Source organism: Aquisalimonas sp. 2447, from assembly GCF_012044895.1.
Lineage (GTDB): Bacteria > Pseudomonadota > Gammaproteobacteria > Nitrococcales > Aquisalimonadaceae > Aquisalimonas.
In genome coordinates, this window is sequence record NZ_CP050695.1 from 2,442,375 (window position 1) to 2,499,847 (window position 57,473).

The following is a 57,473-nucleotide window of genomic DNA, read 5'->3' on the forward strand; positions in this document are numbered from 1 at the left end:
CAGCGCGATCAGCTGCTCCAGCTCCTTGGGCGTAAAAGCCGCCTGCACCGGCCCACGCCGGGCGACGAGGCATACCTCGGTGATGTTGCTATCAGCGAGTGCGGCCAGCGCGTCGTCGGCGATATCCGTCTTTGCCAACTGCCCTGACTCCAACACCAGCATGCGCGCAATATCCAGCGCCACGTTACCCATGCCGATGACCACGGCGGAGCGCGGCGAGGTGTCCACCGACAGCGCCTGGTGATCGGGATGGCCGTTGTACCAGCCCACGAACTCGGACGAACCGAACACGTTGTTCCGCTCAATACCGGGGATCTCCAGGGCACGACTCTGCGAACCACCGGTGGCGTAGATCACGGTGTGGTAGTGCTCAAGCAATTCGCTGCCCTGCAGATCGCGGCCGATTTCGACGTTGCCGAAGAAGCGAAAGCGCGGCGACTCGGCGATACGCTCGTAACTGCCGGTGACGGACTTGATACCCGGATGATCCGGCGCGACCCCGTAGCGCACCAGGCCGAATGGCGTCGGCAAGCGCTCGAACATATCCACCCGCGCGTTGGGCAACTGCTTCAGCAACGCCTCCGCAGCGTAGAAGCCCGAGGGGCCGGAGCCGACCACCGCACAACGGGCCTCCACCTTGGTGCCGCTGCCGGCAGCCGCTTCCCGGCTCAGGCTTTCCCGAATCACCGGGCGGACCTGGGCCTCGCGGGCGTTGAGCGCAATGAACCGCTCCTGGCCGGCAGGCACGGCGCTCTTCGGATAGATCGCGCGCTCGGGGCACTCGGTCACGCAGGCATTGCAGTCGATGCACACCTCGGGATCGATGAAGAGCATATCCGGCCCTTCGCGAAACGCCTCCACCGGACACACATCCACGCAGTTCGTATGCTTGTTGCCGATACAGGCTTCGGTCACCACGTACGTCATCGATCTCCTCCCGACACACCAAGGGTCCATCGAGATGATGGTAGGACCGCGGGTGCAAAGGGGTATCGACACTTACTGCCGGCGTTGACATTTTGTGCCAGCCTGCAAATAGTGTCGGCATGCTGACGAATAACGGCCATCTGCACAGCGGCTTCGCCGAGCCACTGCTGACCTACCTCAAGGAGCGACAACTGCACGCGCCGACCCTGGAGCAGCAACTGCGTGAATCGCTCACCATGCCGCGGCTGTGCGCGGCGACCTTCTGCGGGTGGCTGGAGGAGCTGTACCGACTCGATCCGGTACCAGCCTTCGGCCTGCGCCTCGGCGCCACGGTGGAGCCCCGGCATTTTGGCGTCCTGGGTTACCTGATGCTCTCCTGCGGCAACCTGGGCCAGGGACTGACGCGCTATCGCCGCTTCCACAGCCTGATGCAGACCGGCCTGCGCTCGTGGGTGATCACCGACGGGGATCGTCTGCACCTGAACTGGACCCAGCCCGTAGCCAACAGCCTGCGCGCCCACGAATACAGCGTCGCCTGCTTTGTCACCCTCTACCAGCAGCTGATCGGCAGAACCGCGCCCCCCATCAGCGCCAGCTTCCCGGACCCGCAACCCGACGAACGCACCGACCTCTACGAGGCCGCCCTTGGCTGCCCGGTGTATTTCAACGCCCCCAGCCTGGCCGTGGAGATCCCCGCGCGGCTCATGGCCATGCGCATTTCCAGTAGCGATCCACACCTCCAGCGCCTGCTGGAGCGTCAGGCCCTGGCAATGCTGCAGGAGCCGGAGACAACCCAGGCCGAGGGCACCGCTTTTCTGGACCGGCTACAGGCGGAAGTCATTAAAGCCATGAAGGACGGCGACTGCAGCGCCGAAACAGTGGCAGAGAATCTCGGGTACTCCCTGCGCTCGTTCTACCGCCGGCTCAGCGCCAGCGGATACAGTTACCGCTCCCTGCTTGCGGACATCCGCCTGCGCCTGGCCAAGTACTACCTGGCCGACCCGGGGCTCTCACCCTCGGAGGTCGCCCTGCTCCTGGGTTACGCCGAGCAGAGCTCGTTCATTCGCGCATTCCGGATCTGGATGGGGATCACACCGGGGGAATATCGCGAACGCCTGGCGGCACGGGGTGGTCAGAACCGGCTGTAGACAGCCGGGCATGATCGCCATACCGCTGACGGGGAAGATGCCAATCCTCATGCAAAAGGCTCGTCGTGACCGTACGGGCCGCGAGCCGCATCAATGCACAGCCTCGCTGGTGCACCAAGCGCGCAACGGCCAGTCAGCCACGCATGTCCGTAATCACTTCGGTGTTGACGGAATTGGCGATGAGACACGACTCCTGGGCTCGCTTATGCCCTGCAAGCGAGAACGCAGGTGGCTCAAGGAGGGCCAGGGAGGGTGTCACTTCAGGGCGGCGGGCCGCGGCGAACATTACGCCCAGACCTCCGTTGGCGACGCTGCATCGGGATCCGACCATCACCGACTGGGGCCGAACAGCGGTCCAGGCCACCATTGCCAGGGTGCTGCCCCGCACGTAGGTTCAGCTTGCGTGTACCGCCGATGGGGTGAGGCGTGTGGTGAAGCGTCGCGGCAAGGATAGGTTACGCTTTATTCGTAGTGGCTCCAGAGCCGGAGAACCTTTACTACCCGCTCGTTTTCGAGCACTTGGTACACCAGGCGATGCTGTATGTTGATGCGGCGTGAATAAGCCCCTGCAAGATCACCAACGAGTTTCTCGAACGGAGGCGGCTTACGGTATGGGTCTTCCGCGATCAGTGCCAGCAGTTCCTGGGCTTTCGGTTTGAGGCCACTGGCGGCCAGCTTCTTGGCGTCCTTCTGGGCTTGCCTGGTGTAGACCAACTTCCATGTCACCAGTCCAGTTCCTCATCGCATTCTTCCACAGGGGTGTCCATCCCCTCACGAATGGACTCGCGCATACCCGGGACAGAGAGCAGGTAGAGCGTTTCCTGAATGGCCGCCCAATCTTCCTCGGACACCAGAACGGCCTTGTTCCGTTTACCCGTGATCACGATTGGTTGGTGAGACTCGGCAGTTTCGTCAATCAGCCGGTAAAGGTTGCTACGCGCCTCGGTCGCTGTGATCCCGGTCATGACGCACCTCTCGCGTGTTCAGCGTTTCGACAATTGTACGTCTTGCGGTACGTACGTCAAGACGTTCGTTGTGGGTGAAAATATATGCGTAACTGGCTGGCTTTGGAGCACTGTCCATCCGGGGCCCGAAGATAGCGTTCCCAGCGAGCGAATCAAGCTGATTGCCGAAGCGATACCTGTACGGTATATTGTACCTGTACGACATAATGCACAGGAGCCAATCATGGATGCCATAAGCTACACAGCCGCCAGAACGAACCTGGCGAAAACCATGGAACAGGTCTGTGAAGACCACTCGCCAGTCATCATTACGCGCAGCAAAGCGCGGTCGGTGGTCATGATTTCCCTTGAGGACTACGAAGCGCTGCAGGAGACTGCTTACCTGTTGCGTGCACCGAAAAATGCCCGTCGCCTGTTGGAATCCGTTGCCGAACTGGAGCAAGACGGTGGTCAGGAAAAGGAACTTCTTGAATGAAGCTCATCTTCTCCGAGAATGCTTGGGAAGACTATCTGTACTGGCAGAAGACCGACAAAAAGATCCTTCACCGGATCAACAAATTGATTTCAGAAACAAAAAGACAACCATTCGGCGGCATTGGCAAACCCGAGCCTCTCAAACACAGCCTGGCCGGTTACTGGTCCCGTCGAATAACCGAAGAAGACCGCATGGTCTACAAGGTTGCCGACGGCGCTTTGCTGATCGCGCAGCTTCGGTACCACTACTGAGTACAGGCCTGAGGCGGCGCTCAGCCGCGCCGCTTCGCAGCATCAGCCGAAGCGCCCTGTTCAACCTCTGACGGTGGAACGTATGCTTCTTCGAACTGTGGCAAGGAATCATTGATAGGCCACCAGTTGGCCTTGGAGCCAACATAGAAATGCCCAACCGGAGCGGCCAGTGTAGTTCATGACTTGAGAGAGTTCCGCAGGACGGTATCTACGAAAGCGACGAGAGGCTTCACCGCTCCCGATAGTACATGCGCATGGCCACGGGGGCGAACACCGCCGTCACCAGAGCCGAGGCCGCTAACACCCAGATGACGTCGCCGGCGGTCACGCCGCCGTGCATCAGACCCCGGGAAGCCGTGGTCAGGTGCGTCACCGGATTCAGCGCCACCACGGTCTGCAGCCAGCCCGGCATGGTCGACGGGTCAACAAAGATGTTGCTGACGAAGGTGAGTGGAAACAGCAGCAGGAAACTGGTGGTCATCACCGATTCCGGCGTGCGCACGAGGAAACCCACGATGATCCAGATCCACGACACGGCGGAAGCGAACAGCAGCATCAAGGCCACGGCCAGGACCACGCCCAGGGCGCCACCCTCCGGCCGGAACCCCATCACCAGGCCCACGACCACCACCACCAGCGCCGCCAGCGAGTACCGGGCCAGGTCCCCCAGCAATGCCCCGACAATGGGTGCCGGCTGCCAGATGGGCAACGAGCGGAAGCGGTCGAACAGGCCACGCTGGATATCCGTATTCAGGCCCACACCGGTGTAGACGGTGAGAAACACAACGGTCTGCACCACGATGCCGGGCAGCAGGAACTGCAGGTAATCGGCGGACGAACCCGCCAGCGCGCCGCCGAACAGATAGGTGAACAGCACCGTCATCATGATGGGAAAGACCAGCACGTCGAACAGCTGAAACGGCACATGCTTGATCTTGAGCATGGCGCGCCAGCCCAGGGTGACCACGGCCGACAGAGCGCCCGGCGGCTGGGGCCGCGGCGAACCGGTGATGACGTGGTGCAGGCGGGCATCACTCATGCGGCTTCCTCCCCTGATTCCGTCTCCGGCGCATGGCCGGTGAGCGCGAAGAAGACGTCATCCAGGCTGGGCTGCGCCAGGGCGAACTCGCGCACGGTGATGTCCGCCGCCGAGAGCGCAGACAGTGCCTCGTTCACCCGCTCTTCCTGGGTCACCCGTGCCGACAGCATATCCGGTTCGCCCCCTGCATGAACTGCCTCCCCGAGGCTGCGCTCCAGCACCGCCCGGGCGGCCTCCAGCTGCTCCGGATCGGCCAGTCGAACGTGCAGCGCGCGACCACCCACGGAAGCCTTGAGCTCACGGCTCGTCCCCTCGGCAATCACGCGCCCCTGGTCGATCACGGCCAGTCGGTCGGCCAATCGATCCGCCTCCTCCAGATACTGGGTGGTCAGCAGCACGGTGGTGCCTTCGGCGGCGATGGCGCGCACGAAATCCCAGACCTGATTGCGACTTCGCGGATCAAGGCCGGTGGTGGGCTCGTCCAGGAACAGAAGTTCCGGCACCACCACCAGGCTGGCGGCGATATCCAGGCGCCGACGCATGCCGCCGGAGAAGGTGCGCACCTGCCGTCCCGCAGCGTCGGCCAGATCGAAGGCATCAAGCAGATCCGCGGCGCGAGCACGAGCCGCTCGCCAACCGAAACCCAGCAGACGTGCGACCATGATCAGGTTCTCGCGGCCGGTGAGGTCCTCATCCACGGAGGCGAACTGCCCGGTGAGGCTCACCCGGGCACGCACCTGCGCGGGCTCCCGCGCCACGTCATGGCCCAGCACCCACGCAGCCCCTCCGCTGGGGCGCAGCAGCGTCGCGAGCATGCGGATGGTGGTGGTCTTGCCAGCGCCGTTGGGCCCCAGCAGGCCGAAGACACTGCCGCGCCTGACCTGCAGATCCACTCCGTCCACCGCCGTGGTGTCACCGAAGCGCTTGCACAGCCCCCGGGTCTCGATCGCAATCGTCATGGTCCCTCCTGATCGCGCGATATGAACACGCTTCCACGTCGCCGTCCAGACGCCGACAGCATCGACAGACCGGGGGAGCAGTCTGCGGACTAATTCAGGAGTTCGTAGTAGGGGTAGGCCTGAACGATGGCGCCTTGACGGACGGGCGTGTCCGGCGGGATTTCCAACAGAGCGTTGGCCCAGGTGGTGGAGCTCATGATGCCGGAGCCCTGGTCGGGATACAGGCTGGCACGCTGGTGGTCGCCTTCGGTGGCGATGCGGGCACGCAGGTAGCGGGTCCGGGGGTCGGCCTTGTCCAGGGTGAAGTCTGCCCGCACCGGCGCGGTGCGGGGATGGACGTCGGCGACGCCCTGTCGTTTCAGGATCAGGGGCCGGCCGAAAAGGCAGAAGGTCACGAACATGGAGACCGGGTTGCCCGGCAGGCCAAGGAACGGTGTGGAGTTCACCTGGCCGAACGCAATCGGCTTGCCCGGCTTGATGCTGATGCGCCAGAGATCCAGATGGCCGAGGCTATCCACGGCGTCTTTGACGAAATCCGCATCGCCGACGGACACACCACCACTGGTGACGATGAAATCCGCATCATCGGCAGCCTCCTCCAGCATGGTCCGCGTCGTGTCCGGATCATCGGGGACAATCGCGGGACCGCGGACGTCACAACCCAGACCCTGCAGCAGCCCGAGCAGTGCATAGCCATTGGAGTTGAAAATCTGCCCCGGGGCGATGTCGGTGCCAGGGTCCACCAGCTCGTCGCCGGTGACGAGGACGGCAACACGCAGCCGCGGCCGCACGGGAAGCGCTCCGTAACCGGCGGTGGCCGCCAGGGCCAGGTGCTGGGGCTGCAGGCGCGTGCCTCCGGCCAGAATGGGGGCGCCGCCGGTCAGATCCTCACCGGCCATACGGATATGATCCCCTGCCGTCGGGCCCTCCGGAACGGTCACCTGCCCGGCCCCCTCCGCGCAGCGCTCCTGCATGACCACGGTATCCGCACCATGGGGAATCGGCGCACCAGTGAAGATGCGCATGGCGGTGCCGGGGGGCAGTTCCACCGGTGGTTGTCCCGCCGCGGCCACGCCGGACAGGGGCAGCTCGCCTCCCAGGGCCCGGGCGTCGGCGGCGCGGAGGGCATAGCCGTCCATGGCCGAGTTGTCATGAGGTGGTGCGGTGACCCGCGAGACCAGATCACGCGCAAGCACCCGCCCGAGGGCATCGTTCAGCGGAACGGTCTCCGACGTCCCGGACGGCGCCACGGCTCCGAGCATCCGCTCCAGCGCCTCGGCCGGCGCCTGCATGGGCTGATTGGTACTGCAGCAATCGGTCACGCGTGTTCTCGCCCCGGTATCAGTTGGTCATGCGTGTCTGCAACTGCACCGGGCTGCCGGCACGGTCGAACACGGCGTAGCGGGACAGATCGGCGCCCATCTCCACTGCCTCGGCCATCTGCTTGAGGTAGGGCTCGGCCTCCTCTTCGGTGGGCAAGCGCCCACCGGAGGCGGAGAGACTGGACACCATGATCAGATCCCAGCTGAGGCCGGACTGGTCCGCTTCTTCCACCAGCGCGTCCAGGCGTAGTTCCTCGTTGAGTTCCCGGTCGGTGGCCATGACCGGGCGCAGCAGCCCACCCCCTTCAATGGCCTCGCCGTTGTTGTGGTGCGTGGCCTCGTCTTCGGGCTCGGCCTTGAGCAACACCAGCAACAGGCGTTGGGGCTCGGCCTGCTGTAGTCCTACTTCCAGTAGGTCACTGAAGCTCTGAATGCGGATATTACTGTTCATTGATCTGCCTTACTGGATCAGAAGGGATTCGGCCTGGTCCAGGTCGATGCCGCGGATCTCGGCCTCGCCCGCCAGGAGCTTGATGTATTGACTGATGGCCCGCTGCCGCGAGACGACCTCCAGATACTCCTTGATACGCGCTTCCACCGCCTCGAACGGGAGCTGCTCACCGGAGACGTGCTGCAGCACGTCCACCACGTGAAAGCCGTAGCGCGTCTTGATGGGCTGCTCGGCCAGGCCCACCGGCAGGCGCAGCACCGCGTCCTCGAACTCGGGCACGGTCTCGCCGTTGCTGACCTGACCCAGCCACCCGCCCTGCTCCGCCGACGGGCAGCGCGAGTACTGCTTCGCCCGCTCGGCGAAGACGCCGGGGTTGTGCTGCAACTCCTCGATGAGCTGCTCGGCGGTGGTACGCGCCTGCTCGCGCTCCTTGAGATCCTCCGGATGGCCGGCGATGAGGATGTGACGCACCTCGGCCAGATCCGGCGAGCGGAAGCGCGACGGGTTCTGCTCATACCAGCGACGGCAGGTTTCGGTGTCCGCTTCAGGGATGTGGACTTCCTCGGCGATGAGTTCGTCGATCACCGGATCCAGCGCATCGTCCTCGTCGGGAACCTCCATGCGCAGCTGCTCGGCGCGTTGCTTGAGGAGCTCGCGGACCGTCAGTGCCACCGCTGCACGGCGCTGTGCGTAGCGCGGATCGGCACCGGACTCCTGGTGATACGCGGACTCGATGTTGATGGCCCGGCTCGAGATTTCGATGCCGTTGACGTGGATGGACATGGGGTCCTCCGGTTGTGTCTGGTGGGTGCATCAAGGGATGCACCCGACGATTCGGTGGTCGCGGCGTGCGCCGCTCCTGCGGGCCCTGCCTGTGGCCGTGGGCGTTGTAGGCGCCGTAGGGTGGACCTTCAGGTCCACCTTTCGAGGCCTGATGGTGGACCTGAAGGTCCACCCTACGGTTCTTTCGGTCCGAAGCCCCTTGTGGGAGCGACGTTCGTCGCGACTGACGTCGCTCCCACAATTGGAGACCAGGCTTACACCGCCCGCATGCGGACCACCTGCCAGGCGCGCCAGATGTAGCCGTAGGGGACGCTCCAGATGTGGACCAGCCGCGTGAACGGGAAGACCAGGAACATGAGCATGCCCAGGAACATGTGCATCTTGTAGATCCAGTGCACGTCGTAGATGGTCGCCGCGGCGCCGGTCTGGAACGTCACCAGGGCCTGTGCCCACGCCTGGATCTGGCTCAGGATGGCCCCGTCGAGATGGCCGGTGGATACCGTGATGGTCAGCAACCCGGTAACCAGCTGCGCGGCGAGCAGGACCAGGATGAAGGTGTCCATCGGGTAGCTGGTCTTGCGCACGTAGGGGTCGGTCAGGCGGCGGTGCAACAGGATCACCACGCCCACCAGGGTGATCATGCCGAAGATCCCGCCGGAGACGATGGCCAGGAGCTGCTTGCCGCCGGTGGTCAGGCCCACGGCGTTATAGACCGGCTCCGGTGTCAGCAGCCCGATGAGGTGGCCGAAGAAGAGGAAGATGATCCCGATATGGAAGAGATTGATGCCCCAGCGGAAACTCCGCCCCCCGGAGGTGAACTGGGTGGTGTTGCTCTTCCAGGTGTACTGGCTCTTCTCGAAGCGGATGAGGCTGCCCACCAGGAACACCGCGCCGGCGATGTAGGGGAACACCGCGAATGCCAGATCATGAAAGTATGTGTACATGCTGATTCTCCTTGACGCCCGCGGTAGCCGCTAGGCGCTGTTGCGCTTGAGTGCCGACCAGTCCACCGGGACGGCCTGGCCCTGGTTCGTCGTGGCGCCGCCGCAGCCCCCGGAGGTGGGCCCGAAGGTCACGGGCTCTTCGGCCCAGACCTCGTCGAGCTTCTCCGGCGTGTCGTCCCGCTCCTCGTCACGAAGCTGGCGCTGGAGCTGCTCGTCCGCCGTCTCCAGGCCACCCAGCTCGATGAGCCCCTTGAACAGCCACTGGTACTCGCTGTCGCGCTCCGCCAGGCGCCCGTGCAGCAGCTGCAGCAGGTGCCACACCTCCTCCAGCCAGGCCTTGGCGTTCTCCTCCGGCAACCGGGAGCAGAACTCCAGGAACAGCGGCACGTAGTCCGGTAGCTCGTTGGCGCTGACTTCCAGCCCTTCCTCGCGATAGACGTTCTGCAGATCCACCATGGCCTGCCCGCGGTCGCGGGACTCCCCGTGCACGTGCTCGAAAAGGTGCAGGGAGAGCGAGCGACTACGGTCGAACAGGCCGACGTACTCGGCCTGGACGTCCATGAGGTCGGCCTCCTGGCGACGCCGCACCAGCTCAACGAGCTGGCGCCGCGTGCCGGATTCCAGGCGGTGCTCCCCGCCGATCACGTCGATGAGCTCGCCGCCGTACGTCTGCACCATCTCGTCCGGGTAGTCGAGCAACAGAGCAATGACTTTGAGCACCTTCATGACGATCCCTCCTCGGTCACCTTCGGCTTCCTGGATGCGCCGGACTGGTAGACCTGGATGTCGGGGAAGCCGTACTCCCGCCGCGAGGCACGCCGCCCGCCAAAGATGTCCACCTGGGTGCGACCCGTGCTGGCAGTGTTGCAGCCGTCACCAAAGCTGAAGCCGCAGCCGGAGCGTTCGCCGTAGGGATCCTGGTGGGAGAGCTCCTTGCTGTTGGTGGGAATGTCGAAGCGATCCTCGTAGTTGGCGATGGCCATGATCTGGTACATGTCCTCCACCATGTCTTCCGACAGCCCAACCTGCTCCAGCACGCTGTAATCCGGATCACCGTCCACGGTCTGACTGCGCTTGAACTTGCGCATTGCAAGCATCCGCTCCAAGGCCTTGATCACCGGCCGCTCGTCACCGGCAGTGAGCATGTTGGCCAGGTACTTCACCGGGATGCGCAGTGAGCCCACGTCCGGAATCAGCCCTTCGTTGTCGATGTTGCCGGCGTCCGCCGCCGACTGGATCGGCGACAGGGGCGGCACGTACCACACCATGGGCAGCGTCCGGTACTCGGGGTGCAGCGGGAAGGCGACCTTCCAGTCCATGGCCATCTTGTAGACCGGTGACCGCTGGGCGGCCTCAAGCCACTGCTCCGGGATGCCTTCCTTCTTCGCCGCTTCGATGACCTCCGGGTCATGCGGGTCCAGGAACACGCGCATCTGCTGTTCGTAGAGATCCTGCTCGGACGGCGCCGAGGCGGCCTCCTGGATGCGATCGGCGTCGTAGAGGATCACCCCCAGGTAGCGGATGCGCCCCACGCAGGTCTCCGAGCAGACCGTGGGCTCGCCCACTTCGATGCGCGGGAAGCAGAAGGTGCACTTCTCGGACTTGCCGCTCTGCCAGTTGTAGTAGATCTTCTTGTACGGGCACCCGGAGATGCACATGCGCCAGCCGCGGCACTTGTCCTGGTCGATCAGGACGATGCCGTCCTCCTCACGCTTGTAGATCGCGCCGGAGGGGCACGAGGCAACGCACGTGGGGTTCAGGCAGTGCTCGCACAGCCGGGGCAGATACATCATGAAGGTGTTTTCGAACTGCCCGTAGATCTCCTTCTGGATGTTCTGGAAGTTGTAGTCCTGGGAGCGCTTCTCGAACTCCCCACCCAGGATTTCCTCCCAGTTCGGGCCCCACTCGATCTTGTCCATGGGCTGCCCGGTGAGCGCCGAGAACGGCTTGGCCACCGGCTGGTGCTTGGAGTCAGGGGCATTGTGGAGCCGCTGGTAGTCGAAGTTGAAGGGCTCGTAGAAATCCTGGATGGATGGCAGATCCGGGTTGTAGAAGATGTTGGCGAGGATGCGCCACTTCGACCCGGCCCTGGGCTGCAGATCACCGTTCCTGACCGTCCAGCCGCCGTTCCAGCGGTCCTGGTTCTCCCAGTCCTTCGGGTAACCGACGCCGGGTTTGGTCTCCACGTTGTTGAACCAGGCGTACTCCATGCCCTCCCGCGAGGTCCAGACGTTCTTGCAGGTCACCGAGCAGGTGTGACACCCGATGCACTTGTCCAGGTTCAGGACCTTTCCGATCTGTGCGCGAACCTTCATGCCTGTTCCTCCGCCTCGTAAATGCTTTCGTCGTCACCCTCGAGCCAGTCCACCTGATCCATCTTGCGCACCACCACGAACTCGTCGCGGTTGGAGCCGACGGTGCCGTAGTAGTTGAAGCCGTAGCTCTGCTGGGCATAGCCGCCGATCATGTGGGTGGGTTTGAGCACGGTCCGGGTGACGGAGTTGTGGATGCCGCCCCGCTCGCCGGAGATCTCCGATCCGGGGGTGTTCACCAGCTTCTCCTGGGCGTGGTACATCATCACCATGCCTTCGGGGACACGCTGGCTGACCACGGAGCGGGCCACGAGAGCGCCATTGGAGTTGAAGCACTCGATCCAGTCGTTGTCGACAATGCCCACCTTCTGCGCGTCGATCTCGCTCATCCAGACACACGGCCCGCCGCGGGAGAGCGTGAGCATGATCAGGTTCTCGCTGTAGGTGCTGTGGATGCCCCACTTCTGGTGCGGGGTGATCCAGTTCAGCGCGATCTCCTCATTGCCGTTGCCGCGCACCCCTTGAATGGTCTGGGTGGTGCGCATGTTCACCGGCGGCCGGTAGGCCACGAAGCCTTCACCGAACGCCCGCATCCAGGGATGATCCTGGTAGAGCTGCTGCCGCCCCGTGAGCGTGCGCCATGGAATGAGCTCGTGGACGTTGGTATAGCCGGCGTTGTAGGAGACGTGCTCCGACTCCAGGCCCGACCAGGTGGGTGAGGAAATGATCTTGCGCGGCTGCGCCACCAGGTCGCGGAAGCGGATCTTCTCCTCTTCCTTGTTCAGGGCCAGATGCGTGTGATCACGGCCCGTCTGCTTGGACAGGGCGCTCCACGCCTTCACCGCCACCTCGCCGTTGGTCTCGGGTGCAAGGCTGAGAATGACCTCAGCGGCGTCGATGGCCGACTCGATCTTCGGCATGCCCTTGTTCACGGCGTCGTCGCGGTGGACACCGTTGAGCTTGCCGAGGAAGTCAACCTCGTGCTCGGTGTTCCAGGCAATGCCCTTGCCGCCATTGCCCACGTCCTTCATCAGCGGCCCCAGGGCCGTGAAGCGGGCGTAGACGTTGGGATAGTCGCGCTCCACCGGCACGAGCTGCGGCATGGTCTTGCCGGGCACCGGCTCGCACTCGCCCTTCTTCCAGTCCTTGACCTCGAAGGCCTGCCCGAGCTCCGCCGGGCTGTCATGGAGCAGCGGCAGCGTGACGATATCCGTCTCCTTGCCCAGGTGGCCCTGGCACACACGGGAGAACGTCTTCGCCAGTCCCTTGTAGATGTCCCAGTCGGAACGGGACTCCCAGCAGGGGTTCACCGCCTCTGACAACGGATGGATGAACGGGTGCATGTCCGAGGTGTTGAGATCGTTCTTCTCGTACCAGGTGGCCGTGGGCAGCACGATGTCGGAGTACAGACACGTGGTGGACATACGGAAGTCCAGCGTGGTGAGCAGGTCCAGCTTGCCTTGGGGCTCCTCGTCCCGCCACACCACTTCTTCCGGCTTCACGGCGCCTTCTTCGCCCAGGTCCTTGCCCTGCACGCCGTGGTTGGTGCCCAGCAGGTGCTTGAGGAAGTACTCGTGGCCCTTGCCGCTGGCGCCCAGCAGGTTGGAGCGCCACACGAACAGGTTGCGCGGGTGGTTCACCGGGTTGTCCGGGTCCTCGCAGGCCATGGCAAGCTTGCCGCTCTTGAGCTGCTCGACCACGTAGTCCTTCGGATCCTTGCCGGCGGCGGCGGCGTCCTTCGCCACCTGCAACGGGTTGGCGGCGAGCTGCGGTGCCGACGGCAGCCAGCCCATGCGCTCGGAGCGGACGTTGAAGTCGATCAGGCTGCCGTGGAAGTCCTCCTTGTTGGCCAGCGGCGAGAGCATGTCCGCCACCTGCAGCTTCTCGTAGCGCCACTGATCGGTGTGGGCGTAGAAGAACGAGGTGGAGTTCATGTGCCGCGGCGGCCGCGCCCAGTCCAGGGCGAAGGCCAGCGGCTGCCAGCCGGTCTGCGGGCGCAGCTTCTCCTGCCCCACATAGTGCGCCCAGCCGCCGCCGCTCTGGCCGACACAGCCGCAGAACACCAGCATGTTGATGATGGCGCGGTAGTTCATGTCCATGTGGTACCAGTGGTTGAGACCGGCACCGAGGATGACCATGGACCGCCCCTGGGTCTTGTCGGCGTTCTGGGCGAAGCGCCGCGCGACCTTGATGACCTTGTCCGGCGACACGCCCGTGATCTGCTCCTGCCACTTGGGCGTGTAGGGCATGTTGTCATCGTAGCTCTTGGGCGTGTTCGGGCAGTCCAGGCCGCGATCCACGCCGTAGTGCGCGGTAATCAGATCGAACACCGAGGCCACCAGGGCCTCTTCGCCGTCGGCGAGCGTGATTCTGCGCACCGGCACCTTGCGGTAGATGACGTCTTCCTGGGGGTTCGGGGTAAACCGGCCCAGTTCGTGCTCCAGGCCGCCGAAGTAAGGAAAACCCACTTCGGCCACGTCGTCACTGACACCCGCGTGGGTCAGGCGCAGCTTGGTGTCCTTGCCATCGGCCCGCTTCTCTTCCAGGTTCCACTGGCCGTCCTCGCCCCAGCGGAAGCCGATGGAGCCCTGAGGCACCACGGCGGTGTCGCTGTTCTCGTCCCAGGCGACGGTCTTCCACTCGGGGTTGTTCTTCTGGTCCAGCGCCTTGTCAAAGTCCGAGGCGCGCAGCAGGCGACCGGCCTGGTAGCCCTTGTCAGTCTTGTCCAGGCGCACCAGGCAGGGGAAGTCGGTGTACTTGCGCGCGTACTCCTGGAAGTACGGACTGGGGTTGTCAACGTGAAACTCCTTGAGCATCACGTGGCCGAGGGCCATGCCCAGCGCCGAGTCGGTACCCTGCTTCGGGTTCAGCCACATATCGGCGAACTTGGAGGCCTCGGAGTAGTCCGGGCACACGGTGACGATCTCCGTGCCCTTGTAGCGCACTTCGGTCATGAAGTGGGCGTCCGGGGTGCGCGTCTGCGGCACGTTGGAGCCCCACATCATGATGAAGCCGGAGTTGTACCAGTCGGCGGATTCCGGCACGTCGGTCTGCTCGCCCCAGGTCTGCGGGGAACTGGGAGGCAGGTCGCAGTACCAGTCGTAGAAGCTCATGCACACGCCACCCAGCAGGGACATGTACCGCGAGCCGGCGGCGTAGCTGACCATCGACATTGCCGGGATGGGCGAGAAGCCGATCACCCGGTCCGGGCCGTACTGCTTGATGGTGTAGGCGTTGGCCGAGGCGACCAGCTCATTCACCTCGTCCCAGGTGCTGCGCACCAGCCCGCCCTTGCCGCGGCGGGACTTGTACTGCTTCGCCTTCTCCGGGTCCTCGACGATGGAGGCCCAGGCATCCACCGGATCCTTGTGCACCTTGCGCGCCTCGCGCCAAAGCCGCAGCAGGTGACCACGCGCCATCGGGTGCTTGAGGCGGTTGGCGCTGTAGATGTACCAGGAGTAGCTGGCGCCCCGCGCGCAGCCGCGAGGCTCATGGTTGGGCATGTCGGGCCGCGTACGAGGGTAGTCAGTCTGCTGGGTCTCCCAGGTAACCAGGCCGTTCTTGACGTAGATCTTCCAACTGCAAGCGCCGGTGCAGTTCACCCCGTGGGTGGAGCGCACGATCTTGTCGTGCTGCCAGCGGCTGCGATAGGCATCTTCCCAGCGTCGGGGGTCATCGGTGACAACACCGTGGCCGTCGGCGAACTCCTCTTTGGTGCGCTGGAAGAACGTCAGTCTGTCCAGAAAGAAACTCATAGCAATCTCCTGTCTATTAACAACCCGACCCGAGAGCCGATTTTCAGACTAAAAGCTACGCGTGCGCCCGGCTGCAAACGTTGACTCAAATCAACTCCGCTCCAGTCACAAAGGCAAAATGCCGGCCCGCATGAGAAAGCCTTGAATCGGGCGAGAAAGACCATCTCTCTTTAGTGGTATTTCGCATCGTCTTTGCGAAGTATGGCCCCAAAAACTGAACCTTCAGGAATCTCACGGGATCACCACGACGGGACAATGAGCGAAATGCAACAGGCGATGACTGATGGAGCCGATAAGCGCCCCCTTGACCGCACCGCTGCCCCGGGTGCCGACCACGACGATGTCGCCCTCTTCGTCGGCGGCATCCAGCATCACCGCCGACGGGCCGTGGCGATCCGTGACATGCATCACCCGGGTCTCCAGGGCGACGTCGCTGACGTCGCCCAATTCACCCACTACCCGGTCCAGCACGCTCTGCGCCTCCTCGTCCACCTCTTTCTGCGAGGGGGAAATGAAGATCGCTTCGTTCAGGGCCCGCCAGTCCACCGCGTAGACAACATGCACCGGACAGGCGCGCAGGCGCGCCTCTGCCACTGCCCAGCGCAGCGCACGCTGGGAGCATTCCGAACCGTCCGTTCCTACAATGACCTTGCTCATGGCGTTCGACCTCCGTCGTCCTGTCAGGTGTTCTCCGGCTGAGTCGCCGACTCGCCGGGGCCGGTATCCGGGACCGTGCCGCCCTTCTTCGCGGCGCGCTCGTCCGCCGCCGCGACGGCTGCCGCCACCCCACCGCGCGTTGCTCGCAGCAGAATCATGATGCCGATACTCATCAGCGACAGCGCCGCGAACACGATGAAACCGTTGGCGAAGCCCTGTTCACCCTGCCAGTCGACAAAGAAGCCCATGATGGGAGGGAAGGCCGTGCCGCCGAAGCCGCCGAGCCCCCCGATCCAGCCAGCCGCCCCGCCGATGGCGCGGGGCAGGTAGATCGGCACAAGGCTGAACTGCGCGGCATTGGAGATCCCGAAGCCTGTAGCAATGAGCATGGTGCCGACCAGGGCTGGCCCGGCACCATCGGCGAAGATCAGCGTGACGGAGCCGATAAAGGCGAGCCCGAAGGCGATGAAGTTCGTGGGCTCCCCGCCCAGCACGTCCGCCATGGCGCCGCCGGGCACACGCACCAGCCCGGTCCAGATACCGAAGGCCGCCGCCAGCGAGCCGGCCATGGTCGCGGTCATGCCGTGGTAGTCATACCAGTAGGTGGGCAGCCAGGCCGTCAGGGCCAGGAAGCCGCCGAAGGAGACAAAGTACGTCAGTACCAGGGCCCAGTTACGCCAGGCCCGCGCTGCCTCGAACAGTGCCGGCCACAGGCTCTCGCGCGGAAACGCCTCCTGGCCGAACTTTTTGGCGATGGCCTCGGCTTCGTCCCGCGGCAAGCCGTCACGCTGGTGCAGCTGGAAATACGGCGCGTTCTGGGCGAACACCGCCACCAGCAGGAACGCGATCCCCACCAGGATGATCCAGAACAGGTAGGCACCCGGCAGGGTCAGCGCCGCCACCAGGAAGGGCACGAACAGGGTGAACGCCCCGGCACCGGCGTTACCGAACCCGGCGAACACGCCCAGCGCCCGCCCCTGCTTGCGCATGGGGCTCCAGTAGGCGTTCATGGGAATGCCCACGGAGAAGGTATCCACGCCGAAGCCGATCACCGCACCCAGCAGGAGCAGCACCGGGTAGAAGTGCGGCCCCAGGTCATCCGGGTAGTAGGCGAACAGGATGAACACCAGGATGGCCATGGCGCCCAGCATGATCCCCAGTAGCGACAGGAACGGGATCTTGCCGCCGGTGGCATCGGCCCAGGCGCCGAAGACGACGCGGATCAACGCGCCGCTGAGGGCCGGCATGGCAACCAGCCAGCCGACCTGCGTGGCGGACAACTCCATGGGCTCCCGCAAGAGGGCCGCCGTGGGCCCGAACAGGGCGATCCCGGAGATGCCCATGAAGAAGCCGAATGCGGTGACGATCAGCGTCCTGATCCGGCTTCCCTTGACGTTGACTGCTGCTGACTCGGACATTTGCTCTCTTTCCCGTTTCCGGATTGGATCCAGCCGTGGCCCCGTATCGCGGGGCCCCACTTGGGGCCACCGCGAGCGGTCCATGGTTCAGGGCATCAGGGGTTTTTCGCGTAGGCGTTGCGGCGCAGGTAGAACCAGTGGTTGATCACCAGGCCCACCGCGTAGAACACCGCGAAGCCGTACATGGCCAGCTCCGGCGTCCCCGCCTGGATCTGCTCGCCCATCACCCGCGGCGCGATGAAGGCGCCGTAGGCGGCAATGGCCGAGGTCCAGCCCAGCACCGGCCCTTTCTGCTGCTGATCGAACAGCACGCCGATGGTGCGGAATGTGGAGCCGTTGCCGATCCCCGAAGCGGCGAAGATGACGATGAACAGCACCAGGAAGATCCAGAAGTACTCGTGCGGCGCCTCGGTCCCGTAGGCGAGGGACATCACGTAGCCCACCGCCACGGAGGCGACCACCATCACTGCCGAGATCACCTGGGTGACCAGTGCGCCGCCCACCTTGTCGGAGACCCAGCCGCCGACCGGGCGAATCAGGGCGCCGACTAACGGGCCGATCCAGGCGTAGGTCAGTGCGCTCGGGCCGTCGGGGTTGGAGACCCGCTCGAGGCCGCCGTCATCAGTGGGCACCCACATGTTGCCGAAGATGACTTCGATGGACAGCGGCAGCGCCGCCGAAAAGCCGATGAACGAGCCGAAGGTGACGATGTACAGCCAGGTCATGGACCAGGTGTGCTTGTCCTTGAAGATGGCGAACTGCGTCGTCATCCCGGCGCCGATCCCGGCCGGCATGGCCCGCATGACCAGCAGCGTCCCGATGATCACCAGCAGCAGCGCCACCCAGACGTTGAGCAGGTCCAGACCAACGGGTTGCGGCAGGAACAGCCACAGGCCGATCCCGGAGGTCAGCAACGCCGCCAGGTAGAGGCCCCCGATCTTGCCGAAGGCCGCCAACGGGTGCCCCGGATTCGGCGTGACCGTGCGGAGGTTGTTCATGCCGAACCAGGCGGCAATCACCAGCGGAATCAGCACCAGGCCCCAAACCAGGCCAGCGTTCTGGATCCAGGTATCGGTACCTGCCTCGATGCGCCCGAGGATGGTGCCGCTGCTGCTCTCCAGCGGCAGGGGGGTACCCGACAGGGCACCGAACACTGCAGCCGTCATCACCATCGGAATGACGATCTGCATGGTGGTGACGCCGAAGTTGCCGAGCCCCGCGTTCAGCCCCAGCGCCAGACCCTGCTGGTGCCGCGGGAAGAACGTGGCGATGTTGCTCATGGAGCAGGCAAAGTTACCGCCGCCGATGCCGGAGAGAAACGCCAGCAACTGGAACACCCACAGGGGCGTGTCCGGGTTCTGCAGGGCGAAGTACGCCCCGAACGCCGGAATCATCAACAGTGCCGTACTGAAGAAGATGGTGTTGCGCCCGCCGGCGATGCGGATGAAGAACGACGCCGGGATACGCAGCGTCGCTCCGGTAAAGCCGGCAATGGCGGTCACCGTGAACATCTGCAGCTCGGTGAACCCGAACCCCAGGTTCATCATCTGCACGGTGATCATCCCCCACATCAGCCAGACGGCGAAGCCCATCAGCAGATTGGGGATGGAGATCCACAGGTTGCGGTACGCAATCCGTTTGCCCTGACTTTCCCAGAACTGGGTATCTTCCGGATTCCAGTTCTCTATGTCTTGGTTCAAGGCCACAGTCGCCCCTCCCGAAAGGTGATTACAAATTGAAACCCGGCAAACTCGCAGACCGGGGGTTACCTCTTGGGACGGACGCTAACCACTCTGAAGGGATAGGCGTTTGATTTAGATCAAGGAACAGGCTTAGCCGGGCAAATTATCGATAAACTACCTCTTACGAGGTAGTTCGTTTTATTCCTATATCAGTACCCCTACTGCCGTGATTAATCATTCATGCAAATTACAACAAAACGCCCCGCCGAATGGGCGGGGCCAAAACGAAAGGTGAAGCTCCCTCAGGGGTTTTTCGCGTAGGCGTTACGGCGCAGGTAGAACCAGTGGTTGATCACCAGGCCCACCGCGTAGAACACTGCGAAGCCGTACATGGCCAGCTCCGGCGTCCCCGCCTCGATCTGCTCGCCCATCACCCGTGGGGCGACAAAGGCGCCGTAGGCGGCAATGGCCGACGTCCAGCCCAGCACCGGCCCCTTCTGCTGCGGGCTGAACAGCACACCGATGGTGCGGAACGTGGAACCGTTGCCGATACCCGAGGCGGCGAAGATCAGCACGAACAGGCTCAGGAATATCCAGAAGTACTCGTGAGGCGCCTCGCTGCCGTAGGCCAGGGACATCACGTAGCCCACCGCCACGGAGGCGACCACCATCACCGCCGAGATCACCTGGGTGACCAGGGCGCCGCCCGCCTTGTCCGAGATCCAGCCCCCCACTGGCCGGATCAACGCACCAACGAAAGCCCCAATCCAGGCGTAGGTCAACGCACTGGGCGCATGCGGGTTGGACTGGCGCACCAGCTCACCGCCCTCCTCCACCCAGCGGTAACCGAAGATCACCTCGATGGACAGCGGCAGCGCCGCCGAGAAGCCGATGAATGAGCCGAAGGTGACGATATACAGCCAGGTCATGGACCAGGTGTGCTTGTCCTTGAAGATGGCGAACTGGTTGGCCATCCCGGCACCGATGCCACCGGGCAGCATGCGCATCAGGAAAAGCGTGGCGACGATGACCAGCACCAGTGCCACCCAGACGTTCAGAACACCGGCCCCATAGGGCTGCGGAAGGAACAGATACAGGCCGATGCCCGAGGTGACGAAGGCGACGCCGTACAGCCCCAGGATCTTGCCGAAGGCGCTCAGCGGGTTACCGGGATCCGGCGTCACCGTGCGCAGGTTGTTCATGCCGAACCACGCCGCCGCCACCAGCGGAATCAACACCAGGAACCAGACCAGGCCGGCGTTCTGGATCCAGGTGGCCGTGCCCGCCTCGATGCGGCCGAGGATGGTGCCGCTGCTGCTGTCCAGCGGCATGGGGTCACCCGAGAGGGCGCCGAACACCGCGGCAGTCATCACCAGCGGGATAACGATCTGCATGGTGGTGACGCCGAAGTTACCAATGCCCGCGTTCAACCCCAGGGCCAGTCCCTGCTGGTGCTTCGGGAAAAACGACGAGATGTTGCTCATGGAGCAGGCAAAATTGCCGCCGCCGATCCCCGAGAGGAAGGCCAGGAACTGGAACACCCACAACGGCGTGTCGGTGCTCTGCAGGGCGAAGTAGGCGCCGATGGCCGGGATCATCAACAGCGCGGTGCTAAAGAAGACCTGATTAGCAAGGAGCCTCAGCGCGGATGATGCGTTGAGGGTGTGGCGCGCAGCGTACGGCGGCGACGAGCAGCCGTTGCGGGAGCGCGGCAAGGTCGAAGCGGCGGTTGAAGCGATAGGCGAACGCGGCGAGGTAGCGAGCGGCGTACTTGCGGAATCGGAAGGCATGGTAGCAACCGGAGAGACTGGTTTTGAGGTTCCCGAGCACGGTGTTGATCCACTGGAACTCGGGCAACTGGCTTGGCTTGCGCCCCGCGACGACGGTGGGCTGATGGGTGCATCCGGCGGCCGCGACCGCCCGGAAGCACGCGAGCCCGTCAGAGAACACGGTGGTGCCGGGTGCGAGCGCCCCGCGGGCCCAGTCGGTAATGGCTCGGGCGCTGAACGTCGCCACCGGCGTGAGCTTGACGCGCAGCGGATGGCCCTCGTCGTCGAGCGAGACTGCGGCGACGAAGGCGCATTTGTTCTCGGAACCGCGCCCGACCTTGCCACCGCTGCGCTCGCCGCCGAGGTAGGCGTCATCGACCTGGACGTCACCGGCGAGCACGTACCTGTCCTCGCGCTCGGCCATCGCCCCCATGAGCTTGTGGTGGATCAGCCAGGCGGTGGGGTAGCTCACGCCGAGCTGGCGTGCGAGCGCAAGCGCCGACAGCCCCGTCTTCGCCTGGCTGAGCAGGTAGATGGCGAGAAACCACACCGTCAAGGGCAGCTTGGTGCCCTGCATGACCGTGCCGGCGATCAGCGAGGTCTGGTGTCGGCAACTGCGGCATTGGAACAGCGGGTGGGTGCGTCCGTGCACGCGGCTGTGCTCGTGCCCGTTACAGCGAGGGCAGCGGAAGCCGTGCGGCCAGCGGGCCTGCTCCAGTGCCGCGGCGCACTGGGCCTCCTCGCCGTAGTGGCGGAAGAACGCGGTCAACGACAGACCGGGCTGGAACTGGATGCGGTTCATGGGCATGGGGCGTGCCTCCGGCATGAATACTGTAATTATAACCAGTATATACACCCCCGGTGGCCGCGCCAGCAAGCGCAAGCTGACGGTCGTTGCTAATCAGGAAAGAAGATGGTATTCCGCCCCCCGGCGATGCGGATGAAGAACGAGGCCGGAATTCGGAGGGTGGCACCGGTGAAGCCGGCAATGGCCGTGATGGTGAACATCTCCCGTTCGGAGAACGGGAAGCCGATGTTCATCATCTGCACGGTGATCATCCCCCACATCATCCAGACTGCGAAGCCCATCAACAGATTAGGGATGGAGATCCACAGGTTGCGATAGGCAACCTTCTTGCCCTCACGCTCCCAGAACTCCGTGTCCTCGGGATTCCAGTGCTCGATGTCTCGATTCCAAGCCACGGTTTCATGCCTCCTTTTGCCGCTGTGGCGGTACGCCGGGACGGCCGGCCCCGGCAATGCAAGTGATCAGTTGTCCTGCCCGGCGGCCTCGTTGCGCACGGTGGGCTGGTGGTAGACGTCCCGCGTGAGCACCGGCTGGCGCCGCTCCGTCCACCACATCCAGACCACGGACACCAGGGTGAAGCCGAAGCACAGCATCCAGATACTGGTGGTCACGCCGGTGAAATCGATCAGCGCGCCGAACATCGGCGGCAGCAGGAAGCCACCAAGACCCCCGAACAGGCCCACCATGCCGGACACCAGGCCCAGGTTGTGGTCGTATTCGTCGGAGAGGTACTTGAACACCGATGCCTTGCCGATGCCCCAGGCGATGCCGACGATGAACAGCAGCGTGGTGAACAGCCACACCGGCATGGACAGGGTGAAGGTCAGCGTCTCGCCACCCATCTGCTGGATGGTGTACTCCGTGGGCGGGTAGGACATGAAGAAGAAACTGACCAGGCTCGCCCACATGCACACCCAGGTCACGGTGTGCGCACCGAACCGGTCGGAGAGATAGCCGCCGAAGGCGCGGATCACCCCCGAGGGCAGCACGAAAATGGTGGCGATGAGCGCGGCGAGCTGGATGCCGACGCCGTACTCCAGCATGTAGTAGCGAGTGAGGTACAGGGACACGCCCACGTAGCCGCCGAACACCACGGAGTAGTACTGGCAGTACTTCCACACCTTGGGGTCGTTCAGCACTTTGACCTGCTCGCGAAGCGTCGGCGCCTTCTTGTTCGGATCCTTGAGCTGAGGCTCGGTGTAGGTGAAAAACCAGAACAGGATGGCAGTAATGGCGACGATGGCGGCGTAGATATTGGCGACCGCCTGCCAGCTCAGCACCACAATGATGGTGGGCGCCAGGTACTTGGTCACCGCGGCGCCGGCGTTACCCGCGCCGAAAATGCCCATGGCCAGGCCCTGCTTGCCGCGCTCGAACCACTTGGCCGTGTAGGAAATACCCACGGAGAACGAACCCCCGGCCAGCCCCACGAAGGCACCGATGATGAGCAGCTGCCAGTACTCCGTGGCGAACTGCACCAGCCACACTGCGGGCAGCACGCACAACATGAGGATGAAGAACACCGGCCGGCCGCCGTACTTGTCCGCCCAGGCGCCCAGGGGCAGCCGGACCAGGGAGCCGGTGAGGATCGGCAGCGAGGTGAGAATGCCGAACTGGGTGTTGGTCAGGCCCAGCTCTTCCTGGATCGGCACCCCGATCTCGCCGAACATGGTCCAGACCATGAACATCATCGTGAACGCGAAGGTGTTCATGGAAAGGACGGAGTACTGTTTGAATCGCTGGGTGGCCATAGACTCCCCTGCCATTGTGGTTTGCCGGCGGCACGATCGGGTGGCAACGTTATGGATACAAACAGATGAAAGTCTTGATCGCGATCAAATAATTGATCCCGCAAAATCGTGCATAATCATGCACATATATCTTATTAATTAACTCGAACCGAATCCTAAGTGACTGTTTTCCGGTTGCTGATAGTCCCTGCGAGGTATTTCCTTTATGCCTTACCGCCGTTTCGTGACTCATTAGAGGTATGCCCCTGAAACCGCGGAAAACACACAAGGACCGCCCCCGGTCCCTGCGCGTGCGGCTCGGGCTGATTCTGCTCGCCATGACGGTGCTAGCTCTGTTCAGCATGGGGGCATCCATCTACATCGCGGAGACGGCGCAGGATGACGCCGCCGCCATCAACAAGGCCGGCTCACTGCGCATGCAGTCCTACCGCATTGCGGCGCTGCTCCAGGGCGAGGCCCCCGTGACCGAGGTGAGCGTGGCAAGGGAAGAGTTCGACGCGATCCTGAACGCCCCGGCGCTGACCAAGACCACGGAGGCGGCAGGGGCGGCACCGGGCCGCCACTACCGGGAGGTGCGCCAGACCTGGGAGGACACCCTCGCCCCGGATCTCCAGCTGGTCATCGACGACGAGGGTGACGTCGGCGGTGCACTCTATCTCGATGAGGTCCACAACTTCGTCACGGCGGTGGACACCATGGTCGCTGCCCTGCAGCGGCAGGCCGAGCAGCGCATCCAGTGGTTGCGCCTCAGCCAGGCGGCGGCGGTGGTGCTTGCGCTGACGCTGGCGCTCACCGCGGTGTACCTGATTCACAGCGGCATCACGCGGCCCCTGGCCGAGCTGATGGGGATGGCGGAACGCGTACGCCAGGGTGATTTCACCGGCCGTGTGCAGCATACCCGCCGCGACGAGATCGGCCTGCTGGGGCGGAGTTTCAACACCATGGCCGCCGACCTGGAGACACTACATGCGGGGCTGGAGCGACAGGTGGAGATCAAGACCCGCGAGTTGCGCCGCAGCAACGAGGCCTTGCAGCTGCTCTACGACGCCGCGCGCACGCTCACCCCGGGGCAGCTGAACGAAGAGACCGTCCGCCCCATTCTGCAGCATCTCAGCCGGGTCACCGACATCCGTCTCATCACGGCATGCATCGCCGATCCCGACGAGAGCTCTGCTCGCCATACAATCAGCTCCGTGGCGGGCTACGAGCCCGCCTTCTGCCGCGCCCCGGACTGCAGCCACTGCCTGGACGGCAATGTTGCCCGGATACGCGGCGGCATCGGCGATGGTCTTGCCACCATTCCGCTGGAACACCGGAGTGAACAGTACGGGGTCATGCTGCTGGAATTCACGTCCGGCACGGTGCCGGAGCAGTGGAAGTTCCGCCTCGCCGACGCCGTGGCAGAGAAGATTGCCGTTGCCATCGGCCTGGCCCGGGAAGCACGCCGCCAGCGCCGGCTGGCGCTGCTGGAAGAGCGTTCAGTGATCGCCCGGGAGCTGCACGATTCCCTGGCCCAGTCCCTGTCCTACCTGAAAATCCAGGTCGCGCGACTGGACGCGGGCCTGCGGGATCAGGCCACCAGCGCGACTACCACCTCCGCGGTAACAGAGTTGCGCGAGGGACTCAACACCGCCTATGGTCACCTTCGCGAGCTCCTGACAACGTTCCGACTAAAGATGAATGAACCGGGACTCGCCGCCGCACTGCACGCGGCCGCGGAAGAGTACCGACGCCGGAGCGAGGGGACCGATATCCGCATTGAACGGCTCGACACGGGACTGAACCTTGACTCCAATGCCGAGATCCATGTGCTGCACATCGCCAGGGAAGCCCTGGCCAACGTGGTCAATCACGCCCGCGCCGCGCATGCCTGGGTCCATCTCTGCGGCAGTGAGGATGGCTGGGTCACGCTCAGCGTGGACGACGACGGCATCGGCATCGCAGACAGGCAAGAGCGCCCGCACCACTACGGCATACGAATCATGACGGAACGAGCAAACAGTCTGGGCGGGACGCTGAACGTGTCCCGGCGGGAGCCCAAGGGCACACATCTCGAGGTGCGTTTCCCGGCGCGCGATGACACGGTGACGGAGTCCGTCGTATGACAACCCGAGTTCTGATTATCGACGACCACCCGCTTCTGCGGCGCGGAGTGATGCAACTGCTGGAGCTGGAGAACGACCTCGAACCCGTCGGTGAGGCCAGCGACGGCAGCGAAGGCCTGCAACTCGCGCAGGAACTCGACCCCGACCTGATCCTGCTGGACCTGAACATGGAGGGCATGACCGGGGTCGAGACGCTGCGCGCGCTGCGCGACCAGGGCAGCGAAGCTTGCGTCGTGGTGCTCACCGTCTCCGACAGCGATGAGGACATCACCAACTCGCTACGCGCGGGGGCCAATGGCTACCTGCTCAAGGACATGGAACCCGAGGCCCTGGTGGCGCAGCTTCAGCGCGCTGCCCAAGGGGAAGTGGTGATCAGCGACACGCTCACATCCAGCCTCGCCCGTGCCCTGACCAGGGACCGCCCCACCTCCGAGAGCAACCTGGACACGCTCACCGCACGGGAGCGGGAAATCCTGCGCCACCTGGCGCGGGGCGAGAGCAACAAGACCATTGCCCGCAACCTGGGCATCACCGAGGGCACCACCAAGGTGCACGTCAAGAACCTGCTCAAGAAGATGAACTTCCGCTCCCGGGTCGAGGCGGCCGTTTGGGCCGTCGAGAAAGGATTCAGATAGGAGTGCTCCATGGCCGAGTACTACACCCTGATCAAGCATGTGCACCAGGGCAGCGCCATCCTCAGCGTTGCCCTGTTCATCCTGCGGGGCATCTGGATGATGGCGGGATCGGGCATGCTGCAGCGGGCGTGGGTGCGTATCGTGCCGCACGTCATCGACACGGTACTGCTGGTCAGTGCCCTGCTGCTTGCCTGGATCATCGCCCAGTACCCCTTCGTCCATGGCTGGGTGACCGCCAAGGTGGTGGGGCTGGTGATCTACATCGCCCTGGGCATGATCGCGCTGAAACGCGGACGGACCATGGGCATCCGCGTGGTGGCCTGGGTCGCCGCGCTGATGGTGTTCGCCTACATCATGCTGGTGGCGGTGACCAAGCAGGTGCTGCCCCTGATCGGCTGAGGTGGCGACCAGGCATCGCGGCACAAGGCGGGGACCATGGCGCCATCGTAGCCATCGTAGGGCGGACCTTCAGGTCCGCCGATGGGCTTCGATGAGCCACCTTGGCCTGCATGTCTTGCACGGCGGACCTGAAGGTCCGCCCTACGGTCCTCGGCCGAGCTGAAGGGCCGCCCTGCAATGCCCTCGACGACCAACACAGAGTGCATCTTGATACACCTCCACCACCAACCAACAACGGAGACACCCCCATGGACCTCGGACTCACCGGCCGCAAGGCCCTGATCACCGGCAGCACCGCAGGCATCGGTGCCGCCATCGCGGAGACGCTGGCGCGCGAAGGGTGTGATGTCGCCATCTGCTCCCGCAGCCAGGACAAGGTCGACGCCATGCTGGCCCACCTGGAGCCGCTGCCGGGCCGCGCCATCGGCCGTGCGCTGGACGTCAGCAACCACGCCGCCTTCGCCGCCTGGGTGGAGACCGCCGTGGGCGAATTCGGCGGCCTGGACATCTTCATTCCCAACGTCAGCGCCATGACCAGTGACTGGGAGCAGATGGTGAACACGGACATCCTCGGCACCGTGGCCGAGGTGGACACGGTACTCCCGCATCTGCTGCAGTCCGACCAACCATCACTGGTCTACATCAGCTCCATCGCCGGGCTGGTTGGCGTCCCGCCCATGGCCGCCTACGGCGCGATCAAGGCCGCCATGAGCCACTACATGAAATCGCTGTCGGTCAAGCTGGTGCGCAAGGGTGTGCGCGTGAATGCCGTCTGCCCCGGCGACATCCTTTTCCCGGGTGGTGTGTGGGATCGCGTGCAGCAGAACGACCCCAAGCAGTTCGAGAAGGTGCTCAAGCGCAACCCCATGGGCCGCCTCGGCACCCCCCAGGAGATCGCCAACGCCGTCGCCTTCCTGGCAAGCCCCGCGGCCAGCTTCATCACCGGCGCCCAGCTGGTGGCAGACGGCGGCAACACCACCCACGTCCAGGGCTGATCCCGCGGCCCGGCCCTGCCGAGGCACGATACCCCTCCGGGGCACCTGTAGGGTGGACCTTCAGGTCCACCTTCCCCCGACCTGCAGGCCAAGGTGGCCCATCGAAGCCCGCAATGGCGGACCTGAAGGTCCGCCCTACGCCTTCTGCCCTGCGAATTACCCTCCCTTCAGCGGCCGCCTTGCCGCACCGCGTCACAAGTCATAGTTGACGCTTACGTAAAGGGCATCTATGTTTTCTCTCAAGGTGCGCGCTGCGATGGATGCATGAAAACAGACTTTATTTCAGCATCATAACCGCATACGCACAGGCGAAACCTTCACCTGACAATGAGTAAAGACATTACCCCTTTGTGTCTTGCTTTACGTTTACGTTAACGGAAAGGTTTGCGCCTGCCCGAGCAAGGGCCTGGAGGAGAATGAAGGGCGGCGGTCACAGCAGCCCTCCGACAACACACAATTCGAGAGGACGGTCCCGTGGCAGCGACTGAGCAGCGAACGGACACGCCCACCCTGCAGTGCAGGCAGATCATGCGCCGCTTCGGCGGCCTTGTTGCGCTGAAGCCCACCGACCTGGAGATCCGCCCCGGCGAGATCTTCGGGCTGGTGGGCCCCAACGGCTCCGGCAAGACCACCCTGGTCAATGCCGTCACTGGCTTCTACCCGCCCCAGGAGGGAGAGATCCTGTTCGAGGGGCGGCCCATCAATGAACTCAAACCCTACCGGGTCGCCGCCCAGGGCATCGCCCGCACGTTCCAGAACGTGGCGCTGTTCAAGGGCATGAGCGTGCTGGACAACATCCTGCTCGGGCGCCACGTGTTCATGCGCCCCAGCGCCCTGGCCTCGCTGTTCTACTGGTGGTGGGCGCAGAAGGAAGAGGTGCGACACCGGGAGAAAGTGGAGGAGGTCATCGATCTGCTGCAGCTGGAGAGCGTCCGGGACGAACCCGTGGACGTGATCCCCCTGGGCGTGCAGAAGCGGGTGGAACTCGCCCGGGCGCTCGCCGCCGAACCGCGTTTCCTGATCCTGGACGAACCCATGGCGGGCATGAACCAGGAGGAGAAGGAGTACATGGTGCGGTTCATCCTCGACGCCCAGGAAGCGCTGGATCTCAGCATTCTTCTCATCGAGCACCACATGGACGTGGTGACCGCCATCTGCGACCGGGTGGCCGTGCTCAACAACGGCGAGAAGATCGCTGAGGGCACCGCCCAGGACGCCATCAAGGATCCGGCCGTGGTCGCCGCCTACATCGGGAAGTCGCGCGATGCAGCCTGAACACCAGACCGCTACCGACACGACCGCCCCCGAAGCCCTGCACCCGCACTGGCAACGGGACGACAATCTCATCCGCCTGCTGGCCGAGAATGCCCGCACGGTGCCGGACGGTATCGCCATGCGCGAGCGCGACCAGGGCATCTGGCAGCAGTACACCTGGTCCGAATACCTGGAGACGGTGCTCGCTTTCGCCGCCGGCCTCGACGCCAACGGCGTGAGCCCCGAAGACAACATCCTGGTCATCGGTGACAACCGGCCGGCCATGTATTTCGGCATGATGGGGATGGTCTGCCTGCGCGCTGCGCCCTCCCCGGCCTATCCGGACACCACACCGGACGAGGTAGCCGACCAGATGCGCCGCGAAGGCATCCGCTTCGCCCTGGCGGAAGACCAGGAGCAGGTGGACAAGCTGCTGCAGATCCGCGAGGACTATCCGGAACTGGCGCTCATCATCTACGACGATCCGCGGGGACTTGCCGGCAAGGAGGCCGAAGGCGTCAAGGCATTCCGGGGTCTTCGCGACGAGGGCCGCCGGCGCCTGGCCGAAGAGGCGGGCCTGCGCGAAGACCTGCTCTCCCGGGCCAGTGTCCACGACACCGCAGTGCTCCTGCATTCCTCGGGCACCACCGGCGCCCCCAAGGGCATCCCGCTGAAACACGGGCATATCCTGTCCGGCGTACGCAACGCGGCGGCGGCCGGCTACTTCGACGAGGGCGAAGTGCACATGGCCTACCTGCCCCTGGCCTGGGTGGGTGACTTCATTTTCTCCATCGGCGCCGCCGTGGCCCTGCGCTTCTCGGTGAACATCCCCGAGCGCCAGGAGACCGCCCTGCACGACCTGCGCGAGATCGCGCCGACCCTGTATTTCAGCTCGCCCCGGGCGTGGTCCAACATGCTCACCCGGATCCAGGTGGGCATCGACGAGTCCACCGGTCTCAAGCGCCGGCTCTACAGCCGTTTCATGCCCTTCGCCGTGGAGCTCGAGCGGCGACGCCTGAACGGCCAGCAGCCCAGCGGTGCGGAGCGGTTCTGGCGGGCGCTGGGCGAGATCCTTGTCTACGGCCCGATCAAGGATCAACTCGGCCTGGGCCGGGTGCAGCGCCCCTACACCGCCGGCGAGGCCATCGGCGAGGAGGTGTTCCTGTTCTTCCGCGCCCTGGGGCTGAACCTGCGCCAGTTCTACGGCCAGACGGAGAACTGCGCCCTGTGCGCCGCGCAGGACCCGGACACCATCAAGCTCCACACCGTGGGCAAGCCGTTCCCCGGCGTCGAGGTGCGTATCACCGACGACGGCGAGATCATCATGCGCGGCGACAACGTCTTCGACGGCTACTACAACAAGCCCGACTCCACCGCGGAGACACTCCAGGACGGCTGGCTGCACACTGGCGATGCCGGCTATCTGGAGGACGACGGCCAGATCGTGGTGCTCGGCCGTGTCTCCGAGGTGGTCTACACCGCCGCCGGCGAACGCTTCATCCCCACGTATGTGGAGAACCATCTGAAGTTCAGCCAGTACATCAAGGACGTGTGCATCATTGGCGAGGGACGGGATCACCTCACCGCCATCGTGTGCATCGACCTGGATGCAGTCGGCCACTGGGCCGAAGAACACGGCGTCGGCTATACCTCGTTCGCCGATCTCTCGCAGAAGCCCGACGTGTACGCACTCATCCTGGGGGTGATCGCGCACGTGAACACCAAGCTCCCGGAGGGGCTGCAAATCCGGCGCTTCGTGAACCTGCACAAGGAGTTCGACCCGGACGACGGCGAGGTGACACGTACCCGCAAGCTGCGGCGCAACGTCATCGACAAGCACTACGCGCCCATCATCGAGGCCCTGTACGACGGCCGAGACGAGATCGAATACGAGGCGCAGATCACCTATGAAACCGGCGAATCCGGTGTGCTCAAGCGCCACCTGGCCATTCGTGATCTGCCCGCCGGCGGGACCAACTGAGGCTCACCGACATGGAATACTTTCTGGAACTGCTGATCAACGGGGCGCTCACGGGCCTGATGTACAGCCTAGTAGCGCTGGGAATCGTGCTGATCTACAAATCCGCCGGGGTACCCAACCTGGCCCAGGGCGCCATGGTGATGCTGGGGGCCTATTTCGTCTGGATGTTCTCCAGCATGGCGGGCATCCCGCTGTATCTCTCCATCGCCCTGGCCATCGTCGCGATGTTCGCCTTCGGCCTGCTGGCTGAACGCCTGCTGCTGCGCAAGATGGTCGGCCAGCCCATCATCATGATCGTCATGCTGACCCTGGGCCTGGAGATTTTCCTGCGGGGGCTCGGCCCGGGGCTTCTTGGTGCCGCGCCAAAGTCGCTGGATCTCGGTATACCGCTCACGCCCATCATCGTCGGCGATATCTTCATCAACCGGGATTACCTGGTGGGCGGCACCGTGGCACTACTGTTGATCGGCCTGTCGCTGCTGTTCTTCCGCACCCGCATCGGCACCAAGCTGCGGGCGGTGTCCGACGACCATGTCTCCAGCTGGTCAGTGGGCATCTCCGTGGAGCGGGCCATCGGCATCTCCTGGGGCCTGGCCGGGCTGTGCGCCGTGGCGGCGGGCACCCTGTGGGGGTCCGTGCAGGGGGTGGACTGGACACTCTCCGCCCTGCTGTTCCCGGCCATCGCGGTGGTCATCCTGGGCGGCCTGGACAGCATCGTCGGCGTACTGGTCGGCGGGCTGATCCTGGGCATTCTCGGCAGCGTCATTCCGGGCTATGTGGACCCGATCGTGGGCGGCGGTACGCGTGACGTGGTCACCTCGCTGCTCATTCTGCTCACCATCCTGGTCCGGCCGCACGGCATCTTCGGCCGCGAAGACATCGAGAGGGTCTGATTCCATGTTCTATCGTCTGTCCGGAGTCCACCACACCCGCTACCAGACCGCCCGCCAGCTCTGGCCGGTACCGGCGGATCGCCGCATTGTCATTGGCCTGCTGGCCCTGGCGCTGGCAGCCCCCCTGTTCCTGCCGGACCTGTACCTCAGCAGCTACATGCTGCCCTGGCTGGTGTGGAGTGCCGCCGCCCTGTCCCTGACCCTGCTCATGGGCATCGCCGGTCAGCTCCACTTCGGCTTTGCCGCGGTCATGGCCATCGGTGCCTACTCGAGCATCCACATTGTGCGCGCGGGCTGGCCCTTCGAGATCGCCCTGATCGGCGCCGGGCTGACCGCCGCCGTCATCGGCTGCATCTTCGGTGCCGCGGCGCTGCGGGTGAAGGGGCTGTACCTGGTCATGGCGACCCTGGCCATGCAATACCTGGTGGACTGGGTGATCATCAACGTTCCCGCCATCTCCGGCGGTGCCCAGGCGACACTGCAAACGCCGGATGTCACCTTCCTGTTCGTGCCCATGCAGGGCGACTGGGCGCTGTACTACGGCGCACTGCTGTGGGCGGTGATCGTCACCCTGTTCGTGCTGAACGTGAAACGCACCAGTTTCGGCCGCGCCCTGGTTGCGGTGCGGGACAAGGACTACGCCGCCTCGATCATCGGCGTGAACAGTTTCAAGTACAAACTGCTGGCCTTCTTTGCCAGCTCCTTCCTGGGCGGTGTCAGCGGTGCCGTGCTGGCGTTCTGCTACTACCAGGCGGTAACGCCGGAGCAGTTCGGCTTCAATGTATCCATTCAGCTCGTCGCCATGGTGCTGGTGGGCGGTCTGGGCAGCGTGATCGGCGCCTATCTCGGCGCCGGCTTCGTCCTGCTGGCGCCGATCATGCTCACCAACGTGGTCGCCTGGATGGCCATCCAGGGGTGGCTCACGGTGTCATCGAACCTGCTGGCGCACATCCCGCTCATGGCCTACGGGGCGCTGATTATCGGGTTTTTGTTGTTCGAGCCCCTTGGGCTCGCGAAGATCTACGACAACATCAGGAAATACTTCCTGGTCTGGCCGTTCCGGCACTCCCGGAGCTGACCTGTCCCGGAAGACATCACAAGACGAGGAGGAGTGACCATGCAACGCTTAATCAAGGGTCTGACAGGGGCGGTCGCGGCGGCGGCGCTCACCGCCACGGGCACCAGCAGTGCCGATAACGACACCATCAAGTTCGCGTTTCCACAGGACTTCACGGCGGTCTATACCTTCGTGACCGACGAGTACAACCAGGGGCAGCGCGACTACCTGCGCCTGGTCAACGAGGAAGGCGGCATTGACGGGCACATGTTCGAGGCCCTGGTCCGGGATACCGGCAACGAGCCCCAGCGAGGCCTGGAAGCCTACAACCGGGCACGTCGTGAAGGCGCGGTACTCATCGACTTCCTCAGCACGCCGGTCTCCCGGGCGGCGGTCAACCGTGTGCTGAACGACGAGGTGGTCATGATCACCCCGCTGCACGGCCGCGGTGATGCCAGCGAGGGCACCACATTCCCGTACGTGTTCCCGCTCATGGCCACCTACTGGTCCCAGGCCACCGTGCTGGCCAACTACATCGACGAGAACCATGGCGGCCTGGAGGGCAAACGCATCGCCCACGTCTACATCGACTCGCCGTTCGGGCGCGAGCCGGTCCCGGTCATGGAGCAGCTTGCCGAGCGCGAGGGCTTCGAGTACCGCACCTTTGCCTATCCGAGCCCCGGCAACGAGCAGTCGGCCACCTGGTCCGACGTGCGCCGCTATCAGCCTGACTTCGTCATGATCTGGGGTGCCGGCGGTGGCCAGCCGGTGTCGGTGCGCGAGGCGATCCGCAACGGCATCGATCCCGAGCAGATCCTCTCCGTGGTGTGGATGGCGGAAACCGACGCGCGCACCGTCGGTGTCGACCGTGCCCAGGGTCTGAAGCGCTTCGAGGCCGTGGCCACCGGCCGCGACTATCCGATCATCGAGCGCATCATGGAGCACGTGATCGAACCGGGTCATGGCGCAGGCGATCGTGAGAACGTGGGCACCACCTACTACAACATCGGCGTGGCCACCATGGCCGTTGCCGTGGAAGGTGCGCGCAAGGCACTGGAGGAACACGGCGCACCGTTGACCGGCGAGAAGCTCCGGGACGGCATCCGCATGCTGGAGAACTTCGACGCCGAAGGCATGATGCCGCCGGTGACCTTCTCCGAGGACGACCACCAGGGCGGCGGCTACGGCCGCGTCTCCCAATGGAACGGTGAGGAATGGGAGCCCATCACCGACTGGTACAACGCCTACCAGGACATCGTCTGGGAGGAGATCCGCAAGGACGCCGAGGGCTTCCGCGAAGGCCGCTGATGGCAGACAGCCCGCCGGTGCCGACCGCACCGGCGGGCCCCACACGGGGAACGCATTCATGACTGCAGATGCAGCACAGGCAACCGGCACGGCCCCGGGCACGATCCTCTCCATGAGCAACGTGGAGGTGATCTACGACAAGGTCTTCCTTGCCATCAAGGGCGTCTCGCTGGAGGTGGGGGATGGCCAGATGGTCGCGCTGCTCGGCGGCAACGGCGCAGGCAAAAGCACTACGCTGAAGACCATCAGCGGCCTGCTGGCACCGGAACGCGGCGAGGTCACCCGCGGCCACGTGCACTTCCGTGGCGAGGACCTGGCGCCGCTCAGCGCCTCCCAGCGGGTACAGCGGGGGCTGGTGCACGTCCTCGAGGGGCGACGGATCTTCGGTCACCTCACGCCAGAGGACAACCTGCTGGCCGCCTACCCGGTGCGGGGCAGCCGTGCCCGCTACCAGCAGCTCCGCGACCAGGTCTTCACCTACTTCCCGCGCCTGAAGGAGCGCTCACGGACCAAGGCGGGGTACCTCTCCGGCGGCGAGCAGCAGATGCTGGCCATCGGCCGCGCGCTGATGACCGAGCCCAAACTGCTGATGCTGGATGAACCCAGCCTGGGCCTCGCACCGGTGCTGGTGGAGGAGATCTTCGCCATCATCCGCGAGATCAACGCCAACGAGGGTGTCAGCGTGCTGTTGGTGGAGCAGAACGCCGCTGCGGCCCTGGAAATCGCCCACCACGCCTACCTGGTGGAGAACGGCCACATCGTCATGAGCGGGGAAGCCGATGTCCTGCGTCAGAACCCGGACGTACAGGAATTCTATCTCGGCGGCACCGGCAAGGTGGACTACCACAATGTCAAGCACTACCGGCGCCGCAAGCGCTGGCTGGCGTAAGCGCCGCAGCTCAGCGCGCGGTGGTCACCGCCATGGTGGCCGTCACCCGGGCCACCAGGCGCTCTTCGCCGTCGCGTTCGGCGAGCACGTCCGCCTCGGTCACCATCAGGGTGCGCCCGGCGCGCAGCACCGTGGCCCGGCAGCGAAGGCGCTCGCCCACGCCCGGGCGCAGGAGGTTGACCTTGTACTCGGCAGTGAGAATGATGTCGTCGGCCGCGACCAGCGTGAACGCGGCGCAGCCGGAGGTGTGGTCCGCCAGCGCGCCCTGGACGCCGGCATGCACGTAGCCGTCCTGCTGAAGGTGGGCATCGGTCACCGTGAGCACGGTTTCGCAGTAACCGGGGCGCGCGTCGACGAAGCGCGTACCCAGGTTGCGCATGAACGGAGGCTCCTCGACGAGGGCCATGACGCGTTCGCGGTAGGCAGGATTCTTCGGTTCCATGAGGACTCCCTGGCCCGGAGGCAGTACTGTCACCGCCACGGGCGGAATGTTACGTTTACGTAAACGGAAGCATACCCAACTGAGGACCCTGAACACCATGGAAGCCGTTCGCACGATCAGCAGCGCCCCGGTCTACACCATCGGCGAACTCGCACGGGAGTTCGACATTACCACGCGGGCGATTCGCTACTACGAGGACCAGGGCCTGCTGGAGCCCATTCGGGAAGGCCAGAAGCGGATGTACCGTCGCCGCGACCGGGCACGGCTGAAACTGATCCTGCGCGGTAAGCGCCTGGGCATGACCCTGAGCGAGATCCGCGAGACCTTCGTGCTGTACGACCAGGCGCACGGGCACCAGCGCCAGTTGCGCTACTACCTGGGTGTCCTCGACGAGAAGCGCGAACAGCTCAAGCAGCAGCGCCGGGACATCGAGGATGCGCTGAACGAGCTCGAGCAGTCCTACGCCCGCTGCCAGGAACTGCTCAACGAACAGAAACGTGGCGAGACCGGCTGAGCGGCTGGCCCGCAAGGGCTTCGACCCCGATACCACAGACAGCGCCACGGCGCTGCATGGAGAACACAACCATGGTGCACATCCCGACCCTGAACTTCGGCCTGGGCGAAGAACTGGACATGCTGCGCGACCAGGTGGCGAACTTTGCCGCCACGGAGATCGCGCCGCGCGCCGCCGAGATCGACGCGAGCAACACCTTTCCCCATGACCTGTGGCGCAAGCTCGGCGACATGGGCCTGCTCGGCATCACCGTGGAAGACGCCTACGGCGGTGCCGACATGGGCTATCTGGCGCACATGATCGCCATGGAGGAGATCTCCCGGGCGTCGGCGTCTGTAGGGCTGTCCTACGGCGCCCACTCCAACCTGTGCGTCAACCAGATCCGCCTCAACGGCACCGAGGAGCAGCGTCAGAGGTACCTGCCGAAGCTCGTCTCCGGCGAGCACGTGGGGGCGCTGGCCATGTCGGAGCCGGGCGCCGGCTCCGACGTGGTGTCCATGAAGCTGCGCGCCGAGCGCAAGGGCGATCACTTCGTCCTCAACGGCAACAAGATGTGGATCACCAACGGCCCCGACGCCCATACACTGGTGGTCTACGCCAAGACCGACCCGGACGCGGGCAGCAAGGGCATCACCGCATTTCTCATCGAACACGACATGCCCGGGTTCTCGACGGCACAGAAGCTGGACAAGCTCGGCATGCGCGGCTCCAACACCTGCGAGCTGGTATTCGAGGACTGCCAGGTGCCGGCGACCCACATTCTCGGCCGGGAAGGCGGCGGCGCCCGGGTGCTCATGAGCGGGCTGGACTACGAGCGCGCCGTACTCGCTGCCGGACCCCTGGGCATCATGCAGGCGTGCCTGGATGCGGTGGTGCCCTACGTGCACGAGCGCAAGCAGTTCGGCGAGCCCATCGGCACCTTCCAGCTCATGCAGGGCAAGATCGCCGACATGTATACCACCCTGAACGCCTGCCGCGCGTACGTGTACGCCGTGGGCGCCGCCTGCGACCGCGGCGAGACCACGCGCAAGGACGCCGCCGGCGCCATCCTCTACGCTGCCGAGAAGGCCACCCAGGTCGCGCTGGAAGCGATCCAGGCGCTGGGCGGCAACGGCTACATCAACGAGTACCCCACGGGGCGGCTGCTGCGTGACGCCAAACTCTACGAGATCGGCGCCGGCACCTCCGAGGTGCGGCGCATGCTTATCGGCCGTGAACTGTTTGAACAGACCAAATAGACGACTAAGGACACTGCGATGACGGTGCTGAAATCCCGCGTCGACCCCCGCTCCGAGGAGTTCCAGGCCAACCGTGATGCCATGGGCGCCTTGGTCGCCGACCTGCGCGAGCGGGTGGCCCGCGCCAAGGAAGGCGGCGGCCCGGGGCCGCAGAAGCGCCATACCGACCGCGGCAAGTTGCTGCCCCGCGACCGCATCCGGGTGCTGCTGGATGTGGGCTCACCCTTCCTGGAGCTCTCCCAGCTCGCCGCCACCGACATGTACAACGACGAGGTGCCCTCGGCGGGCATCATCACGGGCGTCGGCCGGGTGAGCGGGCGCGAGTGCATGATCGTGGTCAATGACGCCACGGTGAAGGGCGGCACCTACTACCCGGAGACAGTCAAGAAGCACCTGCGAGCCCAGGAGATCGCCGCCGAAAACCACCTGCCCTGCATCTACCTGGTCGACTCCGGCGGTGCCAACCTCCCCAATCAGGACAAAGTGTTTCCCGACCGCGACCACTTCGGCCGCATCTTCTACAACCAGGCCAATCTCTCGGCGGCGGGCATCCCGCAGGTGGCGGTGGTGATGGGCTCGTGCACCGCCGGCGGCGCCTACGTGCCCGCCATGTCCGACGAGAGCATCATCGTCAAGGAACAGGGCACCATCTTCCTGGGCGGCCCGCCGCTGGTGAAGGCCGCCACCGGCGAAGTGGTCAGCGCCGAGGACCTGGGCGGCGCCGACGTGCACTCCCGCGTCTCCGGCGTCACCGACCACTACGCCTTGAACGACGCTCACGCGCTGGGCATCGTGCGCCAGAGCGTGAGCTACCTCAACGGCACCAAGCAGGTGGATCTCGACATCCGCGAACCGGAAGAACCGCTGTACGATCCGGAAGAGCTCCACGGGGCCATTCCCACGGACCTGCGCAAGCCCTACGACGTCCGCGAGGTGATCGCCCGCATCGTCGACGGCTCACGCTTCGAGGAATTCAAGCAGCTCTACGGCACCACCCTGGTCTGTGGTTTTGCGAGGATCTTCGGTTATCCCGTGGGCATTATCGCCAACAACGGCGTGCTGTTCTCGGAATCGGCCCTCAAGGGCGCCCACTTCGTGGAACTGTGCAGTCAGCGCGGCATCCCGCTGGTCTTCCTGCAGAACATCACCGGCTTCATGGTGGGCAGCAAGTACGAGGCCGGCGGCATCGCCAAGGACGGGGCCAAGCTGGTCACCGCGGTGGCCTCCACCAGCGTGCCCAAGTTCACCGTGATCATCGGTGGCAGCTTCGGCGCCGGAAACTACGGCATGTGCGGCCGCGCCTACTCGCCCCGCTTCCTGTGGATGTGGCCCAACGCCCGGGTCTCGGTGATGGGCGGCGACCAGGCCGCCAACGTCATGGCGCAGGTCCGCCGCGACGGCCTGGAGCGCAAGGGCGAGGACTGGAGCACCGAGGACGAGGAGGCCTTCAAGGCCCCGATCCGCGAGCAGTACGAGCACCAGGGCCACCCGTACTACGCCACCGCACGGCTGTGGGACGACGGCGTCATCGACCCGGCGGACACCCGCATGGTGCTCGGCCTGGGCATCTCCACCAGTCAGAACGCACCGACGCGGGATACCCGCTTCGGCGTCTTCCGCATGTAACGGAGTCACTGCAGCCATGAGCAACGAGGCATCCATCCTGGTCGAGCGCACTGCAGGCATCGCGCAGGTCTCCATGAACCGGCCCGAGCGGCACAACGCCTTCGACGACACCTTCATCGCCGAACTCACGGGCATCCTGAAGGACCTGGAGCGTGACCAGAGCGTCCGGGTCGTCGTGCTCGGGGGCAACGGCAAGAGCTTCTCCGCCGGCGCCGATCTCAACTGGATGCAGCGCATGGCCGGCTACACCCGGGAGCAGAACGAGGCCGACGCCCTGGCGCTCGCCGAACTCATGGAGACCCTGGACGGCCTGGGCAAACCCACCATCGCCAAGGTCCACGGCGCCGCTTTCGGCGGTGGGGTCGGCCTGGTGGCCTGCTGCGACATCGCCATCGCCTCCGAAAACGCCACATTCTGTCTTTCGGAAGTGAAGCTCGGGCTCATCCCCGCCGCCATTTCACCCTATGTGGTCAAGGCCATGGGCGAGCAGCACGCACGACGCTATTTCGTCACCGCCGAGCGTTTCGGCAGCGCCGAGGCGGTGCGGATCGGCCTGGTGCACGAACACGTTGCCGCGGCATCCCTGGATGCACGCGTGGAAGAGCTTCTTGCCCAGATGCGCGGCAACGGCCCCGAGGCCATGGCGGCGGCCAAGGACCTTGCCCGCGCCGTTGGCCGCGGCCCGGTGAACCGCGCCATGATCGAGGACACCGCCCGGCGCATCGCGATCATCCGCGTGGGCGACGAGGGGCAGGAAGGCATGTCCGCCTTTCTGGAAAAACGCAAACCCGCGTGGCTGCAGGAGTAAACCAGGCATGTTCCGTACGGTCCTGATCGCCAACCGCGGCGAGATCGCCTGCCGCATCGCCCGCACCTGCCGCATCCTGGGGGTGCGCACCGTGGCGGTGTACTCCGACGCCGACGCCGACGCCCTGCACGTCCATGCCTGCGACGAGGCCTGGCCCATTGGCCCGGCGCCGGCCCGGGAGAGCTACCTCAACACCGATCGCATTCTGGAGGTGGCCCGCCGCAGCGGCGCCGACGCCATCCACCCCGGGTACGGCTTTCTCTCGGAGAACGCCGACTTCGCCGAGGCCTGCGACCGGGCCGGCGTGCGCTTCATCGGCCCGCCGGCGTCGGCCATCCGCGCCATGGGCTCCAAGAGCGCCGCCAAGAGCATCATGCAGGAGGCCGGCGTGCCGCTGGTGCCCGGCTACCATGGTGACGACCAGAGCCCGGAGCACCTGCAGGCCGTGGCCGAAGAGATCGGCTACCCGGTGCTGATCAAGGCCTCCGCCGGCGGCGGCGGCAAGGGCATGCGGCGCGTGGACGACCCGCAGGACTTCGGTGACGCCCTGGACGGCGCCCGGCGCGAGGCCAGAGCCAGCTTCGGCGACGACACCGTGCTGCTGGAGAAGTACCTGCTGCAGCCGCGCCACGTGGAAGTCCAGGTGTTCGCCGACGGACACGGCAACGCCGTACACCTGTTCGAGCGCGATTGCTCCGTGCAGCGGCGCCATCAGAAGGTGATCGAGGAGGCGCCCGCGCCCGGTCTTTCGGAAGACAAGCGCCGGGCCATGGGTGAGGCGGCGGTGGCGGCGGCCAGGGCCATCGGCTACCAGGGCGCCGGCACCGTGGAGTTCATCATGGACGCCCACGGTGAATTCTTCTTCATGGAGATGAACACCCGGCTGCAGGTGGAGCACCCGGTCACGGAGATGATCACCGGCGAGGACCTGGTGGCCTGGCAGCTCCAGGTGGCCGCCGGCGCCCCCCTGCCCCGCACCCAGGAGGCGCTGTCCTTCAGCGGCCACGCCTTCGAGGCGCGCATCTACGCCGAGGACCCGGAGCGGGACTTCCTGCCGGCCATCGGCACGGTCGCCGGCCTGCGCACACCGGAGGAGAACCGGCACGTGCGCATCGACACCGGCATCCGCGAGGGCGACACCATCTCCATGCACTACGATCCCATGATCGCCAAGCTGGTGGTCTGGGACAGCGACCGGTCCGCCGCGCTGCTGCGGCTGCGCAATGCCCTGCAGGCCTTCACCGTGGCCGGCACCACCACCAACGTGCGCTTCCTGGACCGCATCGCGGGCCACCCGGCGTTCGCCGACGGCGGCGTGGACACCGGCTTCATCGAGACCTACCGCAGCGACCTGTTCCCGGCGCCGACGCCACCCTCCGACCGCGTCCTGGCGGTGGCCGCGCTGTACGAACTGCTCAGCGTCGATCAGGCCGCCGCCGAGCGCGCCCGCGGCTCCGCGGATCCCTGGTCCCCCTGGCACGCCACCGACGGCTGGCAGCCCAACAGTGACAACCACCACGTCCTGCACTTCCTGGACGGCGACAACGATCTGGAGGTCGTGGCCCACTACCGACGCGACTGTTTCCTGCTGGACCTCCCCGGCGGCACCGTGCGCGCCGAAGGCACCCTGGCGGCGGACGGCCGCCTGCGCGTGGCCCTGGACGGCGTCCACCTGGACGCCCGGGCCCTGCAGACCGACGACCGCCTGCGGGTGTCCATTGCCGCCGAGGACCGGGAGCTGGTGATCCACGACCCGCTCGCCGCCGGCATGGCCGACGAAGTCCGCGAAGGCAGCCTGACGGCCCCCATGCCGGGTACCGTGCTGCAGGTGATGGTCAACGAAGGCGACCATGTGGAGGAAGGCGCCGCACTCATGGTGCTGGAAGCCATGAAGATGGAGCACACCATCCGCGCCTTCGTCTCCGGCAAGGTGGACAAGATCAATTTCCGCGAAGGCGAACAGGTTTCCGAAGGCGCGGAGCTTCTCGCCATCGCGGCGGAGGAATGACACGGTCGCGGCTGGCGCCGCTCCTACAAGTCAACCGGCGTCATGAGGCGGCCATCGGGGCCGGAGCGTCGCCCCCGTAGGGTGCATCTTGATGCACCGTTGACGACTTCGATCAACGGCGTACAGGTGCATCAAGGCGTAGGGCGGACCTTCAGGTCCGCCGATCGGGCTTCGATGAGCCCCCTTGGCCTGCATGTCTGTAAACGGCGGACCTGAAGGTCCGCCCTACGCGCCGCCCAATGACAGGTAACGTCGCCGCGGGCCCGCTCGTAGGGTGCATCTTGATGCACCGTTGCGCCGTTGATCGAGGCCGATAATGGTGCATCAAGATGCACCCTACACGTCGGCACGGCACCCCAGCCGGCGGCGTAGGAGCGGCGCCAGCCGCGACCGGAACCGACACGGCAATCGCAACACCGGAGGCCCCATGCCCCTGCCACACCACGTTCGCATCGTCGAAGTCGGCCCCCGCGACGGCCTCCAGAACGAGCCCGGCACCGTCGCCACCGAGACCAAACTGGAACTCATCCACCGGCTTGCCGACGCCGGCCTGCCCACGGTGGAGGCAACCGCCTTCGTCTCGCCGAAGTGGGTGCCGCAGATGGCCGACCATGACACCGTGCTACGTGCCATCCGGCGCACGCCCGGCGTCAACTACCCTGTTCTCACGCCCAACATGAAGGGCTTCGAGGCCGCCGCCGACGCCGGCGCCGAAGAAGTGGCCGTCTTCGGCGCCGCCTCCGAGAGCTTCTCGCAGAAGAACATCAACTGCTCCATCGACGAGAGCCTGGAGCGCTTCCGGCCGGTGGTGGAGGCCGCCCGTGCACGGGACATCCGCGTGCGGGGCTACGTCTCCTGCGTGCTCGGCTGCCCCTATGAGGGCGCCATCGCCCCGGCCACCGTGGCCCACGTGGCCAACGCGCTCTACACCATGGGCTGCTACGAGATCTCCCTGGGCGACACCATCGGTACCGGCACGCCGCTGAAGGCGCAGCGCATGGTGGAGGCCGTGGCCGCGCACGTCCCCATGGACGCCATCGCCGCCCATTTCCACGACACCTACGGCCAGGCCCTGGCCAACCTGTACGCCGTGATGGAACTGGGCGTGGTCACCGTGGACACCTCCGTCGCCGGCCTCGGCGGCTGCCCCTACGCCAAGGGCGCCTCGGGCAACGTCGCCACCGAGGACGTGGTGTACATGCTCGACGGCATGGGTATCGATACCGGGGTGGATCTCCATGCCCTGGCGGCCGTGGGCCGGTGGATCTCTGCAGAGCTCGGCCGCGAGCCGGCATCGAGGGTGGCCCGGGCCCTCGCGGCCCAGGGCTAACGGCGGCGCCACCGACGTAGGGCGGATGTTCACATCCGCCGCCTTCCAGAGCGTCCCACAACACGATCAACCCATGCGTAAGCACGCATCCGGTGGACCTGAAGGTTCACCCTACGCATGCTACGCAGGCCACGGTCGCCAGCGCATGACGCTCCTGACCGCCTGAGCGTCGCAGGATCACAAACGCCCTCCGGCTGACGGGCGCACACTCCCGCAATCGTGCAGGAGGTGCCCCATGACCCTGAGTGTTTTCGATTTCTTCCGTATCGGTATCGGTCCGTCCAGTTCCCATACCGTGGGCCCCATGCGTGCAGCCCGCCTGTTCGTCGATGCGCTGCACCGGGAAGAACTCCTGCCCTCCGTGGCCCGGATCAAAATCGAGCTGTTCGGCTCCCTGGGAGCCACGGGACGAGGCCACGGCAGCGGCCCCGCCGTCCTGGCGGGGCTGACAGGGGCAGAGCCCGAATCCGTCGAACCGGAGGCCCTGCCCCGGCTATCGGCGGATGTGGCGGAGCGCCATCGGTTACGGCTCCTCAACGGCCCCGAGATCCGGTTTCACCCGGACCGGGACCTGGTCTTCCACGGCCGTCGCAGCCTCCCGGATCACCCCAACGGTCTGCGCTTCAGCGCCCGGGACGGCGCCGACGCACCACTGACGACCCGTGACTATTATTCCGTCGGTGGCGGGTTCCTGCGCGGCGAAGGCCTGGCCGATGACGGCCCGGCACTGCCCTGCCCGTTCACCAACGCCCAGGAGTTGCTGGTCCTCTGCCAGCAGCGCGGCGAGGCCATCAGCGACATCATGCTTGCCAACGAGCGCATGCTGCGGCCGGAGCAGGAGACACGCACCGGGCTGCTGCGAATTCGCGACGTGATGCTGGAGTGCGTCAGCCGCGGTCTGGCCAACGACGGCACGCTCCCCGGACCGCTCCACGTGCAGCGCCGGGCACCGGGACTGCAGCGCCGCCTCATGAACGGCGCAGGCCAGGAACCACTGGCCGCCATGGACTGGCTGGGCGCTTACGCCATCGCCGTGAACGAGGAAAACGCCGCCGGTGGCCGGGTGGTCACCGCGCCCACCAACGGTGCCGCGGGCATCGTCCCCGCGGTGCTGCACTACTACCTCTACCACACGCCGGCCCCGTGTGAGGACGGTGTCATCCGCTACCTGCTCACCGCCGGCGCCATCGGCATGATCATCAAGGCCGGCGCGTCCATTTCCGGCGCCGAGGCGGGCTGTCAGGGAGAGGTGGGGTCCGCCTGCGCCATGGCCGCGGCGGGGCTGACGGAAGTCACCGGCGGCACACCCGGCCAGGTGGAAAACGCCGCAGAGATTGCCCTGGAGCACCACCTGGGCATGACCTGCGACCCGGTGGGTGGACTGGTGCAGATCCCCTGCATCGAACGCAACGCCATGGGCGCCGTCAAGGCGGTGAATGCCCAACGCCTGGCTCTGTGCGGGAACGGCAGCCACGTGGTCTCCCTGGACAAAGCGGTGCGCACCATGCGCGACACCGGCCGCGACATGAAATCCAAGTACAAGGAGACATCCCGCGGGGGGCTGGCGGTCAACGTGACCGAATGCTGAGCACGGACATCAGCCGGTCACCGCCAGCACCACCGCCAACGCGGGCACGGCCAGCAGGTTGGCGAGCACCACGATGCTGGCTGCCAGGCCTTCGTCGCCGCGGAGTTGTCTGGCCAGCACATAGGACACCGACGCCGTGGGACAGGCCAGCAGGATCATGGCAATCCGGGTGTGCTCGTCGGAGAGTCCGAACGCTTGGGACAGTGCGTAACCCATGGCCGGTAGCAGCGCCACTTTCATCATGGCCCCCACCACGGCCCAGCCAAGGCTCCCCTGGATGCGGGTGGTGTACAGCGTGCCGCCAATACAGATCAGCGCCAACGGCAGGGCCATTTGCCCCACTGCCCCCAGGGTGCGTGCCGCCACATCCGGCATGGCCCACCCGGAGAGGGCAAGCACGACACCCGCCAGCGAGGAGACCAGGATGGGGTTGGTCACCAGCCCGTACAGGGCAGGCCCCACCAGTCCGCGCCCGGAGCCGCCGCCGGAGAAAACCAGCACCACCACGGCAAGCACGTTGTAGAGCACCACCAGGGGTCCGAACACCAGCAACGCGCTGTCTTCCGCGCCGCCGCTGGCCCCTTCAAACGCATAGAGCACCACCGGCAGGCCAATGAACGCCAGGTTTCCGCGGAACACACCCTGAATGAAGGTGCCATAGGACCGACCGGGCATGCGCAGGGCGGCTGCCCCGAGCCCGGCGACGACAATGGCCAGAAGGGTCACCAGGGCGCAGACCAGGAGCAACCCCGTCACCCCCTGGACTTCCGGTTGCGCCGTGCCGATCCGATAGAACAGCAGCGACGGCAAGCCGACCCAATAGCTGAGTCGGTTGAGCTCCGCCAGGGCCTGCCCCGGCAGGAACCCCGAACGCGCCAGGGCCCAGCCAAGGAGGATGACCAGGAATACGGGTGCGAGTATATTGACGATCTCGAACATGCCGACCCCGGATGCACGAAGGGTCGCAAGCTTCCGCGTCATCGGCCTTGCGGTCAAGTCACTGCTCGGCGCCCGCCGACTGTTCAGCTACCGGCAAGCACATGATACATATTCTGTTGTTGTCTATTTAGTCCGCTTGGTGTATCAATCTGGAGACGGTATCATCTGCGCGATGCGTCTGCGCCGGACTGCTCATGTCGCTGAACCAGAACGGCCGTGCGATTGCGCCTGATCTGCGTAACGCGCGGCATTAACGGGAATCCCTTTTCGATGACACGCAAAACCCCTCTCGCCATCGCCCTGAACGAAGACTCCCCGGGCAGCCGCCCCACACCGGTGACCGCGTTCCAGCACGCGCGTCATTGGTGGCTCAAGGGGCAGCGACTGAACCTCTCTGCCCTGGCCGAGGAACTTGGCATCGGCCGTGCCACCCTGATGCGTTGGGTAGGCAACAAGGAACTGCTGCTCGGCGAAATTCTCTGGTCGCTCTACAAGCAGATCCTGGACAACGCCCGCGCACGTGCGGACGACGACCCGCAGTTGAAAGGAGTCGACTACCTCGCACGCATCTATGAGGACATCAACGCCGAAATCATCGAGGCGGAGCCACTGCACCAGTTCCTGCGCCAGGACCCGCAGTTCGCCCTGCGGGTCCTCACCTCCAATGTCAGCGGCCTCCAGGAGCGCCTGCTGGACGCCTGGAAAAAACTGCTGGACGAGCAGGTGGACAAAGGCGCCATCTCCCCGCAGATGAACACCGAGGATCTCGCCTTCTTCGTGGTGCGCATCGGCGAGGGCGCCATCTACAGTGACATCATCTGCGGCCGGGAGCCGGCGCCGGAGCCCGCCACCAAGGCGTTCCGCCTACTGCTGAGCGGGAACGGGCACTAAGCAGGCGCTGCGCAATGACAGCTTTTCACGGGGCTCCGTGGTGGGGCGCGGAGCGCTTCGTGGGGAACGCCCTCAGGCCGACAGGCCGGGCACGATGTGGGCCTCCAGGATGGAGCGGCGGTCCTCGGGAATGGTAATGGCCTTGCGTGCATCCAGATCCAGCAGCACCGCCACCGCCTCCGCCGTCGCAATGACCTCGCCCGAGGAGGCGTCGAAGAGCCAGTGGCCGAACTGGTAGGCCTTCGTCCCCACGGTGCGGATGCCGCTGTAGAGGGTGAGCAGGTCATCCACCCGTGCCGGCTGCCGATAGACGAACCGATACTCCAGGGCCGCCCCGCCGATCCGCCCCTGGGATCGATCCTCACGGGTGAGACGCACGAGCAGGTTGGGCACCGCGTCGGAGACGATGCCCATATGCGCATCCGTGGCGAGATAGCCGTGGGCGTCACCCCGGGCCGGCAGCACCGGGCCACGCCAGGTCGCTTTCATACCGCCCTGCTCGGCTTCCGCCACCGTCGGTGCTGGCCGCGGCGCGTGCAGATCCAGTCCGCGCGGCGCGCCGTGCTCAGGCACGTCAGTAATGAGGGCGCGTGCTCTGTCCACGGCGCCACCCGGCAGCTGTCGGGGCGATCGGGTACGGGCGTCCTGGAGCTGTGCGGTGACCTGGAAGGTGGCGACCACGTCCTCGCTGGCGGCATTCACCATCTCCTGGTAGACCGTCAAACGCTCCGGTGTCGCCGCGATCACCCCGCCGTTGATCACCACCGGTGCACCAGGACGCTGCTCCTTGAGGAAACGGATATGGTGGTCCAGGGGGACCAGGCAGGCGCCGGAGTCCCGGAGGTCGCGTGGCGCCAGACCCAGCTCCTGGGCAAGCACCGCCAGCGCAGCGGTGGACTTCTGCACATAGAACTGGACGTTCATGTGCCCCATCATGTCCACTTCCCACTGCTGGACACTGTTGCGATAAAGCTCGATCAAGCGGCTCACGTTTTCAACCTTCTCTTGCGGATGGCGCCGCCAATGATACGGAAAACGCATCCGTAACGGGACTCGCCACCTTGCCTGCAGGGCGGGTATGCTGAGAGACAACTGAACCTCAGGGGCCATCAGGGAGCGCGGTCACCATGATTCGACACGCCTTGTGCAGGACAGCCCCCGCCCTGGCTCTCATTGCCGGGCTCGCGGGCGGATCGGCCACCGCCGACGTCATCCAGGCCTACCCCGCGGTCTACGAACTCAGCCACATCACCGACGACGGCGCCCGCGTCATCGCCAGCGGCGATGTGCTGGTGCAGGAAAATCGCACCGTGGACGTGCGCGAAGGTGACGACGACGAAGGTCCCGCGATCCACCTGTCGTTCACGGCCGAGCAGGCCGACGAGGACGAGCGCCGCCTGGCGGTCAACATCGCCGCGGAAATCGCTTACCAGGAAGGCGAGCGCCGCATCAGTGCCGGCGACGACGAGGACAACGGCAACTTCATCACCGGCCCGGATGTCCGCCGGGTTACCTTCGAAACCCGCCGCTGGCAAACGATGGACAACCCGGAACCGTTGCGCATCCTCCACGAGGAAGGAGACGAGACCTACCTGCTTACCCTGATGTTCGAACAGGGCGCCTTCCGCTAACCTCCGCCGCCCCCATGATCCCGCCCGGGTGACCCGACGCCAACGGTAGGGCGGACCTTCAGGTCAGCCGATAGGGCTTCGATAAGCGCCCTGCCTTGCATGTCTGGCAACGGCGGACCTGAAGGTCCGCCCTACGCCTGGGATCCGGAAGGTGCATCGAGTTGCACCTTCCGGATCCTCGTCCATGTTCATTCTTCACTCACCCCAGAGTTCTCCCAGGCGCCCGTCACGGCCGCAGCTGGCGCGGTAGAAGCGGTAGCGCAGCGGGTTCTTCTTGTAATAGTCCTGGTGGTACTCCTCCGCCAGGTAGAACGATCCGGCGTCGAGAATTTCGGTGACAATGGGCCTTTCGAAACGCCCGGAGTCCTCCAGCGCCTCCTTCGAGGCCTCCGCCGCGGTGCGCTCGGCCTCATTGGAGGGGAATATCGCCGCGCGGTAGTGATCGCCCCGGTCACAGAACTGGCCTCCGGCATCCAGGGGATCGATGTTGCGCCAGAAGATCTCCAGGAGCTCATCGTAGGAAATACTCTCCGGGTCGTAGGTGATGCGCACGGCCTCGTAGTGGCCGGTACCACCCTGGACGACTTCCTGGTACGTGGGGGCCTCGACATGACCGCCGGTGAACCCCACCTCGGTGTCCAGCACGCCCTCCACATCATCGTAAGGCGGTTGCATGCACCAGAAACAGCCGCCGGCGAACACCGCTTCCGCCGCATCATCGTCACTGACACCGGGTGCGGCGTAGAGTCCAAGGACCATCAGCACGCCGAGGATCAAACCGGATCGCAGTCGCATCGCTCTACCCCCTCAGCCCCGGCAGTTCGTCGTCCACATGGACGAAACGCAGCGCAAGCCCGTTGTTGCACCAGCGTTCGCCGGTGGGATCGGGCCCGTCGTTGAACACGTGCCCCTGGTGACCACCGCAGCGCTTGCAATGGTATTCGGTGCGCGGCCAGATCATTTTCAGGTCCAGCTTGGTGTCCATGTGTCCGTCGAAGGGCGCATAGAAACTGGGCCAGCCGGTGCGGCTGTCGAATTTGGTCGCGGAGCTGAACAGGGGCAGGAAACAGGCCGCGCAGACGAACGTCCCGTCCCGGTACTCGTCGTCCAGCGGGCTGGAGAACGGCTGCTCGGTCTCCTCCCGGAACAGGATCCGCCATGCATCTTCGTCCAGCTGCTCGCGCCACTGCCGAGCTGCACGGTCCAGTCGGTCAAGGTCGGCGCTGTTGATATCGAACTCGTGAAACCGCTGGAATGACGGCTGCGCTGCCGTGGCGGTCATGGGCACCATCCCCAGTACACTCAGGGCTGTTGCGCCCTGGATCAGTTGTCGCCGCTTCATGGATTGCCTCCCGGAATGGTTTCAACCGTAGGGCGGATCTTTAGATCCGCCTTCCCCCGACATGTACAACGAGGGTCCATCGAAGGCCGCTCTGGTGGACCTGAAGGTCCACCCTACGGCTTGTGGACTATGCGATTGGACAACGGAATGGTCATTCCATTTCAGCGAAATGCCCTGCCATGAGCAGATTCACCAGCCGGGGCCGTTCCACCACCAGGGCATGGCCGGCGCCGGGAACGGTGACGAACTGGCTGTCGGAGATGGCGTCGGCCACATCACGGTTGTCCGCCGGCGGGTACAGACGGTCTTCCTCGGCGGCCACCACCAGGGTCGGGCACTGGATACGGGCCAGCTGCGCAAAGGCGTCGCCCTCCACCAGTTCCCGGAAGCTGGTGTCATGCAGCGCCACCTGGCCCTCGGCGAAATCGTCCATGGCCTCGGCGGCCTCCCGGGTGGCCTTCATACCGGCATTGATGCGGTCGCCGAAACGGCTCAGGAACCCCTCGGAGTAGAGCTCCGGGATCATGCCGTGGAACTTGGTATGCAGATCTCCCGCCTCGGCCCAGTTGCGCCAGTTGATGACAATGCGCTGCGGCAGGGGGCGGATGCGCCCGGCGGTGGTCATCACCATCAGGCTGCGGGTCCGTCCCGGGTGACGGGCGGCAAACCGCATGGAAACGAAACCGCCATAGCTGGTGCCCACCAGATGACAGGGGCCCTGGATGCTCAGCACATCCAGCAGCGCCACCAGATCATCGGCATGGGTGTCGAAGCTCCACGGCCAGGGCCGGGTGAGCTCCGATCGCCACTGGCCGCGATACTCGAACCGCAGGGCATTCCACCCCAGGCGATCGGTCACCGCCAGCTGTCGCTCCCAGCCTTCCACGGTAGCCATGATGCCGTTACAGAAAACCACCGTGGGCGCCTCCGGCGCGACCTCGCGGTAGTCGTACCAGCACTGGAAGCCATTGGTCTGGACGTAGGGCACGGCAGGCGTTCTCCGGAAACAGCGAAGGATGCCGCCGAGCATGCCTGAGTCTGTGCCCGGGGCCAACGCTCCGGCGCGGGTCACCCCTGGATATGGACGGTAATACAGCTGACGTTGTCCGGCGCGCCGCGGACCAGGGCCTCCTCCACCAGGCGTGCGCAGGCCCGGGTCGGCGGCTCCCGCAACAACAGCTCACCGAGGGTGGTGTCGTTGAGCACCGTGGTGAGACCGTCCGAGCACAGCAGAAAGACATCGTCCTGGTACAGGTGCTCGTGGCTGCTCGCCAGTTCCACGGCACTGTCTACGCCAACGGCCCGGGTAAGAGCACCCGTGGAGGGATCGGCGTGGTCAGCGGTCAGGCGCCGGAGGGTGCCATCACGTAGCAGGTAGACGCGGCTGTCCCCCACCCACAGACAGTGGGCGTTGTCCGCTTCCAGGACCAGCAACGCCAGCGTGGTGCCGCTGATGTCGCCGTCGGCCTGCGCGGCGATGCTGCGGTTGACCGTCTGCACGGCATCCGCCAGCTGCTGCAGTAAACGCCACCCCTGCGCCGTATCGGCGGCCGCGTTGAGCGCCTGCGCCAGGGTGGCGCTGGCATCGGCACCACGCGTATGCCCGCCCATGCCATCGGCCACCGCCCACAACCCGGCATCCGGGCGCTCCACCACGGCATCCTGGTTGTCCCGCCGCACGCAGCCGCGGTGGGTCCGGGCGGCAGACAGCAGCGGCTCCTCGTGGCGCATGACTCTACTCGCCCTGGCGTGCCAGGGCCCAGCCCCGGCCACGCCACTCGCCGTCCAGGAACGCCGTCAGCTGCCCCGCCGACGGCAGCCCGGGAGTGATCACGAAGGACTCCTCCACGTAGTCCGAGCCGCTGGTCCACCACAGGCTGTAGCCGCCCAGCAACCGACCCCAGGCATGGTCAAGCAGGCCCATGGCGGCATCCCGGGGCTCGGTGCCGTCGGCCAGGGACACCACCCGGCCAACACAGTCCGGATTGCCAGCGGTGCGGTACGCCGGCAACGGCTCGAAGTCCGGCAGCGGCAGGCCCTCCAGCCGCTCCACCAGCTGGCTGTAACGCACGTGCTCGCTGAGAGCAGCCAGGGCCACTTCCTCGGCCGCATCAAACCAGGCTGTATCGGAGAGATACGCCGCCCATGGTGCGTGATCACCGGCATGGGCCACGGCCAGTGGAAAGCAGCGGCCGATTTCGTCGATGCTGGGAATCAGTACCCCGACCACAGCCGCGCCGCCGCACACCCCCGGGCCCAGGGCGAAGCGCCACACCGGGCTGGTGAGATAGACGTTCTGCCAGTCTTCCTGCAGGTGATCCTGGCTCACCCCGATCCCGGAACGCAGCCAGGCGTGCCAGGTGTCCTGGAAGGCCCGGGGCAGGTGGTGATTCACGAAATCGGGCTGTTGCGGCACCTTGCCGAATAACCCGCAAAGATCCTGGCTCTCGCTCATAACGTGTCCGGAACGTGGAAATTGGTCCACAGCTTGCGCCGGAAGGGGTGGTTCGCACTCTCCCAGAGAAGCTCGAAACTGCCTTCCAGACCGCGGTTGTTGAAGGTCACCAGCGCGCCGTCACCGTTGTCCATGGGCTGCTGACTCGCATACTGGTCCAGGAGCCGGAACAGCCCCCAGCTCCCGGACTCCCGACGGGTCAGCGGCGAACCCCGACTGACCAGATTGAACACCACGCGGGCGCCGCCCTCGGCGTCGCCGGTCCACTCCACCCGCGTGGTCCGCACCGGGCCGTGCTGGTAGCTGATCTCCTCCTCCTCCACCTGCAACAGGGCCCGGTTCACGGCGCGGTCCAGTTCGTGGGGGCGGACCAGGAAACTCACCGACGGCTCGCTGCCACCATCGAAATACGCCCGCTGGATGTCCTCGACCCGCCGGAAGAACGACAGCGTGCGGTTGGACAGGCCAATGGGGCGCAGCCAGGCAGTACCGCCGCTGTTCGTGAACGGCTCGAGATAGTCCTCCCGGAAGCTGTCCAGCACGCCGCCGGCCCCGAAGAACTCGGCGAAGTCATCAATGCGTACCTCCCGATCGGATTCCGGAGCCACCGGATAGCGACCGGCGATGTTGCGCCGGTAGAAGGGCAGCACATCGTCACGCCAGGCGGTCTGCACATGTTCACGGGCGCCGCCGCGGGTGACGGCACGCGCATCGTCCAGAACATCCTCCAGCCAGGCCCGCACTTCCGGGGGTGCATCCGCCAGCGCCCGGCGCAGATCGGCCATGGCATTGCCGCCGTCACCGCGGCCCTGGCTGGCGACGAATGCCTCCTCCAGGGGATCGTCCGCGTACTCCATCTCCTCGAAATACTCCGCCAGCACGTCCAGCGCCTCCAGCAGGCGGTCCAGGGGCAACCCCTCCTCGTCCGTCACGTAGTCGTTGAAGCCGCTGAAGGCGTGGGTAATCTCCGCGCCGGGCAGTTCCACGTCCGGCCCCCCGACACCGTCCGGAACGAAACGCTCCAGCCGCCGGCGCTGATTTCCGGCCAGCTCCTCGCTGGCTGTGTCCGCGAGCTCGCCCGCCTGCTCGGCGCCCTCCGGCAGCTTTGCCAGGTCGGTGTGCTCGCTCACCGCGTCCAGCAACGCGCGCACCGGTTCATCGCCACTAGCCAGCTTGCGCATGACCACGCGGCCATCGGCGGCGGAGTCGAAACGCTTCACGCGCAGATCCCGCAGGTAATCACGCCAGTAGCGCTGATAGTCGTCGAAGTAATGCTGGCGAACCCGTTCCACAAGCCCGTCCAGATCCTCGTCGGAGAGCGCCTCGGCGCCGTCGTCACCGTAGATCCAGCGCTCGTCGGCGAGCTGCCTGGCCACGCGCCGGCTGCGGCTGCTGAACTCCTGGTAAAAGCCCTGGTAGCTGAACAGCCACGGCACGCCGTCATCCAGATCGGCGTCGCTGGCGCGCTGGAACAGAGCCGGCGCGGTATTGCCCAGCACCAGCCCCACGGTGAACTCACGGCTGTCGTTGGCAATGATGTCGTTCTTGATACGCCGGTAGACCCGGCCATCCAGGGACGCCTCGGCGAGTCGCTCGCGGGCATCGGCGACCAACTCCTCGTCCATGGGCGGTGGTGGCAACTCCGCATTCAGTGCAACCTCGGCGTGACGCGCCAGGGACTCGCGGGTGCCGGCATGACGCTCACCCGGCAACGCCTCGCGCCACAACAGCGCCGCCCACTCCAGGAATTCATCCTCCAGCAGGTGTTCACGGTGGTAGAGCATCAGGTAGAAGCGCAGGGCTTCGTAGAGCTGCGCCTCGTCCTCCAGGCCCGGATCGGTGGCATCGCGCAGCAGCACATCCAGACGTGGCAGGAAGATGCGCTCGAAGGCCTGCCGATAGGTCTGCTCTGCCTGTGCGCCGATCCGTTGCCCCTGGAAGAGCCCGAAGCGCAGCCGCAGGGGCCGGTCACTGGCAGCCTGCTCCACGCCCCAGGGCAACTCGCGGACGGCGTCCAGGCCGCGCGCAAGGGCAGCCCAGTCCCGCGCGCCGGCCTCCGCTGACCGCTCCAGCGGCTCCGCTGCCGCCTCGATGGCCTCCTGCGCCTCGGCCAGCTCGGCCCTGTTGCCGTGATAGCTCAAGGACCAGGCGACGGCGCTGCCGGCGAACGCCAGTACCACACTGACCGCCAGCCCGGCACGCAGCCAGCGGAAACGCCGTTCGGCCCGGATATCCGCCGCGGCCAGACCGGACTCCGGGAGCACCACCCCGCGCAGCAGGCGGCTGATGAAATAGCCCCGCGGGGAACCCCCGCTGCGCGCGGTGTCCGCCGGCGCAAACAGCTCCGGCGGCAGAACGCCGGTGACCCACTGGGCGGCACCGCTGTCCTGGGTGCCACTGATGAAGTACACCCCGCGCAACAGGGCCGGCTGCTCGAAGCGGTTGGCGGCAAAGATCTCGCCCAGAAAACCGGCCAGCGGCTCGGTGAGCCCGAGCATCTGCTGCGGGAACTCATAAATCAGCCGCCGACGGCCCGGATTGTGCTCCGTGTTGAGCCGGGCCAGCACACCCCCGTCCACCCGCTCGATCAGGCCGCGGAAGCGATGGCGGAACTCCTCCAGGCGGTCCTCGCCGGGTTTGCGACCGCGGCGGAACGGGAACGTCAGGCCCAGGGGCTGCTCGCGCTGTTCTTCATCCAGGTCCGCGAAAAAGGGCTCGAATCCGGCGACGCGGTCACACTTGGTGAACACCACGTAAACGGGCAGCTCCATGCCGAGATGGCTGTTCAACTCCTGGATGCGGCGTTTGATGGCGGCGGTGTGCAGCGACTGCTGGGTGGGCGTCTGGCGAACCACGTCCAGCAGACTGACGGTGACGATGACGCCGTTCAGCGGCCGCTTCGGCCGGCTGCGCCGCAGCATGCCGAGAAACCCCCGCCACGCCTCACCCTCGATGCCTCGCGGTTCATCCTGGGCGGTATAGCGGCCGGCGGTGTCCAGGAACACGGCCTCGTCGGTGAACCACCAGTCGCAGTAGCGGGTGCCGCCGGCGCCCTGCACGGCATTGTCACCGATCTGGCTCTCCAGCGGGAAATGCAGCCCGGACTGGCGCAACATGGTGGTTTTGCCGGAGCCCGGGGCACCGATCAGCACATACCAGGGTAATTCGTAGAGCCGACGGCCGCGGGACAGGCGCGCCGTCTGCAGGGTGCCCAGGGCGCTCTTCAGGCGTTCGGCGAGGATTTCCTGCTCGGCGTCCGCTTCGGCGTTACGCTGTTCGTCCTGCTGGGCGGTCTCGGCGTTGTCCGCCAGGTCCTTGCTCAATGCGTCGTTGTCCGCCTTCTCCGAGGCCCGGCCGCGCAGGTTGTTCAACCCCCACAGCAACAGCAGCACCAGAATGGTGACCACCCGTACGGTGGGCGAGGCCAAAGGGCGGTATTCCGCCACGGCGGTCAGCGGGCCGGCGAACCAGATCAACAGCGCCACCGCGATCACTCCGATCAGCGCCAGCACCCAGCCCCGGGTCAGAAACCTGAATACTCTCCTGAACATATCCGTTGCCGTCACTCCGCGGCAGAAGACGCCGCAATTCGTCCGTGAATGAAGGGCTTGTTCATTGTGTCCTTATCTCGATGGTCACGCGCCGGTTGCGGGCGCGGCCTTCGGCAGTGTCATTGCCGGCCACCGGCTCCGTCGCCCCGCGCCCCTCCGGCAACAGGCGGCCGGACAGACTGGCCCGCTCATCGAGCTGCCGGGCGACGCTGTTGGCCCGCTCCAGCGACAGGTGCCAGTTGGAGGGGAAGCGGGTGGTGCGGATGGCCTGACTGTCGGTGTGGCCAGCCACCACGATGCGCCCTTCCACCGCTTCCAGGGCCCGTGCCAGTTTGCCCAGCAGCGGCTCATGGGGAGGGATTCACCGTTGCGCTGGCAGAGTCGAAAAGGTCCTCGCTCTCCAGCACCACCATTGTGCGCGAGCCTGTCTCCTGCACGGCGACCAGGCCCTGATCGATCTCCGGTGCCATGAGTTCCCGCAGGCGCCCGGCCAGCGCACCGTCCGGCTCTGCTGACGCCTCCTGCACCTCCGTCGGCGGCACCAGCCCGGCAAGGCTGGCGCCGACGGTGTCGGCATGACGATTGAGATCGAACAGAAGCAGCGAGTAGAGCGCGAAGGCCGCCAGGCCAAGAACGCTTGCCAGCACCCAGACCGGCAGAAAACTGTGCAGCCGATGCACCACCCCCGCCGCCGGCTCCACCTCCGGCGACAGAGCATCCCGCCTGCGGTCACGGGTGTGATGGAGCACGCCGTAGAGGGACTGGCGAATCTCCTCAAGCCGCACGGCGCCGTCGGCATCCACGCGATAGCGCCCCTTGAGCCCCAGCGACAGGCACAGATAGGCCAGTTCCAGGAAATCGTGATCACGTCGCGCGCTTTCCAGCTCGCGGTCGATCATGCGGAACACCTGCTCACCGCCGTCAGTCTCGTTGTGGAAGGCGCGCAGCGCTGTCTTCTGGCTCCAGTTGCTCTGTTCACCCCAGGGACTGTTGAGCACGGTCTCGTCGATGAACGAGCACAGCAGGTAGCTCGCCCGCTCCACCCGGGACGCAGAGAAGCCGGCCTCCCGCGCACGCTCCTGGAACCGCCGCACGGCGTCCATCACCTGCTGATGCAGCCCCGCTTCACCCACGGGATCCTGCAACTGCCCGAGTTGTACCGTCAGCGACAGCAGCGGCGTGGCCAGCCCGGCCAACGCACCGTCGCGAAGGGTGGCAACATCACGCAGGCGCACGGGCTCGCGGCGCGCCCGGCCGCGTAGCACGGTGGCGTCGTTCCCCGCCGCAGACGAGGGCGCCGGGCGGGGCCGTATACCGGCACCACCGCCGCTGCCCCTGGAGCCACCCGGCCGCGGGCGAATGATGGTTCTGTCGTCGTCCATGATCGTGCCGCTACGCTCCGTCAACCCGTGACCGTTGCCCGGTCAGTCGCGAATGGCCCACATATCCAGCTTCAGGCCCGGCATTTCGTCGGCCACATGCAGGGCAAAGCCGGCGGAGTTCTCGAGCTGTTGCCAATGGTCCGAATGACTGTCCAGCTCGAAGTAGACGCTGCCAGCGTGGTAGGGGATCTCCCGGGGTGCCATGGGCAACGCAGTGATGCCGATGCCGGGCAGGTGATTGTTCACCAGATCCCGGATGGTCTCCACGGTGCCCACCTTCATGGCCACCTCGAGCTGCCTGCGCAGGGTGTCGGTGGGCATTTCCGCCCGGGCCGCCACCACGAACCGCGCCGATTTCAACAGCTCCCGGTCCGGCAGCCGTGCCACGCGGATGCCGTACTGCCGCTCTTCCACCGGCAGCGACAGCGCCGTCTGCTCCAGCACCGTGCTCAGCGCGCGGCCGAGGACATCGTGAAGGACGCTGAAACAGCCGTAGAGGTCATCGTGGTTGTAACGCGGCAGCCGGGCAGGCCGACGCTCTTCCGTCGTAAATGTGGCCAGTTCACCGGCCAGACCCGCGAATTCCGTGTACAGCCGCTCCGGGTGCACCAGGGCCAGTTCGCACAGGTGGCGCAGGCGCAGTTCATAGCGGTTGGTGAGCTGCAGCAACAGGAAGTCGGCAATGGCCGAGGTCCCGCCAGCCTTGCCGGATTCGTTGAAGCGCAGGGCCAGGGCTTCCCCGCGCTGGTGCAGGCTACCAAGCACACCATCGACGCCATCACGGAGCATGCGGCTG

Annotated in this window: 53 protein-coding genes (2 of these 53 cut by a window edge); 22 read left to right on the plus strand and 31 right to left on the minus strand. The window is 65.5% G+C overall.

Annotation, left to right across the window (positions count from 1 at the left end):
- Positions 1-927, minus strand: partial view of a molybdopterin-dependent oxidoreductase gene (locus KU884_RS11465; RefSeq protein WP_167782770.1) — the beginning only. The gene continues 2,949 nt to the left of window position 1, outside the view; only the first 927 of its 3,876 coding nucleotides appear in the window; the start codon lies at positions 925-927; its stop codon lies beyond the left edge, outside the window.
- A gap of 119 nt (positions 928-1,046) precedes the next feature.
- On the opposite strand from KU884_RS11465, the gene KU884_RS11470 reads away from it, so the two are divergent.
- Positions 1,047-2,075: an AraC family transcriptional regulator gene (locus tag KU884_RS11470; RefSeq protein WP_167782771.1), complete on the plus strand. Its 1,029-nt coding sequence runs from the start codon at positions 1,047-1,049 to the stop codon at positions 2,073-2,075.
- Between the two features lie 462 nt (positions 2,076-2,537).
- Here KU884_RS11470 and KU884_RS11475 read toward each other — a convergent pair whose 3' ends face one another.
- Both KU884_RS11475 and KU884_RS11480 read right to left on the minus strand, forming a co-directional pair.
- A complete protein-coding gene (locus tag KU884_RS11475; RefSeq protein ID WP_167782772.1) occupies positions 2,538-2,801 on the minus strand; it encodes a Txe/YoeB family addiction module toxin in 264 nt (87 codons plus the stop codon).
- Positions 2,798-3,040 (minus strand): type II toxin-antitoxin system Phd/YefM family antitoxin, encoded by a 243-nt coding sequence (locus KU884_RS11480; RefSeq protein WP_167782773.1) that lies wholly within the window; start codon positions 3,038-3,040, stop codon positions 2,798-2,800. The genes KU884_RS11475 and KU884_RS11480 overlap by 4 nt, the downstream gene beginning before the upstream one ends.
- Before the next feature lie 223 nt (positions 3,041-3,263).
- Between KU884_RS11480 and KU884_RS11485 the strand changes: the two genes are divergently transcribed.
- Both KU884_RS11485 and KU884_RS11490 read left to right on the plus strand, forming a co-directional pair.
- Positions 3,264-3,515, plus strand: coding sequence for a type II toxin-antitoxin system Phd/YefM family antitoxin (locus KU884_RS11485; RefSeq protein ID WP_167782774.1), 252 nt, complete (start codon positions 3,264-3,266; stop codon positions 3,513-3,515).
- Positions 3,512-3,766: a Txe/YoeB family addiction module toxin gene (locus KU884_RS11490; RefSeq protein WP_167782775.1), complete on the plus strand. Its 255-nt coding sequence runs from the start codon at positions 3,512-3,514 to the stop codon at positions 3,764-3,766. Before KU884_RS11485 ends, KU884_RS11490 begins: the two co-directional genes overlap by 4 nt.
- 229 nt (positions 3,767-3,995) lie before the next feature.
- Here the strand turns inward: KU884_RS11490 and KU884_RS11495 are convergent, their stop codons facing one another.
- From KU884_RS11495 to KU884_RS11570, 16 genes are all read right to left on the minus strand, one after another.
- Complete coding sequence (locus KU884_RS11495) at positions 3,996-4,805, minus strand: ABC transporter permease (RefSeq protein WP_167782776.1); 810 nt, start codon at positions 4,803-4,805, stop codon at positions 3,996-3,998.
- Positions 4,802-5,764: an ATP-binding cassette domain-containing protein gene (locus tag KU884_RS11500; RefSeq protein WP_167782777.1), complete on the minus strand. Its 963-nt coding sequence runs from the start codon at positions 5,762-5,764 to the stop codon at positions 4,802-4,804. Before KU884_RS11500 ends, KU884_RS11495 begins: the two co-directional genes overlap by 4 nt.
- An 89-nt stretch (positions 5,765-5,853) precedes the next feature.
- On the minus strand, positions 5,854-7,086 hold the full coding sequence (gene glp / locus KU884_RS11505) for a gephyrin-like molybdotransferase Glp (RefSeq protein WP_217351352.1): 1,233 nt from the start codon (positions 7,084-7,086) through the stop codon (positions 5,854-5,856).
- Between the two features lie 19 nt (positions 7,087-7,105).
- Entirely contained in the window at positions 7,106-7,537 is a 432-nt protein-coding gene (locus tag KU884_RS11510; RefSeq protein WP_167782778.1) for a hypothetical protein, read from the minus strand.
- Positions 7,538-7,546: 9 nt separating this feature from the next.
- Complete coding sequence (locus KU884_RS11515) at positions 7,547-8,320, minus strand: peptidylprolyl isomerase (RefSeq protein WP_167782779.1); 774 nt, start codon at positions 8,318-8,320, stop codon at positions 7,547-7,549.
- 254 nt (positions 8,321-8,574) lie between these two features.
- Positions 8,575-9,264 (minus strand): respiratory nitrate reductase subunit gamma, encoded by a 690-nt coding sequence (gene narI, locus KU884_RS11520; protein ID WP_167782780.1) that lies wholly within the window; start codon positions 9,262-9,264, stop codon positions 8,575-8,577.
- 30 nt (positions 9,265-9,294) lie between these two features.
- Positions 9,295-9,990 carry a nitrate reductase molybdenum cofactor assembly chaperone gene (gene narJ / locus KU884_RS11525; protein WP_167782781.1) on the minus strand — a complete coding sequence of 232 codons (696 nt, stop codon included), beginning with the start codon at positions 9,988-9,990 and terminating at the stop codon, positions 9,295-9,297.
- Positions 9,987-11,579: a nitrate reductase subunit beta gene (gene narH / locus KU884_RS11530; RefSeq protein ID WP_254432028.1), complete on the minus strand. Its 1,593-nt coding sequence runs from the start codon at positions 11,577-11,579 to the stop codon at positions 9,987-9,989. The genes narJ and narH overlap by 4 nt, the downstream gene beginning before the upstream one ends.
- Entirely contained in the window at positions 11,576-15,331 is a 3,756-nt protein-coding gene (locus KU884_RS11535) for a nitrate reductase subunit alpha (protein WP_167782782.1), read from the minus strand. Before KU884_RS11535 ends, narH begins: the two co-directional genes overlap by 4 nt.
- 231 nt (positions 15,332-15,562) lie before the next feature.
- A complete protein-coding gene (locus KU884_RS11540; protein WP_167782783.1) occupies positions 15,563-15,988 on the minus strand; it encodes a universal stress protein in 426 nt (141 codons plus the stop codon).
- 23 nt (positions 15,989-16,011) lie between these two features.
- Positions 16,012-17,406 carry a nitrate/nitrite transporter gene (locus KU884_RS11545; RefSeq protein ID WP_167782784.1) on the minus strand — a complete coding sequence of 465 codons (1,395 nt, stop codon included), beginning with the start codon at positions 17,404-17,406 and terminating at the stop codon, positions 16,012-16,014.
- 95 nt (positions 17,407-17,501) lie between these two features.
- On the minus strand, positions 17,502-19,112 hold the full coding sequence (locus KU884_RS11550; RefSeq protein ID WP_254432029.1) for an MFS transporter: 1,611 nt from the start codon (positions 19,110-19,112) through the stop codon (positions 17,502-17,504).
- Positions 19,113-19,390: 278 nt separating this feature from the next.
- Positions 19,391-20,686 carry an antiporter gene (locus KU884_RS11555; protein WP_254432030.1) on the minus strand — a complete coding sequence of 432 codons (1,296 nt, stop codon included), beginning with the start codon at positions 20,684-20,686 and terminating at the stop codon, positions 19,391-19,393.
- Positions 20,687-20,714: 28 nt separating this feature from the next.
- Positions 20,715-21,665 (minus strand): IS1595 family transposase, encoded by a 951-nt coding sequence (locus tag KU884_RS11560; protein WP_167782786.1) that lies wholly within the window; start codon positions 21,663-21,665, stop codon positions 20,715-20,717.
- An 89-nt stretch (positions 21,666-21,754) separates the two neighbouring features.
- Complete coding sequence (locus tag KU884_RS11565; protein WP_254432031.1) at positions 21,755-22,060, minus strand: hypothetical protein; 306 nt, start codon at positions 22,058-22,060, stop codon at positions 21,755-21,757.
- Between the two features lie 66 nt (positions 22,061-22,126).
- Positions 22,127-23,416: a nitrate/nitrite transporter gene (locus tag KU884_RS11570; RefSeq protein WP_167782787.1), complete on the minus strand. Its 1,290-nt coding sequence runs from the start codon at positions 23,414-23,416 to the stop codon at positions 22,127-22,129.
- 239 nt (positions 23,417-23,655) lie between these two features.
- Between KU884_RS11570 and KU884_RS11575 the strand changes: the two genes are divergently transcribed.
- The 10 genes from KU884_RS11575 (at position 23,656) to KU884_RS11620 (ending at position 34,932) form a co-directional block, all read left to right on the plus strand.
- On the plus strand, positions 23,656-25,521 hold the full coding sequence (locus KU884_RS11575) for a HAMP domain-containing protein (RefSeq protein ID WP_167782788.1): 1,866 nt from the start codon (positions 23,656-23,658) through the stop codon (positions 25,519-25,521).
- Complete coding sequence (narL, locus tag KU884_RS11580) at positions 25,518-26,156, plus strand: two-component system response regulator NarL (protein ID WP_167782789.1); 639 nt, start codon at positions 25,518-25,520, stop codon at positions 26,154-26,156. The genes KU884_RS11575 and narL overlap by 4 nt, the downstream gene beginning before the upstream one ends.
- Positions 26,157-26,165: 9 nt before the next feature.
- Positions 26,166-26,555 (plus strand): SirB2 family protein, encoded by a 390-nt coding sequence (locus KU884_RS11585; RefSeq protein WP_167782790.1) that lies wholly within the window; start codon positions 26,166-26,168, stop codon positions 26,553-26,555.
- A 248-nt stretch (positions 26,556-26,803) separates the two neighbouring features.
- A complete protein-coding gene (locus KU884_RS11590) occupies positions 26,804-27,550 on the plus strand; it encodes an SDR family NAD(P)-dependent oxidoreductase (RefSeq protein ID WP_167782791.1) in 747 nt (248 codons plus the stop codon).
- 474 nt (positions 27,551-28,024) lie between these two features.
- Positions 28,025-28,825, plus strand: a complete 801-nt coding sequence (locus tag KU884_RS11595) for an ABC transporter ATP-binding protein (protein WP_254432032.1) — start codon at positions 28,025-28,027, stop codon at positions 28,823-28,825.
- Positions 28,815-30,785 (plus strand): long-chain fatty acid--CoA ligase, encoded by a 1,971-nt coding sequence (locus tag KU884_RS11600; protein WP_167782792.1) that lies wholly within the window; start codon positions 28,815-28,817, stop codon positions 30,783-30,785. Before KU884_RS11595 ends, KU884_RS11600 begins: the two co-directional genes overlap by 11 nt.
- A gap of 11 nt (positions 30,786-30,796) precedes the next feature.
- Entirely contained in the window at positions 30,797-31,678 is an 882-nt protein-coding gene (locus tag KU884_RS11605) for a branched-chain amino acid ABC transporter permease (protein WP_167782793.1), read from the plus strand.
- A 4-nt stretch (positions 31,679-31,682) separates the two neighbouring features.
- Positions 31,683-32,756, plus strand: coding sequence for a branched-chain amino acid ABC transporter permease (locus KU884_RS11610; RefSeq protein ID WP_167782794.1), 1,074 nt, complete (start codon positions 31,683-31,685; stop codon positions 32,754-32,756).
- Between the two features lie 39 nt (positions 32,757-32,795).
- Positions 32,796-34,043 carry an ABC transporter substrate-binding protein gene (locus KU884_RS11615; protein WP_167782795.1) on the plus strand — a complete coding sequence of 416 codons (1,248 nt, stop codon included), beginning with the start codon at positions 32,796-32,798 and terminating at the stop codon, positions 34,041-34,043.
- 58 nt (positions 34,044-34,101) lie between these two features.
- The gene (locus KU884_RS11620) at positions 34,102-34,932 is read left to right on the plus strand and encodes an ABC transporter ATP-binding protein (protein WP_167782796.1); all 831 of its coding nucleotides are present in this window, start codon (positions 34,102-34,104) and stop codon (positions 34,930-34,932) included.
- Positions 34,933-34,942: 10 nt separating this feature from the next.
- Here the strand turns inward: KU884_RS11620 and KU884_RS11625 are convergent, their stop codons facing one another.
- The gene (locus tag KU884_RS11625) at positions 34,943-35,374 is read right to left on the minus strand and encodes a PaaI family thioesterase (protein ID WP_254432033.1); all 432 of its coding nucleotides are present in this window, start codon (positions 35,372-35,374) and stop codon (positions 34,943-34,945) included.
- 97 nt (positions 35,375-35,471) lie between these two features.
- Here KU884_RS11625 and KU884_RS11630 point away from each other — a divergent pair, with 97 nt between their 5' ends.
- From KU884_RS11630 to KU884_RS11660, 7 genes are all read left to right on the plus strand, one after another.
- On the plus strand, positions 35,472-35,888 hold the full coding sequence (locus KU884_RS11630) for a MerR family DNA-binding transcriptional regulator (protein WP_167782797.1): 417 nt from the start codon (positions 35,472-35,474) through the stop codon (positions 35,886-35,888).
- 74 nt (positions 35,889-35,962) lie between these two features.
- Entirely contained in the window at positions 35,963-37,126 is a 1,164-nt protein-coding gene (locus KU884_RS11635; protein WP_217351495.1) for an isovaleryl-CoA dehydrogenase, read from the plus strand.
- 18 nt (positions 37,127-37,144) lie between these two features.
- On the plus strand, positions 37,145-38,752 hold the full coding sequence (locus KU884_RS11640) for a carboxyl transferase domain-containing protein (RefSeq protein ID WP_167782799.1): 1,608 nt from the start codon (positions 37,145-37,147) through the stop codon (positions 38,750-38,752).
- A gap of 16 nt (positions 38,753-38,768) precedes the next feature.
- Entirely contained in the window at positions 38,769-39,560 is a 792-nt protein-coding gene (locus KU884_RS11645; protein WP_167782800.1) for an enoyl-CoA hydratase/isomerase family protein, read from the plus strand.
- A gap of 7 nt (positions 39,561-39,567) precedes the next feature.
- Positions 39,568-41,568: an acetyl/propionyl/methylcrotonyl-CoA carboxylase subunit alpha gene (locus KU884_RS11650; protein WP_167782801.1), complete on the plus strand. Its 2,001-nt coding sequence runs from the start codon at positions 39,568-39,570 to the stop codon at positions 41,566-41,568.
- 427 nt (positions 41,569-41,995) lie between these two features.
- Positions 41,996-42,898 (plus strand): hydroxymethylglutaryl-CoA lyase, encoded by a 903-nt coding sequence (locus KU884_RS11655; protein WP_167782802.1) that lies wholly within the window; start codon positions 41,996-41,998, stop codon positions 42,896-42,898.
- A gap of 235 nt (positions 42,899-43,133) precedes the next feature.
- Positions 43,134-44,486, plus strand: coding sequence for an L-serine ammonia-lyase (locus KU884_RS11660; protein WP_167782803.1), 1,353 nt, complete (start codon positions 43,134-43,136; stop codon positions 44,484-44,486).
- Positions 44,487-44,495: 9 nt separating this feature from the next.
- Here the strand turns inward: KU884_RS11660 and KU884_RS11665 are convergent, their stop codons facing one another.
- Entirely contained in the window at positions 44,496-45,425 is a 930-nt protein-coding gene (locus KU884_RS11665; protein ID WP_167782804.1) for an AEC family transporter, read from the minus strand.
- A gap of 270 nt (positions 45,426-45,695) precedes the next feature.
- On the opposite strand from KU884_RS11665, the gene KU884_RS11670 reads away from it, so the two are divergent.
- A complete protein-coding gene (locus tag KU884_RS11670; RefSeq protein ID WP_167782805.1) occupies positions 45,696-46,316 on the plus strand; it encodes a QsdR family transcriptional regulator in 621 nt (206 codons plus the stop codon).
- Positions 46,317-46,388: 72 nt separating this feature from the next.
- Here the strand turns inward: KU884_RS11670 and KU884_RS11675 are convergent, their stop codons facing one another.
- Positions 46,389-47,306: a thioesterase family protein gene (locus KU884_RS11675; RefSeq protein WP_167782806.1), complete on the minus strand. Its 918-nt coding sequence runs from the start codon at positions 47,304-47,306 to the stop codon at positions 46,389-46,391.
- A gap of 137 nt (positions 47,307-47,443) precedes the next feature.
- On the opposite strand from KU884_RS11675, the gene KU884_RS11680 reads away from it, so the two are divergent.
- Entirely contained in the window at positions 47,444-47,947 is a 504-nt protein-coding gene (locus KU884_RS11680) for a hypothetical protein (RefSeq protein WP_167782807.1), read from the plus strand.
- 195 nt (positions 47,948-48,142) lie between these two features.
- Here KU884_RS11680 and msrA read toward each other — a convergent pair whose 3' ends face one another.
- The 9 genes from msrA to tssK form a co-directional block, all read right to left on the minus strand.
- Complete coding sequence (gene msrA, locus KU884_RS11685; protein ID WP_167782808.1) at positions 48,143-48,742, minus strand: peptide-methionine (S)-S-oxide reductase MsrA; 600 nt, start codon at positions 48,740-48,742, stop codon at positions 48,143-48,145.
- Between the two features lie 4 nt (positions 48,743-48,746).
- The gene (msrB, locus tag KU884_RS11690; RefSeq protein ID WP_167782809.1) at positions 48,747-49,289 is read right to left on the minus strand and encodes a peptide-methionine (R)-S-oxide reductase MsrB; all 543 of its coding nucleotides are present in this window, start codon (positions 49,287-49,289) and stop codon (positions 48,747-48,749) included.
- A gap of 151 nt (positions 49,290-49,440) precedes the next feature.
- Positions 49,441-50,277 (minus strand): alpha/beta fold hydrolase, encoded by an 837-nt coding sequence (locus KU884_RS11695; RefSeq protein ID WP_167782810.1) that lies wholly within the window; start codon positions 50,275-50,277, stop codon positions 49,441-49,443.
- Positions 50,278-50,357: 80 nt separating this feature from the next.
- Positions 50,358-51,020 (minus strand): PP2C family serine/threonine-protein phosphatase, encoded by a 663-nt coding sequence (locus tag KU884_RS11700; protein ID WP_167782811.1) that lies wholly within the window; start codon positions 51,018-51,020, stop codon positions 50,358-50,360.
- 4 nt (positions 51,021-51,024) lie between these two features.
- A complete protein-coding gene (gene tagF, locus KU884_RS11705; RefSeq protein WP_167782812.1) occupies positions 51,025-51,744 on the minus strand; it encodes a type VI secretion system-associated protein TagF in 720 nt (239 codons plus the stop codon).
- Positions 51,741-55,295 (minus strand): type VI secretion system membrane subunit TssM, encoded by a 3,555-nt coding sequence (gene tssM, locus KU884_RS11710; protein ID WP_167782813.1) that lies wholly within the window; start codon positions 55,293-55,295, stop codon positions 51,741-51,743. The genes tagF and tssM overlap by 4 nt, the downstream gene beginning before the upstream one ends.
- A gap of 61 nt (positions 55,296-55,356) precedes the next feature.
- Positions 55,357-55,605 carry an OmpA family protein gene (locus KU884_RS11715; RefSeq protein ID WP_254432034.1) on the minus strand — a complete coding sequence of 83 codons (249 nt, stop codon included), beginning with the start codon at positions 55,603-55,605 and terminating at the stop codon, positions 55,357-55,359.
- A 37-nt stretch (positions 55,606-55,642) separates the two neighbouring features.
- A complete protein-coding gene (icmH, locus tag KU884_RS11720) occupies positions 55,643-56,677 on the minus strand; it encodes a type IVB secretion system protein IcmH/DotU (RefSeq protein ID WP_167782814.1) in 1,035 nt (344 codons plus the stop codon).
- A gap of 42 nt (positions 56,678-56,719) precedes the next feature.
- Positions 56,720-57,473, minus strand: partial view of a type VI secretion system baseplate subunit TssK gene (gene tssK, locus KU884_RS11725; RefSeq protein ID WP_167782815.1) — the 3' portion only. It continues 587 nt past the right edge of the window; only the last 754 of its 1,341 coding nucleotides appear in the window; its start codon lies off the right edge, out of view; its stop codon occupies positions 56,720-56,722.

Coding starts and splice junctions, on each gene's coding strand:
- msrB (WP_167782809.1), bottom strand. CDS start 49,289: ATGAAGCGGCGACAACTGATCCAGGGCGCAACAGCCCTGAGTGTACTG.
- narJ (WP_167782781.1), bottom strand. CDS start 9,990: ATGAAGGTGCTCAAAGTCATTGCTCTGTTGCTCGACTACCCGGACGAG.
- tagF (WP_167782812.1), bottom strand. CDS start 51,744: ATGAGCGAGAGCCAGGATCTTTGCGGGTTATTCGGCAAGGTGCCGCAA.
- KU884_RS11540 (WP_167782783.1), bottom strand. CDS start 15,988: ATGAGCAAGGTCATTGTAGGAACGGACGGTTCGGAATGCTCCCAGCGT.
- icmH (WP_167782814.1), bottom strand. CDS start 56,677: ATGGACGACGACAGAACCATCATTCGCCCGCGGCCGGGTGGCTCCAGG.
- tssM (WP_167782813.1), bottom strand. CDS start 55,295: ATGTTCAGGAGAGTATTCAGGTTTCTGACCCGGGGCTGGGTGCTGGCG.
- KU884_RS11630 (WP_167782797.1), top strand. CDS start 35,472: ATGGAAGCCGTTCGCACGATCAGCAGCGCCCCGGTCTACACCATCGGC.
- KU884_RS11645 (WP_167782800.1), top strand. CDS start 38,769: ATGAGCAACGAGGCATCCATCCTGGTCGAGCGCACTGCAGGCATCGCG.
- KU884_RS11670 (WP_167782805.1), top strand. CDS start 45,696: ATGACACGCAAAACCCCTCTCGCCATCGCCCTGAACGAAGACTCCCCG.
- KU884_RS11665 (WP_167782804.1), bottom strand. CDS start 45,425: ATGTTCGAGATCGTCAATATACTCGCACCCGTATTCCTGGTCATCCTC.
- KU884_RS11575 (WP_167782788.1), top strand. CDS start 23,656: ATGCCCCTGAAACCGCGGAAAACACACAAGGACCGCCCCCGGTCCCTG.
- KU884_RS11600 (WP_167782792.1), top strand. CDS start 28,815: ATGCAGCCTGAACACCAGACCGCTACCGACACGACCGCCCCCGAAGCC.
- KU884_RS11560 (WP_167782786.1), bottom strand. CDS start 21,665: ATGCCCATGAACCGCATCCAGTTCCAGCCCGGTCTGTCGTTGACCGCG.
- KU884_RS11590 (WP_167782791.1), top strand. CDS start 26,804: ATGGACCTCGGACTCACCGGCCGCAAGGCCCTGATCACCGGCAGCACC.
- KU884_RS11480 (WP_167782773.1), bottom strand. CDS start 3,040: ATGACCGGGATCACAGCGACCGAGGCGCGTAGCAACCTTTACCGGCTG.
- KU884_RS11485 (WP_167782774.1), top strand. CDS start 3,264: ATGGATGCCATAAGCTACACAGCCGCCAGAACGAACCTGGCGAAAACC.
- KU884_RS11585 (WP_167782790.1), top strand. CDS start 26,166: ATGGCCGAGTACTACACCCTGATCAAGCATGTGCACCAGGGCAGCGCC.
- KU884_RS11640 (WP_167782799.1), top strand. CDS start 37,145: ATGACGGTGCTGAAATCCCGCGTCGACCCCCGCTCCGAGGAGTTCCAG.
- KU884_RS11650 (WP_167782801.1), top strand. CDS start 39,568: ATGTTCCGTACGGTCCTGATCGCCAACCGCGGCGAGATCGCCTGCCGC.
- KU884_RS11660 (WP_167782803.1), top strand. CDS start 43,134: ATGACCCTGAGTGTTTTCGATTTCTTCCGTATCGGTATCGGTCCGTCC.
- KU884_RS11680 (WP_167782807.1), top strand. CDS start 47,444: ATGATTCGACACGCCTTGTGCAGGACAGCCCCCGCCCTGGCTCTCATT.
- KU884_RS11605 (WP_167782793.1), top strand. CDS start 30,797: ATGGAATACTTTCTGGAACTGCTGATCAACGGGGCGCTCACGGGCCTG.
- KU884_RS11495 (WP_167782776.1), bottom strand. CDS start 4,805: ATGAGTGATGCCCGCCTGCACCACGTCATCACCGGTTCGCCGCGGCCC.
- KU884_RS11545 (WP_167782784.1), bottom strand. CDS start 17,406: ATGTCCGAGTCAGCAGCAGTCAACGTCAAGGGAAGCCGGATCAGGACG.
- KU884_RS11655 (WP_167782802.1), top strand. CDS start 41,996: ATGCCCCTGCCACACCACGTTCGCATCGTCGAAGTCGGCCCCCGCGAC.
- KU884_RS11615 (WP_167782795.1), top strand. CDS start 32,796: ATGCAACGCTTAATCAAGGGTCTGACAGGGGCGGTCGCGGCGGCGGCG.
- KU884_RS11555 (WP_254432030.1), bottom strand. CDS start 20,686: ATGATCCCGGCCATCGGCGCCTACTTCGCCCTGCAGAGCACCGACACG.
- KU884_RS11700 (WP_167782811.1), bottom strand. CDS start 51,020: ATGCGCCACGAGGAGCCGCTGCTGTCTGCCGCCCGGACCCACCGCGGC.
- KU884_RS11500 (WP_167782777.1), bottom strand. CDS start 5,764: ATGACGATTGCGATCGAGACCCGGGGGCTGTGCAAGCGCTTCGGTGAC.
- KU884_RS11620 (WP_167782796.1), top strand. CDS start 34,102: ATGACTGCAGATGCAGCACAGGCAACCGGCACGGCCCCGGGCACGATC.
- KU884_RS11515 (WP_167782779.1), bottom strand. CDS start 8,320: ATGTCCATCCACGTCAACGGCATCGAAATCTCGAGCCGGGCCATCAAC.
- KU884_RS11510 (WP_167782778.1), bottom strand. CDS start 7,537: ATGAACAGTAATATCCGCATTCAGAGCTTCAGTGACCTACTGGAAGTA.
- KU884_RS11535 (WP_167782782.1), bottom strand. CDS start 15,331: ATGAGTTTCTTTCTGGACAGACTGACGTTCTTCCAGCGCACCAAAGAG.
- msrA (WP_167782808.1), bottom strand. CDS start 48,742: ATGCGACTGCGATCCGGTTTGATCCTCGGCGTGCTGATGGTCCTTGGA.
- KU884_RS11490 (WP_167782775.1), top strand. CDS start 3,512: ATGAAGCTCATCTTCTCCGAGAATGCTTGGGAAGACTATCTGTACTGG.
- narI (WP_167782780.1), bottom strand. CDS start 9,264: ATGTACACATACTTTCATGATCTGGCATTCGCGGTGTTCCCCTACATC.
- KU884_RS11570 (WP_167782787.1), bottom strand. CDS start 23,416: ATGGCCACCCAGCGATTCAAACAGTACTCCGTCCTTTCCATGAACACC.
- KU884_RS11610 (WP_167782794.1), top strand. CDS start 31,683: ATGTTCTATCGTCTGTCCGGAGTCCACCACACCCGCTACCAGACCGCC.
- KU884_RS11470 (WP_167782771.1), top strand. CDS start 1,047: ATGCTGACGAATAACGGCCATCTGCACAGCGGCTTCGCCGAGCCACTG.
- KU884_RS11625 (WP_254432033.1), bottom strand. CDS start 35,374: ATGGAACCGAAGAATCCTGCCTACCGCGAACGCGTCATGGCCCTCGTC.
- narL (WP_167782789.1), top strand. CDS start 25,518: ATGACAACCCGAGTTCTGATTATCGACGACCACCCGCTTCTGCGGCGC.
- narH (WP_254432028.1), bottom strand. CDS start 11,579: ATGAAGGTTCGCGCACAGATCGGAAAGGTCCTGAACCTGGACAAGTGC.